Below are 57671 nucleotides of genomic sequence, written 5' to 3'. Positions count from 1 at the left end.
ATAATAAAAAGCCCGGATACGAGTAATACGCCTTTCCCCAAAAGAAAAGTACCCAAGGGGATAAAGCCAGACGCTAAAATCCAGTCCATAAACAAGCCAATCAAAAGCATGTTAAGTAAAGTACCAATTCCAATTTTCTCCTTAAAAAAGAGGTCAGCCAAAACGATGACGACACTGACCAATATGGTAGATTGCCCAATCGTAATCGGAAGTACATTTGTCAGTCCGGCCTGGAAGACCTCCCATGGACCGTAGCCCAAATCGGCGCGCATGATAAAAACAGTTCCCAGCGCATATAGAAAAAGACCCAACAACAACCGTAAAATCCTTTTAAGTTTTTGTTTGTTCATATATTTCTCCCAAATTTAATTGCTTCATATAAAAAGTAATGTTTTAGCTATGTAAGAATAAAAAATAAATAGTAAATGATATCTTATATATTCGGAAAGCTCTGCGGAAGGAAAAATGCCACAGAGCTTTTATAGCGGAATACAGTTTGAAAGCGTGCCCTCAATATTGAAAAATCAGCATAAAGACCTAATATATGCACTCAGTATAGCGGACAGGAAGAAAAAAAACAAGAAAAATATAATAAAGAAAAAAGAAAGTGAGAAAATACCAAGCAGTTTGTCCTTTCACAGTTCACAATCAGCTTTTTAATACGTAAGGATTGTACCTCCGCCGATAAGAAGGTCTCCTTGATACAGTACCGCAGCCTGACCTGAGGTGATGGCACGCTGAGGCGTGTCGAATTGAATGTGTAAGGTTCTCTCATTAAGCGGTGTTATTGTTGCGGGCTGTTCCTGTTGATGATAGCGGATGCGTACGTTTGCGCGAAAGGGCAAGTTCAAATCCAGATCGCTGATTAAATTAAAATCTTCTGCCTGAAAGGAGGCGGTGTAAAGGTCGGTCTCCTCACAAAGTGTGATGGTATTGTCGGAAAGAGATTTTTTTTGAACATATAAAGGATGAAGTGCTGAAATTCCAAGTCCTTTGCGTTGCCCTATAGTATAGTGAATGATACCTCTATGTGTACCTAGTACTTGTCCATCCGTACTTATAAAATTGCCCTTAGGATAGTTTTTTTTCGTGTAACCCCGTAGAAATTGGGCATAGTCTCCGTCAGGGACAAAACAAATATCCTGACTGTCACGCTTATGGGCATTAAAGAAGCCTTGCTTTTCTGCAATAGAACGCACTTCATCTTTGCAGAGTGTTCCCAAAGGAAGAAGGGTATGCGAAAGCTGGTTTTGCGTCATAGAATACAGGACGTAGCTTTGATCCTTATTTTGGTCAACCGCTTTTTTTAAGAGGAAACGCTGTTCTAAACTGTCTGAAATGATCTGAGCATAGTGACCGGTTGCAATATAATCACAGCCTAACTGCAATGCACGATGAAGAAGGTGATCGAATTTCAGATAACGATTGCAGTCAATGCAAGGGTTTGGAGTCAGACCTTTCTCATAGGCATCTGCAAATTTTTGTATAACATGGGTTTTAAAATCAGCAGTGAAGTTAAATACATGATGTGGAATATCGAGCTGGTAAGCTACACTTTTGGCATCTTCAATATCTTCTATGCTGCAGCAGGTATTGGAGCATTTTTGAACGGCAGCTTTGTTTTCATACAGTTTCATAGTTACACCGATGCAATCATATCCTTGCATTTTCAATAAATAAGCGGCGACACTGGAGTCCACGCCGCCGCTCATTGCAATCAATACTTTTTTCATAGGAGATCCTTTCTTAACTTCAATACCGCTTTTTTTACATAAGCGGTTGCAATGTTGACTTCTTCTAAGGTATTATCACGTCCGAACGAAAACCGGACAGCGGTTTTTAGAAGGTGCGTTGGAAGATTCATGGAACGTAGCACATGGCTTGTTTCCAAAGCACCCGAGGCACAGGCTGAGCCTGCTGATACACAGATTCCGTCTTTTGATAAAAGAAGAAGGAGCATTTCGTTTTCCACTCCCTCAAAACAAACATTTACGATTCCCGGAACACAAGTTGCCTGTTCACCGATAAAATGCACTTTGGGAATGTCCTTTAGTCTCTCGATCAGATGCTTTCTCAAAGCAGTTAGATGAATATTGGTTTCATGCATTTGAGCAGCAGCCTCTGTAAAAGCGGCAGCCATTCCTACGATAGCCGAAACATTTTCTGTTCCGGCACGGTTTCCTCGCTCTTGATTACCGCCGCGGATCACAGAAACAGGAGGAATGCCTTCTCGGACATAAAGGAGTCCGATACCCTTCGGGCCATAAAATTTATGTGCAGAGACGGATAATAAGTCTGCCTGTATTTCATCCACAGAAATGGGAAGTGCTCCGGCAGCTTGAATCGCATCCGTATGAAACAGGACGCCGTGGCGGCGGCACAGAGCACCGATTTCAGAAACAGGCTGAATCGTCCCAATTTCATTGTTGACGGTCATAACGCTGACCAAGGCTGTGTCAGTCTGCAACGTCTGCTCTATTTGGCTGGTAAGGATGAGCCCATCCTTTGAAATCGGCAGGCGGGTGACGGTAAAACCTTGCGTCTCTAAATATTCTAAAGTACGCAAAACTGCCGGGTGTTCGAAAGCAGATGTGATGATATGTTGCCTTCCGTGCGCTTTGCCCCATGCGGCAGCAGAAAATAGCGCCTGATTGTCAGATTCGCTACCACTCGCCGTAAAATATAATTCACGAGGGGTACATCCAAGCAAATTGGCTATCGTAGACCTGGCTGAATAAACGGCATGAGCGGTTTGCATACCGGCACCATGGAGACTGGATGGATTTCCATAATATTCTCTCATATAAGGCAGCATGGCGCTCAGTGCAGTTTCGCTTAATTTTGTTGTAGCGGCATGATCCATATAAATCTGCATAAAAGATGACTCCTTTTTCTTTCAACCACCTGCCTGTTGACTGGGTGCGATATTATTTTAGGCTGCTAGTCGACGATACCACCTTCTACAACCAAAGAATCTGCGTTTGCGGTACTGCCATAAACAGGAGCAAGTGTTTCATCGTAGTTTTTGTGGAAGAAATTCTCTTCTCCTAGTGATTTAATCTCATCATTCAGCCATTGGAGAAGGGTCTCATTTCCTTTTTGTACAGCCGGTGCGATGGTATCGATCTCTCCAAGTGATTCAATACCGACGGTATAGCCTCCGGTGTTGAGTGCCCAGGCAAGGACTTCAGTATTATCTGTGGAAAAAGCATCTCCGCGTCCGTCCAGCAAAGCATTATAAGCGTCGGCGTATTGATCGTATTTCTGGAGCTTTATGTCTGGATAGTTTTTTTCAAAATAGGTTTCTGCTGTCGTGCCCTTGCAGACAATCAGTGTTTTTCCGTTTAAAGAGTCTGCATCGCGGATCACTGCGTTGTCAGGAGAGACGACTCCCAGTGCCACCTTCATATAAGGAAGTGCAAAATCAACTTGCTTAGAGCGGTCTTCTGTTACGGTAAAGTTGGCGAGAACAATGTCGACTTTTCCGGTTTTCAGGTACTCAACACGGCTTGCAGGCTCTAAGGAAACATACTCTACATCTACATTTAAGTCTTGCCCGATTCTATTGGCGAAATAGACATCGTAGCCTTGATACTTTCCATTTTCGTCGACATAGCCAAACGGAGCTTTATCGCTGAATACGCCAATGGTGATTTTACCGCTTTCTTTGATTTCATCTAGAGTGCGTGCGGTTTGATTGTTTGCAGCGTCATTTCCATCTTCATTCGGTGCGGAAGTGTTTTGGGAGCCGCAGCCGCTGATAGAAGCACTAATAAGCAAAATTGTGAGAGTCAAAATTAAAATAGTTTTTCGTTGTTTCATCATCATACCTTCTTTCATTTCATGACTGTAAGAGTTTTTGTTTTACGTTTTTCATAGGAAAAAGTCTTTAAGAAGTCTTTGGCACGCTGTGTCTTTGGAGAAGTAAAGAAAACTTCAGGAGATGTATCTTCAATGATCTGCCCGTGCTCCATAAACAAAATACGGTCAGCAATGGTGCGTGCAAACTGCATCTCATGTGTGACAATAAGCATAGTAATTCCCTGACTTGCCAGCTCCAAAATAACATCTAAAACCTCGTGAACCATCTCGGGGTCCAATGCAGCAGTCACCTCATCAAAAAGCATAATTTCCGGGTGCATGCAGAGAGATCGGACGATGGCAGCACGCTGCTTTTGCCCTCCTGAGAGCTGACGGGGAAAGACGTTTCTTTTTTCAGACAAACCCACTCTTCCCAGCCATTCCACAGCTTCTTTTTCAACTTCTTTTTTGGGTCGTTTTTGTACCTTTACAGGGGCAAGCGTAATATTGTTTAAAACGGACATGTGAGGAAAAAGATCATAGCTTTGAAATACCATCCCAATTTTCTGATGCATTTTATCTCGTTTTTTTTCATTCCAGATAAGAGGAGTACCATCTAATCTAATTTCTCCAGAATGAATTGGCTCAAGTCCGTTGATGCAGCGAAGAAGAGTACTTTTTCCGCAGCCGGAAGGACCGACGATAACAACCACTTCCCCTTGCATGACAGAAAAGTTTAATCCGTCTAAAACAGTATCATCCTGATACCGTTTTACTAAATTCTTGATTTGAAGCTGTTCGCTCATACTACTTACCTCCATTTATTTTCCAAATGCGTTGCCACAAGCGAGATTGGCCAGCATGTAAAGAAATATAAGAAAAATATAAGGCCGTAGATCCATAATGCCGCACTTGGGAATTCGAATCGGTTGGCATCTATAATTTGCTGCCCTACCTTAAGAACTTCAACAATACCGATGAGTACGACTAAGCTGGTGGTTTTAATCATACGTGTCATCAAATTAATTGCCGGAGGAAGGAGCCTACGTAAAGTTTGCGGAATGATGACATGCAGGTAGGCTTGCATACGTGATAGTCCCAGTGCAGAGGCACTGTCATATTGCTGGGGGGGAATGCTGGATAAAGCTCCCCGAACAAGGTCTCCCATTTCTGCGGTACCCCAAAATGTAAATACGAGAACAGAACTTACCTCTGCTGATAGGTTCCATCCGAACATCCTTGTAAATCCAAAATAGACTAAAAAAAGAAGAACGAGCTGTGGCATAATGCGGATGAAATCCAGATAAACTCTGGATATTGCTTGGCAAATCCAATGTTTTTGCCGCATAAACAGCCCAAACAGAATTCCGAAAACTATGGATAAAACAACAGAAAGCAGACTAATGCGCAGCGTAACCCATAATCCGTCTAGGAGTCGAGCAAAATTAGAGCCTTTATATAGAAGTTCAAGTGCCAAATCCTGCATAACGGAGCCTCCTTTCTAAGACAGATGCTAAAACAGAGATCGGAAGCAAAAGAATCAGATAGGAAGTTACTAGCAGAAGTAATGCTTCTCCGGTTTGGTAATAAAGCCCGATAAGATCCTTAGTCACATACATAAGGTCAGCAAGCGCAATAGCACTGACAACAGAAGTTTCTTTTATCAGAAAAATAATATTTGCACATAACGATGGCATAGAAATCGCCATAGCCTGCGGAAATAAAACGTATTGCAGAGTTTGTACTCGATTCATACCAAGGCTGGAAGCCGATTCCAGCTGAATTTTGTCTATGGATTCTAAGCCGCTGCGAAAGGATTCTGCCATATAGCTTCCGCCCAAAAAAGCAAGCCCGATGATTGCACAGTTTTCGGCACTGATACGGATTCCTAATTTAGGAAGACCGAAGTAAAGGAAAAAAAGCTGTATAAGCAATGGAGTGTTTCGGCTCAGTTCAATGTAAAAAGAAACAATGCCTTGAAGAATCGGCACTCGTTCATATTTGATTAAGCTGCAGGCAATACCTAGTAAAAGTGAAAACAGGATGCCCCAGAATGCAATCTCCAAGGTGAGTGCTGCCGCTTGTATATACAGGGGCGTGTATTTTAAAATAAAAGTCCAATCCAATTTGGGCAAACCTCCTGAGTAAGAATCAATACCCTATAAAATCCATGAATTCATATATAATTAATAGGATATAAAAAATAATAACCTACTTAACATGTAAAGTCAATAGGTTATTTGGTAATAGGCCTTAATTTTCATAAAAAAACAGCTTTACCGGAGTAAGCCGTTTTAGAAGAAATAAGCTTAGAATGCATAAAAAAAGCTGAAACGCATACAAAATTGTACCTGTTTCAGCTTAATACTTGGTATCCCCGAGTGGAATCGAACCACCGCACATGCTTTAGGAGAGCACTGCTCTATCCACTGAGCTACGGAGACACAGTTGAGATGGTATTCCTATTATAATCCGAATTGCAAATTAAGGCAACTATTTCCCATAATTTCCTTTGTGTTTCGAAGAATCCGCCACTAGAAAAGATTAAATATGGAGAAAAGGGGATTTCCATCATATAGAGATTTTGCGAAGTGAGAGGAATCGAGCGCATTTTGTAAAAATTCACTTGAGGTGAGATTGATAATAGGGATCAGAAGCGCCAAAAGAATCAAAACGAGAACGATACCCTTTAGGCCACCGAACGCAGCACCAAATACTCCGTCGAAAAATCCGGTCAGACCATTGTTTGACCGTTTGCTGAAAAGTGAAGTCAGTACTAAAAAAATTAATTTTATTCCTATTGCGACGATCAGAAAACTGATCACGCTAAACAAGACGTCCGCTAATCCATTTGCAAAGGATTCCGCCAATGCGTTTGTTGCGGTATCGACCGCTTCTTTTAATACGTCAGGAATTCCGTTTAAAACTTGGTTGGAAGCATCGGTATTTGTGATTGAAATTCGTTCCGTAAGCTTTGTATTTATCGTTTCATAGAAACCTGTTTTTTCTTTCAAAAATATGGACACCTTCGGGTACCAAACAAAAGATAAAACGATAGATAAAATCCAGCCGATTGTATGAAAAAAAGTATTCATAAAGCCTCGAACATAGCCGAGGACAAATGAAATAAAAATAATGGCTCCAATTGCAATATCCATCCACATGGTCTAATCCTCCTAATTTTTGCATATATCTTATATTACCAATTTGTACGACTAAATACAAGAAACTCCGAAAGGAATGGGGGAGAATACTATGAATTATATGAGATATCACCGAGATGTGTTAATGTTGGAAGAACAATCCTCGGGTTTCTGTGCAAAGGCGGGAGCCGTTCGTGGACATCTGAAAATAGAGACCGGAAGCAATAAGGGCGCTTTGCGCTGTCAGGTACAGAATTTGCGTTATTATCCCAGAGGAGAATATGTTTATAAGCTGATCTTTTTCGGGAAAAAAAATGAGCGTACCATTCATGCAGTCATTGGAACACTAATGATTAATAAGAATGGAAGTGGGGAAACCTATTTTCGTTTTCATCCAAGAGATGTGGACGGAAAAGGGAATGAATATGCAGATTTTTCAACTGTGATTATTGCAGCAGTTTCTTCTTATGATGAAAAAGAACCCTTACACCCAATTCTGAAAGGTGAAACGGGAAATGCACCTGCTCCCAGTTTGCATAGAGAAGAATCAGCGGTAAGAGCAGCAAATACAGATGAAGATAGAGGAAAAAATGATAAAGACGAATCGCCTGAAATGACAGAAATTAAAACAGAAGAAAAAGAACGAGAAAACAGTGAACTAAATATGGGAAAGATATATAGAGAAATAGAAGCGGCAACGGCAAAAGATAATGAACGATTAGAAGAATCAAAAAACGATAGAAATAATAGGAGCAATACTATTAATATAGATAAAATTGAATATAAAAGGAAAGAAGAGGAAGCAAAAGAAGCTCAGAAAGAAGAAAAAAACGAAGAGACAGTAGAAAAAGAGGCAGTACCTCAAAATTATAATCGTTTCTATAATGATTATCTTCTACAGGCTTGTGGGCATATGTGCAGGGTTGCAGAATTTTATGAAGATGTGATGCCATTTTCTGAAGATGTGACCGGAGCAAAATGGAAGAAGATAAAAAATGTAGGGAGTCTACCCATTGTTTCTCCAGGCGCTCAGTATTTTTCGACACAATACCGGCATTATTTATTTGGAGCAAAAGGAAATCCACAGGGGTTTGCGGAAAATTACTTTATTGCGGTTCCGGGACGTTTTACAGAAGTGGAAAGACCGGACGGCGGTAAATCAGGTTTTACTTACTGGCAGCCTATGTATGGAGCAGCAAGAGAGAAAAATGCTTATGGGTATTGGATTGTAGAAATAAATGCAAAAACTGGCGATATTGTAGAGGTTAAAAAGCAGAAAAGATAAAATAAAAAAGCTGAAGTTTGCAAAGGTGAGTCATTGAAAATGCTAAAAATGTATGATATACTTGTACAGATAGTCTGATAAATAATAAGGCAGGGAAAAGGATATCGTGCAAGAGTTGGATTTTATGAGAGAAGCCTTGGCTGAAGCGAATAAAGCTTTAGAATTGAAAGAAGTGCCCGTTGGTGCAATTATTGAAAAGGATGGGCTGATTGTGGGGCGTGCTCATAATCTGATAGAAAGCTTAAAAGATCCTACAGCACATGCCGAAGTGCTGGCGATTCGTCAGGCAGCTCAAAATTTAGGTGGCTGGCGTTTGCTAGATTGTAATATTTATGTTACAACAGAGCCTTGCTCAATGTGTGCAGGTGCAATTGTGCTTTCGCGGATAAAGAAGCTTTTTATTGGTACGAAGAATCCGAAAGCAGGTGCATGTGGTTCGGTATTTAATATTGTTCAAGAAAAGCGCCTGAACCATTTTGTAGAAATAGAAGAAGGGCTGTTACAAAAAGAATGCGAACAAATGATGAAATCATTTTTCAAACAATTACAGATAAAATGATGATAAAATGGAGGAAAAAGAAAGTATGAAAAGAACAGGTGCTATTTTAAGCTTAGCTTTATTATTAGTTATGCTTGCATGTCCTTTCTTCAGCTATGCATCGGGATTGGAGCTTGTAAACATTTCGCCAGAGGATGGAAAAACCGGATTGCAGCCTATGGGGGTTGCAATTAAGATGACCTTTAATGAAAATATGACAGACAAAGCTATACAGGAAGAAAATAAAGATTGTTTTACCGTAACAGATTCTTCTGGTAATAAAATGGAATTGATCCCGGTTTATGATGCGAAAAAATATCCGAATGATGTATGGTTAATCTTAAAGGATAATTTAATTTCGAATACGGAATATAAACTTGTAATCTCCGAAGAATTAATTTCTTCCGATGGGAATCGTTTAGGAGAAGAATATGTCAGCAAATTCAAAATTCGTAATACCAAGACGGACACCACAGTAAATATGGTACTAATGGTAGGAATGATGGGTGGTATGGTTTTCTTCTCTTCGATGGATGCAAAACGAAAAGTAAAAAAGGAAGCAGAAGAACATTTGGAAGAAGAGACATTGAATCCATATAAAATAGCTAAAGAAAAAGGCATTTCTGTAGAAGAAGCCATTAAGCAGGTTGATAAAGAAAAGGCGAAAGCAGCTAAAAAGCGTGCAAAGAAACAGGAAGAAGAAGCAAAGCATCGCCAAATTCAAGATAATGCAAAGCGTGTGTCCCAGAAAAGGCCAATTGCAGCCGCAGGTGGCAAAACTCCAGAATCTGTGCTGAAACGCAATCAGTTGAAGAGAGAAGCGGAAGAGAAGGCAAAAGAAGAACGGCTGGCAAAAGAATTAGCAAGACAAGAAAAGAATAAAAAGAATAAATAAGAAGATATAGAATAGCAGAATCAAAGAGCTCTGCTTAAGATAAAAAATGAGAAAGCTGTGGCAAGTAAAAAATTGCTATGGCTTTTTTTGCATCTTGGGATCATCGTGTACTTATAGATAGAAAGTTTAATGCGTTAAAAATGGACTATATAATAGCATAAAAATAATTGAACAAGCTTTAACGGAGAAAACAGATGGCGAAAAGAAGTAGTGCGTAGAACTGAAATTTAAATGTAGGGAAGCGTTTAAGAAATGAAAATGGAAAACAAGAAAATTTTTTCACTTCTATCATTTGAAGTACTTCAATAAAAATGAAGTGTTATAGAAATAGAAAAGGGTTACAGCAATTTTATGTGCTGTAACCCTCTTTTACTTATTTGCAATATTAGGTGAAACACTATACAGATGTTTTACACTCGATAGGATCACATTTGTTTGAGTTCGTTTGATACCGGAAATACTTTTAATTCGATTCATAATGCTTTCTAGAGTAACGGTGTTTCTTGTTGTGATTTTCAATACATAATCATATTCACCAGTCACATAGTGGCATTCTAGTATTTCGTCTTCAGCCCGTACGAATTCTAAAAAATCACTGGTATGATGTGGATTTTCTAAACTGATATTCATAATAACGGATAATTCTTTATCTAAAGAGTGCGAATTTAAAATTACCGTATATTTTTCAATTACATTGGAGCTTTCCAGTTTTTTTAATCTTTCACTGACTGCTGACAATGACAAGTTTACTTTTTTACTTAATTCCGATATAGAAACTCTAGAATTTCCTTGGAGAACTTCCAGAATTTTTACGTCAATAATATCCATTCATTCACCGCCTTATATTTTTTTGAGAAAAATCGTTGACTCGATAAGAATATAAACATTTAGTGTAATAATACCAAAATAATTCGAATAAATCAATAGAATTTGCTAACAATATCAAAAAAAATAGAAATATTTTTTGTGAAAAATTTGCCTTGAAAGAAGGATAATGGTATACTATTGCTTGAAAAGCATTAAAATAAGAGACAAAAACAGAAAAAATAAGGAGGACTTGAAAGTGGCGGAGCTAAATGAAAATGCATCCAACTTTATTCATAATATAATTGATAAGGATTTAGAGGATCAGGTTTATGGGACAAGAGTACATACTCGTTTTCCTCCTGAACCAAACGGGTATCTGCACATAGGACATGCAAAGTCCATTTGCTTGAATTTTTCCACTGCAAAAAAATATAGCGGAAAGTGCAATTTGCGTTTTGACGATACGAATCCTGTGAAAGAAGATACGGAATACGTTGATTCCATCCAAGCAGATGTAAGATGGCTGGGGTTTGAATGGGATCAATTATTATATGCTTCGAATTATTTTGATCGCATGTACGAATGTGCAGTTGCGTTAATTCAAAAAGGAAAAGCATATGTTTGTGATTTGAATGCAGAAGAAATGAAGGCTTACCGCGGAACCTTAAAAGAGCCAGGAAAAGAAAGTCCTTACAGAAATCGTTCCATTGAAGAAAATTTACAAATATTTGAAGAAATGCGAGAAGCGAAATATGCTGACGGTGAAAAAGTGCTGCGTGCAAAAATTGACATGGCTTCTCCGAATATTAATATGAGAGATCCGGTTCTTTATCGGATTGCTCGTTCAACACATCATAATACAAAAGATAAGTGGTGTATTTACCCAATGTATGATTTCGCACATCCAATTGAGGATGCGATTGAAGGAATCACACATTCCATTTGTACATTGGAATTTGAAGATCATCGGCCTTTGTATGATTGGGTGCTTCGTGAGTTGAAATGGGAAAATCCACCGAAGCAAATCGAATTTGCCCGCTTGAACCTAACCAATACGGTAATGAGCAAGCGCTATTTAAAAGCTCTTGTTGATAATGGAAACGTAGAAGGATGGGATGATCCTCGTATGCCTACGATTGCAGGGCTTCGCAGAAGAGGCTATACACCGGAAGCGATTCGAGATTTTTGTGAAAGAATTGGCGTTGCAAAAGCAAACAGCACAGTGGAAATATCTTTATTAGAACATTGCATTCGTGAAGACCTAAAAACGAAGGTGGAAAGCCGAATGGTCGTTATGGATCCGTTGAAAGTAGTAATTACAAACTATCCGGAAGATTTAACGGAAGAAATGGAAATTGAGAACAGCAGAGAAAATGAAGAAAAAGGAAAGCGCATGGTTCCCTTTTCCAAAGAGCTGTATGTAGAACGTGATGACTTTATGGAAATTCCGGCAAAGAAATACTTCCGTCTGTTCCCGGGTAATGAAGTTCGCTTTAAAGGAGCTTATTTTTTGACTTGCAATGAAGTGATAAAGGATGATAAAGGAGAAGTCATTGAACTGCACTGCACCTACGATCCCGAAACAAAGAGCGGAAGCGGATTTGAAGGTCGTAAGGTAAAAGGCACCATTCATTGGGTTGATGCAAAGACAGCTGAAAAAATTGAGGTTCGTATATATAGTTATTTAATGATTGAAGATGAAAACGGCGAAACAATTATAAATCCGGATTCATTAACCGTAAAACAAGCATATGCAGAACCTTCAGTTAAGCAGGCAGCTTCAGGGGAACGGTATCAATTTTTCCGCCATGGGTATTACATTGCAGATGAAAAATTAACGACGAGCGAACAGAAGGTATTCAACCAAATCGTTGACTTAAAGAGTTCTTGGAAAAAATAATACGAAAAAATAAATAATAAGACAAAAAACTGCTCTCATAAGCTTATGGGAGCAGTTTTTTTGTGAAAGCATAAATAAGTAAAAGTAAGTCGTATATTGTTTTTCGGGTATGTTCCATCCATTGTCTGTTTTTTAGCTTTGGATACGTTATATTAAATTTTTTATTTATATTTAATTTCCTAAAATTTTTTTAATGAATTCGTTTAGATTTTACCTTTATGAATAGCAATATTTGGAAAATAATACTAATAAGTATAGACACTCATAGTATAACAAGCTAAAATTTATAAAGAATCTGTCGACTATTGTCTAGTTATAAAAAAATTTGACCTATATACCACATATAATATCATTTGATTCTTTAAAAATCAAATTATTTTGATAATATTTGCAAATTAGAATGATGGCAATCGTTATAAATGGTAATTATTTTGGTCAAATTTTGATGCATCAGGAGGAATTGTCAATGCCAAGAAAAGGTGAAAATATTTATAAACGTTCAGATGGCCGTTGGGAGGGGCGTTATGTTAAATATATAGATGAAATAAGTGGTAAAAAGAAATATCGATCAATATATGGTAAAACGTATTCGGAAGTAAAAAAGAAATTGATTGCAGCAAAACAAACCGTTATACTTAATGAAGCACCAAAAACAAAGTTCAAATTAACAGAATGGCTCCGTATATGGTTATATCAATATGCTAAGTTAAATGTAAAAGATTCTACTTTTTCAAATTACTACTATTGTATTCGAAATCATATCATTCCTCAATTAGGAGAAATAGATTTAAAACAATTATCAACAATTAATTTACAAATATTTTTTAATGGAAAATTACTAAATGGGCGTATAGACGGAAAAGGGGGTCTGTCATCCAAAAGCGTGCGGGATATCTATACCATCCTTTCCGCATCTTTAAAGCAGGCAGTTGACAACAATTTAATTGATAAAAATCCATGTTCAAATATCAAGATTCCTACAGATAAGTATAACAGCATCCGTGTATTGAGCGTAGAGGAACAAAAATTGATTGAAAACGCAGTTTTACATTCTGAGCATTATTTGTCGACGTCAGTAATTTTAGCGCTTTATACGGGACTCCGCCTAGGTGAAGTATGTGCGTTGCAATGGAAAGACGTTGATCTATCCAATGCAATTTTGAAAGTGAGCTCCAACTTACAAAGAATTAAGCTTGTTCCATATAATGAGAAAAAAAAGACAAGGCTTGTTTTAGGAACGCCGAAAAGCAGTTCTTCCATTCGAGACATTCCATTCTCGAATGGGCTGTGTCATTATCTATCCATAAAAAAATCTTTGAATCAGTCTTACAAATTTGTCGTTTGCAATCATGAGGAAAACTTTGTTGATCCTCGAACTGTACAAAGTTATTTCAAGAAAGTAGTAGAGCAAGTAGGGATAAAAGCTGCTAGCTTTCACACATTAAGACATACCTTTGCAACAAGGGCGATTGAAGTAGGCATGGATGTAAAATCGGTAAGCGAAATTTTAGGACATGCAGATGTCTCCATTACTTTAAAAAAATATGTACATTCCCTTACAGAACATAAAAGAACACAGATGCAAAAAATAGATACGATTTGGGCCGATAAACCGTCAAATTTCTAGTCGGATAAGTAGAGAAGCCTTTAAATCAACAAAATAGCAGATAAATTCATAAAGGTAAAATCTTTATGAATTTATCTGCTATTCTTTTTTTTATTATTTTATACAGATATACGACTTTTATACAATTTATTGATTTAAAGTGGTGAAAGGGATTGCATATGAAACATGACTATGAAATAGATGAATTGGCTCAAGAAATGGATTTGTTAAAAAATACATTTGATATTGTAAGACTTATTGATATTGTGAAGCAAAGGCAATGCGTTTTTGCTCCCGATTCATTTCAAATGGAATACAGAAAATATAAATATGGTTTTATGCACCCTGAGGATTACAACACTCATCAGCTCATGCTGCGCAAAGTGTTACAAAACAAAACAACCTATACACAGTTCAAATTTTTTAAGGGAGAGATGTATTATATTGTAGCTAAGTATATACGGCTGGGAAACCTTAATTTTGTTTTAGAGTTGATCAGTAGGAAGAAGATAAGCGAACAAAAAGATCACGAGAAATATAAAGAAGAAATGAAGGAGTTGTGTGACTATAAAAGAATAAAAATTGAACGGAAGCGTCTAAGAAAGAAGGAAAGCGAAGAAGATCATACATCTGAATTAAAGAAATTAGCAAACAGCATAGAGAATAATGAATTCTATTTGCTTTACCAGCCTAAAATTGAAAATTCGAGTAGATGTGTAATCGGATTGGAAGCATTAATACGATGGAAGCAAAATATCGTCTTGAATTCTGCGGAAAATTTTATTACGAGTTTTGAAGAAAATAATGTAATTCATTTGATTGATTATTTTGTTTTGAAAGAGGTTGTAAATCAAATAAAAAAGTGGGAACAACAGAATAAAAAAATAATTCCGATATCTATAAATATGTGTTGCTCCACACTGCTTCGAGAGGATTTTTTTACAAGGGTCAGCCAGATCATCGAGAATAATACGTTTGCAGATAAAATTGAAATTGAGATTACAGAAAGAAATATTCCTTTGAATCGAGTGAAAGAGCTGTCCATTATAGTAGAAAAATTAAAAAGGGTCGGGTTTCGAATTGCACTCGATGACTTTGGAGCGAATTCTGCAAACTTCCCATTAATATTTGAGCTAAACTTAAATACATTAAAAATTGATAAGTCCATGGTTGTAAAAATAGAAGAAAATATAAAAATGCAAAAGGTTTTAAAGGATATATTTTCAACCTGCAAAGCGTTTAAAATTGAAGTTATTGTAGAAGGAATTGAAGAAAAAGGACAACTGGATGTATTGACAAAGATAGGAAGTGAATTGTCACAAGGGTATTATTTTTCTAAGCCTGCCGCTCTTTCCACAATAAAGGAAAAATATTAAGAAAGGGATATAGTTTAACCCGTTATATTACAACAGTAATTATTCAGCTTAGGAGGACTCAATGCAATGAAATCGTTAAAAATTCGATTAGTATTCATATTCACAGTAGTGATTTTTTCCTTGACCGTAGCACTAGGTTTCGTTTCAACTCGTATGGTGAGTCAAAATTTAATCAAGAGAACTCACAGCGATTTGATGGAGATAGCAGAAGAAGAAGCAAAGTATATTCAGTCTACACAGGATACAGAATTGAGGTATATTGATGCACTTGCACAAAATCCGTTGCTTACAGATCCAAGCATCCCTTTAGAAGCAAAGATTAAGTTTTACGAGAACGAAGCAGAAAGAAGTGGATATCAAGCTTTTGCATTTGCAGATAAAAATGGAAATAGTACCGTTTATAATTCAAAAAAAGAGAAGACAAATATAGGAGATCGAGAGTATTTTAAAACAGCGATGCAGGGTGAAACAGCTGCATCGGATTTAATTATCAGCAGTGTAAGCGGAGAGTTGTCTCTTATATTTGCGGCCCCCGTTTATCAAAATGGACAACAAATTGGTGTGCTTTATGGAAGAAGAGAGGCAAAGGAGCTCAATAATGCGGTCGGCAAATTCACATATAAGCAAACAGGGTATGCTTATATGATTAACTATGAAGGAACAACCGTGGCGAAAAAAGACATTCAACTTGTCTTAGATCGTGAAAACGTGCTTGAGAAGGCAAAGGAAGACCAGTCACTGCAAGAACTAGCTGTCCTTATGCAGGAGCATATGATAAAAGGAGAAGAAGGAAGTGGTGATTATGAATACGGAGGGAAAAGGTGGATAGCCGGTTTTGCACCAGTCGAAAAAAGCCCTTGGATAATGGTGGTAGAGATTGAACAACAGGAAGTATTAAAAGAAGTAAATGCACTTCGAAATGTGCTTATTTTCTTATGCTTAGCGGTTGTGGTTATCGGTGCACTTGTTACTTATTTTGCAAGTGATAAAATTGTAAGACCTATTCATAAAATAACTGGTGCAGCGCAGGAAATCGCAAATGGGAACTTTCAGGTTACACTTTCTGTGGATTCACACGATGAAGTGGGACAGCTTGCACAGGCATTTAATTTAACAATAGAAAGGCTGGTCAATTATCAGGAGTATATTGATGAGATTGCGGATGCCTTAATGAAAATATCAAATGGGGATTTAACGATAAAGCTGCAAAAGGAATACATTGGGCAATTTGAAAAACTTAAGAATAATATGGTAGCATTGATTCAAAATTTAAACCTTACTTTCCTTGAAATTAATCAGTCCGCAGGACAAGTGGACAGTGGAGCAATACAGGTTTCAAATGGTGCACAAACCTTGTCGCAGGGAACCACAGAGCAAGCCAGCTCCATTCAAGAGTTGTCTGCTTCGATCAGTGAAATAACAACTCGAGTAAAAGAAAGTGCAGGAAGTGCAAAATCAGCAAGTGATAAGGCGAAATCGGCAGGAACGGAGCTGGATAGCAGCAATGAATCTATGAGAGCTATGGTTGATGCGATGGAAAAGATTAGTTCAAAATCGTCTGAAATCTCCAAGATTATTAAAGTAATTGAAGACATCGCCTTCCAAACAAATATCCTTGCGCTGAACGCTGCAGTTGAAGCTGCAAGAGCGGGAAGTGCAGGGAAAGGATTTGCAGTCGTAGCAGACGAGGTAAGAAATCTTGCGGGAAAATCAGCGGAGGCAGCAAAAAACACAACGGACTTAATTGAGGAAACCTTGTCTGCTGTAGAAAATGGAGCTGACATTGCAGAAAAGACGGCCGGTGCTTTGAACAAAAGTGCAGATTTAACAAAGGATGCCGTTTTGTTGATTCATGAGATTGCAGCGGTTTCAGAAGAAGAAGCAGGTCTGATTGAACAGTTGGATTTAGGTGTAGAACAAATATCAGCGGTTGTTCAGAGCAACGCCGCCACGGCGGAAGAAAGTGCAGCCGCCAGTGAGGAATTAGCAGGGCAATCAACCCTTTTAAAAGAACTTATTTCAAAGTTTAAATTAGAGGATTTCAATGACGCAATAAAAGAGATTGAAGAAAAGTATGAAGACATAGAAGTGATTGAAAATAAAGAGAGTGAAGTGGATTCTCAAAAAGAAATTGATCGAAATCGTAAATATTAAAAATTATAATTAACAAAAAAATTATAAAAGGTGAATCCCTTGATTTTCAAGGGATTCACCTTTTTTGAGAGTGAAGTTTAAGTACTTGTTATCGTCACGATACATTTTCATGTGGGTCGGCGGCGATAACAGCATTCAATTCCAATTGATAGGCTCCTAAGGAAGCATCTGTTTCAGCAGCTTGCTCGGAAATATTTTGTTCTAAGATAGCGGCTGCCTGATATAATCTGTTCATACCTAAAGTGCCGGCTAACCCCTTGACTGAATGAGCCAGGCGCTTCGCCTCTTCATAATTTTTACTGATTAAAAGTTGTTTGATTTCCATAGCGCTATTTTTGTAATTATTTTGAAATTTGTCAACATGTTTATAATAAGCAGCTTCTAAGCCGCCAAGGTTCTTTATCGATTCCTCTTTTCCGTCAAATGGATTTTTTGAATTTAATATTTTGCTTTCCCTTTCAAGGTGCCCCTTCTTTTCTTGTAATATCTTTTTTTCAGAGCTGGGTGAAGAAGCTGGCAGATATTTATGATCCATCTCATCCTTTTCTCCAGATAGATACTGATAAATCAGACTATAGAAAGTATCTATCTTAAACGGTTTTAAAATAAAATCATTGATAATATTTTTATACTGTTGCTTTGTGCTTTCATCCAAACAGGTAGCAGTCACGGCTAGGATCGGGCAGGTGATACGGAGCTTATTTCGTAATATAGTAGATGCAGTGTAACCATCCATGCGTGGCATATGAATATCCATTAGAATCAATTTATAATGGTCTACAGGGTGTTTTTCACAAAGTGCAATGCATTCCAAACCATCATTTGCAGTATCACAAACGCAGTTTATGTCTGTCAGCAGATTTGTAGCGACCTCTTGATTGATTTCATTATCTTCAACAAGCAGAACTTGCGCACCTTTTGCGTCATATTTCTGTACACTGTAATCGGCTGCTACGGGGATTGCTTTTATCTGCTCCTCTGTAACTTTTTTCGCAGAAATAGTAAAATAAAATTTACTGCCTCTGTTGAAATCACTGCTTACCCAGATCTCACCGCCCATTTGCTCTACTATGTATTTGCAGATGGTAAGCCCTAATCCTGTTCCGGTATGTGTTTTAGTCAAATGATTTTCCAGTTGCTCAAATTCTTGAAACAGCTTGCTCATATCTTCATTTCGGATGCCGATTCCGGTATCCTCCACGCAGAATTGAAACTGGATGTCATCAGTTGTTTCCGATTTTACATCGACGAATATAGAGATACATCCGCTGCTTGTAAACTTTGTAGCATTTGTTATTAAATTGACAAAGACCTGCAAAAGGCGAGTTTGATCCAAAAACAGATATAAGTCGGGGTCGAAATGATAATGTGTTTGAAAATCAAGACCTTTGTGTAAAATATTTGAAATACATAGATCTTCTGCATTTTTTAAAACGTCAAGTAAGTGAAATGGTGACGGATAGAAGTTTAATGTTTTCGCTTTTATTTTTGAAAGGTCTAATACATCGTTTATGATACCCAGTAGTAGATTAGATGAACTTTCAACTTTATTCACCAAGTCATTTTGCTTTTTATCCAATTGCGTTCTTTTTAAAAAGTAAGTCATACCGATAATCGCATTGATTGGAGTTTTTATTTCGTGAGATATATTTGCAAGAAAGGTATCCTTAGCACGAGAATGAAATGCGATCTCTTTCAACTGTTTTTGAAGCTGACTTTGCATTTTTTCTGTTTCGGTTGTATCATGCAGCAAGTCAATATACTTTTTCTGTTTGTTTTCATCAAAGATAGTAAAATAGTTGTAATACATGTAGCAATCTTCTCCGGAGATTTTCATTTTTAGATTTCCTTCAGAGGATCTCGTATCGGATATTCTCAGAAGGTGAGCTATTTTAGGATCGAAAAGATCGTCTGGAGTTTGCCCCACAATATATTGAGATTGTACATTTAATAGGTCTCTGTATTTCGGATTCATATATTCGTACTTTCCATCCTGATCTTGCACAGAGAGACCTACATTGATGTTTTCGACGATGGTTCTATATAACTTTCTGAAATATAAATTGGAGGCATTCTCTTTTACTAATAAATAAAAGAGAAGAATACCCATAAAAAATAATAGAATGGATAGGAAAATCAGGGTTCCTTCCAGCAAGAATTGATTCTTTAAAAGAATCGATTCCCTTTCATTAATCCGATCCATATAAGAATCATAAATTTGCAGTAAGGTCTGATTTTGATCTTTATAAAGCTTTTGGCAGGATACTGAGGATAATATTGAATAATCCCCTTCTGTAACAGCGGTCCCCAATTGTGTTAATAGTTCATGAAAGGAATAGACGAAATCTTCGTAAAGCTTCGACTCCTCCTTTGTAAACTCCAGATTTTCTACATGTTTTCTCATGGTAGTATTCTCTGAAGAATACGGTGCTTTCGATTCTTTTTCGATAAATACTTGTCCGTTAATTGGGATAATATCGAAAATATAATAGGTTTGAAGCAAATGGTTGAATTCTGTCTTGTAGGTTTTATCATCGGTTGAAAAACAAAGAGTAGCATTGTTGTAAAGCATACTGGACAACGTTTCATATTTTGTTGTAAGCTTCAACATATTATCCTTTTGTGTTTCAAAAGATAAGAGGCTTTCGCGATAAAATAAAATGCCGATTGTATTAAGAATCAATAAAAAAGTTAAAAATAAAACAACTATTACTGTAGATTTTAATTGTTTCATAAAATAATCCCCCTCCCTTTTTTTATCGAGCATACGTCTCTCGCTAGTATTTTAGTCGGTTTAAATGGAAAAGTAAATCAAAATTAGGGAAAATATGGCATAGAATAGGGAAGAAAATTTCCCTAAAATTCGACGTATGCACAGAAATCCGTCGAAAGAGATATTAAATTGTAGGGAAAGTTGCTTTGTGGTATAATGAACGCTAATAAAAACGATAAATAACTGTTGTAAGAAGAGTTTTATGAAAGATTATGTTTGCTTAAGCATGTTTATAATATGGATAAAATTATCTTTATTCTAGAGAAGTAGAGGAAGCAGAATGAAAAATGTTTTATTGACAATCTCATATGATGGAACGAATTTTTCCGGCTGGCAGAGACAGCCGAATCGGCGGACGGTGCAAGGAGAACTTGAACGTGTATTGTCTGAACTGTGTAGGAAAGAAATACAGATATCCGGTACGAGCCGAACGGATTCTGGTGTTCATGCGCTCGGTCAAAGAGCTTCCTTCCAAGCAGAGTTTGGCATACCGGTAGAACGCATTCCTCTTGCGTGCAATCATTTGCTTAGCGGTGAGAAAGGCATTTTAAAAGGCACGGGAGATATACGCATTTTAGAAGCAAAGCAGATGCCGGCAGGGTTTCATGCCCGCTTTGATTCATACGGTAAAAAGTACATCTATCGCATTCGAAATGCAAAAAATCCGGATTTATTTCAAAGAAATTACGTTTACCAGATTGAACAGCCTTTAAATTTGAAAGCGATGCAACAAGCAGCAGATTTGATTGCAGGCACACATGATTTTCGATGCTTTATGGCATCCGGAGGAAAAGAACCGGAGTCTACGATTCGAACCATTTATCAGCTAAATGTGAAGCGAAATGAGACGATGCAAAATGAAACGGCAGATTTTTTCGACATAGAAGTGATGGGAAATGGATTCCTTTACAATATGGTTCGTATTATTACCGGAACGTTAGTGGAGATCGGTCTTGGAAAGAAAAGTGTAGAAAAAGTGAAATGTATTTTAGAAAGCAGGGAACGCTGTTTGGCAGGACACACTGCACCGCCGCAAGGATTATATTTAGTAGAAGTATATTATGAAAAGCAGACTTGGATGTAAAAAAAGGAGAAACTAAATATGAAGATTAAAGAATTATATAATGAGAAAAAGACAGTTATTTCGCTGGAAATTTTCCCACCTAAACTAGAAATGCCTGTAGAAACAATTTATAAGACACTCGACGAGCTGCAAGGGTTAAAGCCGGATTTTATCAGCGTTACTTATGGAGCGGGCGGAAAGGCAAAGGATCGCACTGTAGAAATCGCATCTAAAATTAAAAGTGACTATGGAATTGAAAGTTTAGCTCATTTAACTTGCATTTCCTCCACAAAAGAACAGATAAAAAATATTTTTGCAGAAATGAAGAAGAATAAGATTGAAAATATATTGGCATTGAGAGGCGATCTGCCAGAAGATAAGACGCTTTTGGATATTCCAAAAGAACATCACTATGCCAGTGATTTGATTACAGAAATCCGCAAAGAAAATGGATTTTCTATAGGTGCTGCATGTTATCCGGAAGGACATGTTGCGTGTGAAAGCCGTGTGAAGGATATCAAGCATTTAAGGGAAAAAGTCGATCGAGGTGCTGAGTTCTTAATAAGCCAGTTATTCTTTGATAATGAACGTTTCTTTCGTTTTATGGAGGAACTAGAGATTGCCGGAATTGATGTACCGGTTTCCGCCGGTATTATGCCTGTTATGAATAAGAACCAGATTCTGCGGATGAGTAAGCTTTCCGGCTGTTATTTACCACCCAAATTTCAGCGGATTGTGGATCGTTATGAGAACAATCCGGAATCGCTTCGTGAAGCAGGAGAGGCTTATGCGATTGAACAGATCATTGACTTGATGACTTGGGGGGTGAGGGGGATACATCTATATACGATGAATAAACCACAAACTGCACGGCGAATCCTTACAAACATTGAAAATATCCGACGCTTGCAGGAATAAGCCATGGGTATTTCTTGCAAGGGGAATTCTCGTATGATAAAATAAAAATCGAGATTTGAAGGAAAAAGTAGTATAAGAAAAGAGTTGACAGCATGTTTAAATTACCGAGATACAGAGAACCGAATTTTAATACTCCATTTTTTATGGCAGCACCGGATGTAATAACGGCAGAGGTAAAGCAGACAGGCGTAGCACCATCCGGCTACCATTCGACTTCCATGTATCCCGAATATTTTAAAATAGACGGTGAATGGAGATTGATTGAAAACACACGTATGGATTGTGTCCCTGTTATTAAAAAAGATGGGCAGATCGAAGCAAAAGAGTTCCGAAGATTAAAAATTGGAGATCGGGTAATCTTAGGAAGAACAGAAGATGGCAGGGAAGGAATTTATCTTTATACAGAGGGTTTTTCGGCAGGAGATACAAAGGGAGATATATTTGCATTTCGAAGCGGACGCTCTAGAGAAACCTCTTTTTCAAATGACTATCTTCGTTTGGCGCAGCTTTTACAACACGACCGAGAGCATGGACATATTGTCTGGGTGCTGGGACCGGCTGCTGTTTTTGACGATGAGTCTAGAAAAGTAATGGAGTTTATGGTAGAGAACAGGTACTGTCATGCTGTATTTGGTGGCAACGCAGTCGCAACACATGATATTGAAGGAGCGTTGTTCCATACTGCATTGGGGCAAGATCTGACGACAACTGAGAATAAGCCGAATGGTCATTACCATCACTTAGATGCGATTAATTTGATTCGTCGTTTAGGTTCTGTCGAAGAGGCAGTAAAACAAGGATATATTACAAATGGCTTAGTTCACAGCTGCGTTAAAAATAAGGTGCCGATGGTATTAGCAGGCTCCATTCGTGACGATGGCCCTTTACCACAGGTTGAAAGTAATGCAGTGGAAGTCCAAGATACAATGCGTGTTCATACAAATAAAGCGACGACTATCGTTTGTCTTGCCACCCAATTGCATACGATTGCAACCGGAAATTTAACGCCCTCTTACGTCGTTTGTAATGGAGAGATCAGACCGGTATTTATTTATGCCGTGGATGTTTCAGAATTTGTCTTAAATAAAATTACAGATAGAGGGACCTTAGAAGTTACCACGATTGTATCAAACATTCAAGATTTTCTTTTTAAATTAAGAAAAATAATGGAAAGAGACGAATATGGATATACGAGATCAAATAAGGAAAAAAGTGCTCCTCTTTGATGGAGCGATGGGAACAATTATTCAGAAAACAGGAATACCCATCGGGAAAGTGCCGGAATTATTAAATTTTACACATGCAGGTATCATCGAATCTATTCATGATGCTTATCTTGCTGCGGGAAGTGATGTAATATCCAGCAATACCTTTGGTGCAAATGCTTATAAAACAGCAGGCTGTGGTTATACGGTAGAGCAAATTGTTACGCAAGGCGTTGGACTAGCAAAACATGCAGCGGAGCGTGCCATGGAAGAGCAAAGAGAAAAAGGGAAAAGCAGACCAAAATATGTCGCTCTTGACGTGGCGCCGATTGGGAAGTTGATGGAACCTTACGGTCCCCTGACATTTGACGACGCTTATATGATGTTTTGTGAGCAAATGGAAGCGGGTGCTAAAGCTGGAGCGGATTTGATTCTCTTAGAAACCTTTACAGATATTTATGAAATGAAGATTGCGGTATTAGCGGCGAAAGAATGTTGTGATCTTCCTGTCTTTTGCTCATTAACATTTCAAGAAGATGGACGAATGTTGATGGGTACGGACCCATTAACTGCGATTACCATATTGCAGGATATGGGAATAGATGCATTAGGCATGAACTGCTCATTAGGTCCAAAACAGATGATTCCATTGGTAAAGCAATTTTTGCATTATTCAAAAGTACCTGTTCTGGTTCAGCCAAATGCAGGATTGCCTACAATTGTAGACGGAGAAACTGTATATGACGTTACGGTGAAAGAATATACGGAGATTATGCTTTCTTTTGTGGATGAGGGACTTGCGATTGCAGGAGGTTGCTGCGGAACAACACCGGATTATATCAAAAGCTTAGCGGATGCATTAAAAGATAAGCCTGTCCAAAGGGGCAAGAATAGACAGCCTGTCATGGCAGTCAGCTCTGCAACGAAGACTGTATTTATAGACGACCGCGTTCGTATAATTGGAGAAAGAATTAATCCGACAGGAAAAAAACGATTGAAAGAGGCTTTAAAGTCAGAAGATTACACGTATATTGAAAACGAAGCGATTCAGCAAGTTGCAGCCGGAGCAGAAATCCTAGATATCAATGTAGGCTTGCCTGAAGTGGATGAGCTGGAAGCAATGCTTTCGGTTGTAAAAAAAGTTTCTGCTGTTGTAGATGTCCCATTGCAGATTGACAGTGCAGACAGCAAAGTTTTGGAAGCGGCTGTTCGCATATATAACGGGAAGCCTATTATTAATTCCGTCAATGGGAAAAAGGAAGTCATGGATACGATTTTTCCGATTGTAAAGAAGTACGGTACTTGTGTGATTGCGTTGACATTAGATGAAAAGGGTCTTCCAAAGAACACGGAAGAAAGACTTGCAATTGCACAACGAATAATTAAGCGTGCGGCAGAGTATGGAATCGGAACAGATCGCATTCTCGTCGATTGTCTGACTTTAACGGTCTCTGCACAGCAAAATGCAGGAAGAGATACACTTGAAGCGATCCGGAGAGTGAAAAAAGAATACGGCGTGAAAACAACACTGGGAGCGAGCAACGTTTCCTTTGGTCTTCCTGAACGTGTTTTATTAAATCGTACCTTTTTGGCAATGGCGTTAGAAGCAGGACTGGATGCACCGATTACCGATCCGCTTGTATCGGACTATGTAAATACCATCAGTGCATTTGAAGCCTTGAGCGGAAAAGACATTGAGGCAAAGGATTATATCAGCTATTACGGAAACGCAGGAAAACCTTCCGTTCCGGCAGCAAACGAAGTTCTTATCAGAAGGCCAGAAACGAAGCCGTCCAAAGACGCTCTTACATTGGAAGCTATAATACTAAATGGGTATGAAGAGCGTGCAGCACAAATTACACGAGAGCTTTTAGTGACCGAAAAGCCATTGGAAATTGTGGAAAAACGGATCATTCCTACTCTGGAACAAGTTGGAAAAGAATATGAAACCGGAGAAAAATTTTTACCGCAGCTTATAAAATCTGCTGATACAGTAACGCAATCTTTTCAAGTCTTAAAAGAGGCAATGAAACTGTCTGGAGAAAGCATCAATTATGGGAAAGTTATTCTGGCAACTGTAGAAGGCGACGTTCATGATATAGGTAAAAACATTGTAAAAGTAATATTGGAAAACTATGGTTATGAAGTGATCGATTTAGGTAAAGATGTACCGGTTGAAAAGGTAGTAGAAGCTGCTCGGAATGAGCATATACAATTAGTTGGATTAAGTGCACTTATGACAACCACAGTTGTGAGCATGGAGAAGACGATTAGAAGATTACAGGAAGCTGGTTTGAACTGTAAAACAGCGGTTGGCGGAGCTGTCTTGACAAAGGATTTTGCAAAAAAGATCGGAGCAGATTATTACTGCAAGGATGCAATGGATACGGTAAAAGCAGCCAATGCTATCTTTAAAAAACAATAAAAGAAAAAAATGATAGTATCGTGAAATAGAAAAGCCGGTGCAGGAAGGGTTAGATATGGAAAGACCAAGCTGGGATGAATATTTTATGGAGATGGCAATGGTGACGGCAAAACGGTCTACTTGCTTGAGAAGACAGGTAGGCGCTGTTATTGTTAAGGACAAGCATATTATTGCGACTGGATATAACGGTGCGCCCAGAGGCATTGCCCATTGTGAGGAACGTGGCGGGTGCCTTCGCCAAAAATTAAATATATCTTCAGGGGAACGCCACGAGCTTTGTATGGCACTCCATGCAGAGCAGAATGCGATTATTCAGGCTGCGACACTTGGACAAAGCATTGAAGGAGCAGCTATTTATGTAACACATCAGCCTTGTGTTATTTGTGCAAAAATGTTAATCAATGCCGGAATGACCCGGATTGTCGTGCGTGAAGGATATCCTGATAATTTGGCGGTGGAGATGTTGAAAGAGGCTGGCCTCAGTATTATTATGTTGGAAAACAAGGATAAATAAGGAGTTAGAGAAATGAGTTTTGGATTTAGTTTTGTGCTGCCTTTTATGACGGCTTTCTTTGTGTCGCTGCTGTGTACTCCATTGGCTATTAAAATCGCACCGAAAATTGGAGCTGTTGATATTCCGAAGGATGCACGTAGAATGCATACAAAACCGATGCCCCGATTTGGAGGAATTGCCATTTTCTTAGGAACAATAGCAGCACTGTTCGTTTCCTTATATGTGGCATTACCTGCAATTGTGCAGTATCTTCCGGATGGAGAACCGATTGAAAAAATGTTCGCGCTTTTAGCCGGAGGCACATTAATTTATTTTGTAGGGATTGTCGATGATTTGCGGGGATTACCGCCGAAAGTAAAGTTTTTGCTTCAAATTATATGTGCTTCGGTCGTTTTTGCTGCCGGAATCCGTATTTCTTTTATAACGAACCACTTTGGAGACGGACATGGCTATCTTCCATTTGTAATCAGCTATTTTGTAACAGTTTTATGGATTGTAGGAATCACAAACACGATTAATTTAATAGATGGACTCGATGGACTTGCAGCGGGAGTTGCAGCTGTCGCCTCTTTTGCAATTGCTTATACTGCATATATTCATGGAATGTACACAGTGACGATGGCGATGCTTGCTTGTGCCGGAGGCGCTTTAGGGTTTCTACCATTTAATTTTTATCCGGCGAAAATCTTCATGGGAGATGCAGGATCATTATTTCTAGGTTTTATGCTGGCAGCCGTATCCATTATAGGACCGGTTAAGGGAGCGACGATTCTTGCGACAGTTGTACCCGTACTGGTGTTAGGTGTACCGATTTTTGATACAGCATTTGCTATCTTTCGAAGAATTATAAACAAAAGACCGATCATGGAAGCGGATAAAGGGCATTTACATCACCGTCTCATGGCAGCAGGTATGGGGCAGAGACGTTCCGTGCTTACGTTATATGGAATCAGCGCGATAATGAGTGTGGCAGCGATTCTCTTCAGCCGGGATTTGTTTTTGGAATCGGCAGGCTTATTTCTAATTGCCGGGAATTTCATATACATTTTTCTGACCGATGCAAAGAATGTGATTCCGCAATTAAAAATGGAAGATAAGACGAAAGAGGTTCATAGAAAGAACAAAAAACATAAGAAGAAGAGGAAATAAGTAAGGAAGCTTCCTCAAAAAGGAAGAAAGTAGGTAAAAATTATGAAGATAATGACGGTATTTGGGACAAGGCCGGAGGCAATTAAAATGGCTCCTCTGGTGAAGAAGCTCCAAGAGGAGCCGACTATTGATTCGATACTGTGTGTAACGGCACAACATCGGGAAATGCTCGATCAGGTACTATCCTTATTTGAACTGGTTCCGGATTATGATTTAAATATTATGAAGCCGAATCAAACCATCAGTATGATTACAGCAAATGTATTAAAAGGAATGGAACCGGTACTGCAAAAAGAACAGCCGGACATGATTTTGGTACACGGAGACACTTCGACGACATTTGTTGCAGCACTTGCAGCATTTTATCATCAGATTAAAGTCGGTCATGTGGAAGCCGGACTGCGTACTTATGATAAATACTCGCCTTATCCGGAAGAAATGAACCGCGTGTTAACCGGACATCTTGCAGATTTGCATTTTGCTCCGACACAGCGTAATGTGGATAATCTGTTGCGGGAAAACATTGAAAAAGAAAAGATTATTGTTACAGGGAATACAGTGATTGACGCATTGCTTCAAGTGGCTGATAAACCATATGAATTCGAGGATGAAACATTAAGAAAGTTAGATTTTGATAAAAAACGTATTATTACGGTAACGTGCCATCGCAGAGAAAATCTTGGAGAAAATATGGTACATATTTTCAAAGCAATCCGTGCCATCGCAGACGAATTTGCAGATGTAGAAGTCGTTTATCCGGTGCATATGAATCCAAAGGTAAGAGAAACGGCAAAGATGGTATTTGGCGACTCTGAAAAAGTGCATTTGATCGAACCATTGCAATATCAGCCGTTTGTAAACTTAATGGCAAAATCTTATCTGCTGATTACCGACTCTGGCGGAATGCAGGAGGAGGCACCGTCTTTAGGCAAGCCTGTTTTAGTTGTGAGAAAAGAAACGGAGCGTCCGGAAGCAATCGAGGCCGGAACCGTTAAACTTGCTGGCGTTAGCCGAGATACCATATATTCTTTAACAAAAGAACTGCTGCAAAATAAGGAAGCATATGATCGTATGGCACAATCGAACAATCCATATGGTGATGGAAAGGCTTGTGAACGAATTGTAGATGCACTGAAACTATATTTTAATATGTAATTTAGACGATATAAAAAAACAAGCTGCACAGAAAAAACAGCTTGTTTTTTTATTACACTAATATTTTTTTACATCTTCCTCTTTATTTAAAAAACGAATTCCGTTTTCTGCGAGGGACAGCATTTCATTTTCGCCGGGGTATTTGTGAACCGGAGCTAAAAAGGATATGCGCTCAATCAGCCAGTCGGTGAATAAATCAGAATATGCTAAGCTGCCTGTAAGAAGAATGGCATCGACTTTTCCCTTTAAAATGGTGGAAGCGGCTCCGATTTCTTTTGCAACTTGATAGGCCATCGCTTCAAAAACTTCTTTTGCATAAGAGTCACCGTTTGCTATACGTTCTTCCACTTCAAGACCGCTGTTGGTTCCCAGATAGGACATGAGACCGCCTCCGCCTCGTAAATGATGCAACATTTGATCCTCCGTATATTTTCCGCTAAAACACATGCGCACAACTGAACCGACCGGAAGGGTTCCTGCACGCTCAGGCGAGAAGGAACCATCACCCTCTAATGCATTGTTCGTATCAATGACATGACCTTTTTTGTGTGTACCCACGGAAATTCCACCGCCAAGATGAACCACGACAAGGTTTAAATCTTCATAGGCACGTCCAATTTCTTTCGCGTACTTTCTAGCAATCGCCTTGTGATTTAAAGCGTGAAAAGTGCTGACTCTTGGTGCTTCTTTGATACCGGAATAGCGAGCAAAGCTGCACAATTCATCGGTGCTTACGGTATCAGCAGTAATGACGGGTATTTGATACTCTTGACTCAGCTCGTACGCAATCATACAGCCGACATTTGATACATGCATCCCGTAAATGCCGGATTTCATGTCTTTAAGCATTTCTTCAGTAATATAATAGATACCGCCTTCGATTGGCTTTGTACAACCCCCTCGCGCAACGATACAGTCAAACAAATTCAAATGAAAATTATGTTTCGTTAAAAAAGTCAGAATTGCTTTTTTACGAAATTCTTTTTGATCTGTGATTCTGTGAAATTGCTGTAGATCTTCTTGTGAATGTTGCAGAGTCTCTTTCACAATTTCATTTGTGTCTTCATAAACGGCTACTTTAGTAGAGGTAGAACCTAAATTCAACACAAACATTTTATTAGCCATTGGTTTACCTTCTTTCTGCTATATCCTCCTCTGCAAATGTACTGCATTTTGTCAAAGGAAAGGATAAATGTTTTAATTATATTATCTATGAATAGTTTACCACAAATAGGGAGGAAAAGATGAAAAAGTTGTAAAGAAAGTGTATAATAGAACAAGGTCAATCAAGTAATAGATGCGGATTACATGCTTTTTTAGTGGGGAGATTTTATGAAAAATAAGTTGCGGATTAGTTGTAGTGCTATGCTTTGTATTTTAATAAGTATGAGCAGTGTTGTTGTTTCTTTTGCAGCATCACATGCATACGCGTCAAAGAACATAGACAATACTACAGTGAGGTATGTTACATTGGACATGTCTGATTCTTCAATAGAACCAGTTGTGGTGGTTGCGGATGGACAGATGTGCAGCGAAGATTCCCTGTCAGCTATGGCAAAATCAGTGAATGCGTTGAGTGCGATTAACGGGACCTATTTTGAAGCATATAATGGAGTACCGGTTCCTTGGGGAACGATTATTAAAGACGGTAAGGTCCTTCACATCGGGAGCGGAGGAGCTGTCTTGGGAATTACAAAGGACAAGCAGCTTTTAGTCGATCGCCTTAAAATTACATTGACAGGCTATGTAAATGGTGCGGTAGCAGTTTATCCATGGCGTATCAATCATCCGAGTACTGAGGATGGTGCAATCACTATTTTTACGCCGGAATATGGAAGCAACGTGGATTTGCAGACAGGTGCTCAAGCCGTAGTCACAAAAAAGGGAAAAGTTCTTAGCATTGTATCTTCCAGCTTTACAGTGCCGTCGGATGGCTTTGCAGTTGTCTTTAATAAAGATGCAGTGTCTGGAGTGAATCGCTTTCATATAGGAGATACAGCATACTATGAGCAGGCGATTACACCGACTTACACGAAAGCGTCTCAATGGGATTATGTAATTGCAGGGCTAGGTGCAGGACCAAGTCTGATTATTAATGGAAATGTAACAGCAAATGGACAGGACGAAGGCTTTACTGAAGCAAAGATCAATACCAATCGTGCCGGACGCTCTTTTATCGGAGCCACAGAAAATGGAAAAATTATCATAGGGAACATGGGAAGCAAAACACTGAAAGAGGCCGCCGCCATTTGTAAGTCTCTTAATCTGATCAATGCAATGTGCCTTGATGGAGGAGGTTCAATTGGACTTTACGATCGAGATTCCAAAGTCTCGATACAAGGGCGCAATATTAATAATTGCTTGGCATTTCTCTCGGTTGCGCAGACACAGGCAAGTGTACAAGATTTGGTGGCTGTGAAGCCATTGAAGAGTAAATTGATGATAGATAACCAGACACGCAGATTTGAATCGTATCATATTGATGGCAATAGCTACTTTAAACTGCGTGATTTAGCGGCGGCTCTGAATGGGAGCGAAAAACAATTTGAGGTTGAGTACGATGCCGCAGTGAAAGCGGTTAAAATCAGTTCGCAAAAATCATATACAAGTGTCGGTGGGGAGCTGTATTTACCAGATCAGCCTGTGATACGAACGGCAAAGAAAAGTCAGGTAAAGCTGTATTTGAATGAGAAAGAAACAGTGGTAGCAGCGTATTATATAAATGGAAATTATTTCTACAAGCTGAGAGATATGGGCAATTTATTAGATTTTTTGGTAGAATGGAATGCAGAGACGAAAGAAACTGCCATTAGTACAAAAAAATAATTTTTATATTCAAGGGTCAAATATTGATTTAATAAGAGCAAGGGAGAAACGTATGATTTATTTTTTAGAAGACGATAGGCTGAAGGAAGGAAAATCTGACCAAAAAGATTCCATAGATTTTCGTCCGTGCCTTGGTATTTTTGACGAAAAGGAAACGGAAGAATGGCGGGATTATTTGGAGATCAGCCCGATTATCTGTAAAGAGTTATTTGAAGAAAAGATTTGTAAATTTGAAAGCCATGACGGATTTGATTACATTACGGTAACCATTCCAAATACCGATATAAAAGATGATATGGAGAATAAGCACTGGATTGAAGTGTATTACCGCAGCAATCAGCTTCTTTTCTTTTATGAAGATGAAGAAGGAAAACAGTTTTTAGATAAGCTTTTAAACGAGATAGTAAAAAAAGGGTTAAAGTTCTTAAGCTTAGAACGAATTCTTTATGAGTTTTTTGATTTATTAACCGAAAAAGATGCGGAGTATTTAGAGTCAATTGAAGAAGAAATTTTTAAGTTGGAAGAAGCGTTGCTGGATTCCGTATCGAACAATCATATCCACGATATCATGATGATTCGTCGAGAGTTGCTTTCGTGGAAACGTTATTATGAGCAGCTTTTACATATTGCAGAAGGAATGCAGGAAAATGAAAACGGTTTGTTATCGAATAAAATTGCCAGAGCATTTCGTCATCTTTCGGGGCGTACTTTACGTAGTATGGACAGCATTGTAAATTTAAGTGATTATGTTTCCCAAGTAAGAGAAGCGTATCAGGCACAGATCGATATTAAGCAAAATGAAATCATGAAACTGTTTACTGTGATTACAGCAATTTTTCTGCCCTTGACTTTGATCGTCGGCTGGTATGGTATGAATCTGCAAATGCCAGAGTTTCAGTTTGCTTATGCATACCCTGTGGTAATTGTCGTTTCTGTTATTGTAGCTGTAACCAGTTACTTTTATTTGAAAAAGAAGAAATGGTTTTGATGGTTTAGACAGCTATGGATAATCAAAAGAAAAATTACTTATTAATTGCAGCTATCCTTGGTGCAAGTATTTGTTTACGTGCACCTCTCACATCGGTGGGACCCTTAGTTGCTGATATTGGAAATGAGATGGATGCCTCTCCTACTTTATTGGGGCTGCTTACGACTCTTCCCGTTTTGGTCTTTGGTATTACCTCACCATTTATCAATTTATTTGGTCGAAGGTTTGGAAATTATTTTTGTGTAATGATTGGCTTGCTTTTCATTTTAAGCGGCATGCTTCTTCGTTCCGCTTTCGGCTTACAAGAGCTGTTTTTAGGTACCGTTATCATGGCAGTTGGGATTGGAGTAGGAAACGTTCTGCTCCCCAGTATTATTAAATCAAGTTTTCCAAGCGGCGGAGGCGTGATGACCGGAGCTTATATGACGATGCAAGGGATTTTTGCGGGTATTGGCGCGGGCTTGAGCCTACCTCTTGCCAGAAAACTTGGACTGGGGTGGAGAGTCACCCTTTTAATTTGGGCTGTTGCTGCAATGACCGCTTTTTTTCTGTGGCTGCCGCAGTACCGAGAAGAGAGAATAAATAAAGTACGATCCTCTTTCCAGTTACAGAGAAAGAGTGAAAAAAGAGAAAAGAGTGTGTGGTGCACTTCTTGGGCGTGGTACGTTACTTTGTTTTTAGGAAGCCAGTCGCTACTCTTCTATTCTTTAAGCAATTGGATTCCGTCTATGCTGGAAGACCGTGGAATATCGGCTGAGGCAATCAGCATGATAGCAACTTGGTATCAGTGGAGCGGAGTTCCCACTACATTCCTGGCACCAATTTTAATGCAAAAGATGAGCAATAAAAAACTACTTGCGGCCATGATTGGATTGGGTTACTTTAGCGGTATCGTGGCATTGCTGCTTGCAGGCTCTTCAATTCCTCTGCTCTTGCTGGCGTTGACCCTGGCTTCTGCAAGCGGTGGGGCAAATTATAGTTTATCAATGGCAATGATCGTTCTTATGAGTAAAGATGCGAGAGAAGCCGGAGAGCTTTCGGGGATGAGTCAGTGTGCGGGATACCTTTTGGCGGCATCAGGTCCGGTTGTTTCGGGCATATTGTATGATTATAGCGGCCAATGGACAGCAACTCTGCTTTTTTATATTTTGGTTACGATTGTTTTATTTGTTAGCGGGCAATTATTAATGAGACATATTCCGTCTTAAGAAGGATGTAGACATTTGAGATATTCTTTACCATTGACATATAGTTTAAAAAATTGATAAGAACTAAGTTTCATAAAACAGTGAAATCTTTTTCATAAAGTGAAATAAATTTCACTGTTTTTCTATTGCCTAAAAATGAATAAATTTCGAATTGAAATCATATTTGCTTCTTATATAGATAAAAAAGAAGAGCAATTGTTAGGGCTTTATATTTTGGCCGGAATCGCTGTTCTGATTTTTAACTTCCAAGGAATCCCGAATCAAAAGAATATTTTTCAAGAGAAGATAAAAAATTAGATTTGTAATCTGAATTAATATGATATAGATGAAAGAAAAAACAGGGAAAGATTTTCCCTGTCTTTATTGGTTTATTTAGTATAGTTATCAAAGTATCCTTGAATGTAAACAATTGGTGTTCCTTTGTCTCCGCTTCCTGAGGTTAAATCACAAAGTGAGCCAATCAGATCTGTTAATCTTCTTGGAGTTGTTCCTTGCGAAAGCATGGAATCTTTTAGATTGCTGTCTTTTTTAATAATACACTCAGAAATCGCTTGTTTTAATTCGTCGCCCGATAAGTGCGCAAAATCATTGTCAGCAAGATACTTTAGCTTTAATTCGTTTGGCGTACCTTCCAGTCCGGAGGTATATCCCGGCGATACGACCGGATCTGCCAGTTCCCAAATTTTTCCTACAGGGTCTTTGAATGCACCGTCACCGTATACCATAACTTCAATTGTCTTTCCAGTTGTTTCAATCAATTTTTTCTGAATTCCATTTACGAACGTAGTGCAATCGTTTGGAAATAATTTAATGGTAGTCTCAGTCGATTTGTTGGAACCTAGGAGCCCATAATTTGTATTATAACCGCTTCCATCCACACTACTGGTCAAGAGGTCATCCATACCTAAGATGATTCCACCTCCGGCTTCTTTTAGTAGCCGTTTTGTACGTGCTCTCGTATGAATGTCACACGTTAATACGTTCTCCGTATAATTTAAAATAGTTCTTGGGTTGTTTGAAAATATAACCTCTGCTTCTGCACCTTCTTCTTCAATCAATCCTTTATAATAGTTGACATAATCCATACCGGTAAACGTATGTTTGGATTTTCCAAAAAGTGATTCGAACTGTTCCTGAGATAGCACATCTGTATAAGGATTGATCCCATTTTCATCCAGTTTGTCTATATCAATCAAATGATTTCCTACTTCATCGCTTGGATAGCTAAGCATCAGTACGATTTTTTTTGCACCCTTTGCAATCCCTCTTAGGCAGATTGCAAATCGGTTTCTGCTGAGAATCGGGAATATAACGCCAATGGTTCCTCCGCCCAGCTTTGTTTTTACATCTTGTGCTAACTGATTGGTTGTAGCATAATTGCCTTGTGCTCTAGCAACAACCGCTTCTGTAATCGCAACAACATCTTTATCACGCAATGCAAAACCTTCCGATTTGGAAGCTTTTAATACAGAATCTACGACAATTGATTCCAAATCATCACCTTCTCGGATGATGGGCGCTCGTAGTCCTCGAACGACGGTTCCAACCATTCTTTCCATATGAAATTCCTCACTTTTCTATTATTTTCTGCTGCTTTTAAACAGATTTTTACTTGAAATGGATCTGCATCCGATCCTATATAGTATGAGTAAATTTTACCCATACTATATAATTATAACTTAAAAATCATCGAAATTACGAATAATCATTAAAATTTTATAAAATAAATAATCCGGCTTGGTATATGATGAGGGCGGTAAGCCAAGCAATGACTGTTTGAGCCGCCATTGCAAATATTGCGACACGGTACCCTCCCAATTCTCTTTTCACAGCTGCCATTGCTGCAACACAAGGCATGTATAAAAGACAGAATGTGAGAAAAGAAAAAGCTTGAAGCGGTGTAAATATATCAGAAAGCATTGCGATGACCGCGCTAGTATCACTTGCATTCATTAAGACGGCAAAGGTACTGATTACAGCTTCTTTTGCCGTCAATCCGGTAATCAGTGCAGTTGCAGCCCGCCAGTCACCAAATCCTAACGGTGCAAAAATCGGAGAAGCTAATTTACCCAAAGCAGCAAGCATACTATCCTGGCTGTCGGTCACCATATTAAATCCAAAATCAAAGCTCTGTAAAGCCCATATAATTATAGTAGCAATAAAAATGATCGTGAAGGCCTTGATTAAGAAATCCTTTGCTTTTTCCCACATATGAAGCAGGACTGATTTAGGTGCGGGGAAACGATAGGAAGGCAGCTCCATGACAAATGGAACCGGCTTTCCTTTATATATAGTTTTTTGCAATAAAAGTCCATATAAGATACTTACTAAAATCCCCATTACATATAGTGAAAACATAACAAGTGCTTTGTATTCACTGAAAAAAGCTGCAGTAAAGGTTGCATAAATTGGAAGTTTGGCACTGCAAGACATAAATGGTGTCAGTAAAATGGTCATCTTACGGTCTCTTTCACTTGGAAGCGTTCTCGTTGCCATAATAGCAGGAACAGAGCAGCCGAACCCAATCAGCATAGGGACAAAGGAACGTCCGGAAAGACCGATCTTACGCAAAAGTTTGTCCATAACAAATGCGACACGCGCCATATATCCGCTGTCTTCTAAAATGGAAAGAAAGCAAAATAGTATTACAATAGTAGGAAGAAAAGAGAGTACACTTCCAACACCGACAAAAACGCCGTCAATGATCAGAGAATGGAGTGCAGTACTTACACCAGCCTGCAGTAGTGACTGGCTGGAAAACGCAGTGAATTGATCAATTGCCGCTGCGAGCAAGCCGCTTAGTGCTGTGCCAAATACCCCGAAGGTAAGCCAAAAGACAATGAGCATGATTCCCAAAAAAATTGGAATTGCAAAATATTTGTGTGTTAAAATGTTATCTATTTTGACAGAACGTAAGTGTTCTTTTGTTTCTCCCAACTTGACCACCGTTGCATCACAGACCTTTCCGATATAGGCATAACGCATGTCTGCCATGGCGGCTTCACGGTCTGTTTTGAGGTGTGATTCCATATCATCTACAATGTGGGCGATAATATCAATTTCCGGTTCAAGAAGATTAAGAGAACGCATAACTGGCTCATCGCCCTCTACTATTTTAGTTGCAGCAAAGCGAAGCGGAAGTCCGGCTTCATTGGCTTCCCTTCCAATCAAGTGAGCAATGGAGTGGATTGCAGTGTGAACGTACCCATCGCAAAAATCAATTTTTTTTGGTAGAAGCTGTTGCTCAGCTGCTTTAATCGTCCGTTGCGTTAATTCTTCAGTGCCTTCATTTTTACTGGCCGAAATCGGAACGACCGGAATACCAAGCTTTTCTTGAAGCTTTGAAATATCTATGGAAGTTCCGCTGGCACGAACTTCGTCCATCATGTTTAGTGCCAATACCATCGGAAGGTCTAATTCCATAAGCTGTAAGGTAAGATACAAGTTCCGCTCAATACTGGTCGCATCAATGATATTAATGATACAATCTGGCTTTTCTTTTAAAAGGTAGTCTCTTGTGACGACTTCTTCAGAAGTATAAGGGGAAAGAGAATAAATACCGGGTAGATCAATGACAGTAGCCCCCTTGTGTTTACGGATACTGCCTTCTTTTTTCTCGACGGTTACACCGGGGAAATTACCAACATGCTGGTTGCTTCCTGTCAATTGGTTAAATAAAGTGGTTTTTCCACAGTTCGGGTTTCCGATTAAGGCTATTTTTACAGCGGTGCTGCTGTTCATGATATCAATTCCTCCACTTCAATTTTCTCTGCGTCATCCAATCGGATGGTTAATTCGTAGCTGCGCAGATGAAGTTCAATTGGGTCACCCATTGGAGCGACTTTTCGAACCATAATTTTTGTATTTGGTGTGATCCCCATATCTAATAATCTTCTTCGCAGAGCGCCTTCTCCACCGACCTTGCAAATAATGCCGGTATGCCCTACTTTCAGTTCGTTTAATTTCATATGTGAATATCCTTTCTACGGATGTTAGCGTCTGTTGACATAATAATCTTTCTACCCTTATTTTGTCAAGAAAAAACAAGGCTTTCCAGTCTTTTTCAATAAGAAGAAGGATTAAGTCAATATTTATAAATGAAATGCATATAGTAAATTATATACATATTGGAAAGGGAGGGAAAAAATGAACCCATTAATAATGGACTTTGGACCGGAACCATACGTAGCGGATCTTGAGACTATTGCAGAATTTAATGATAACTTTCGTTCTGCTTTATGGACGGGAGAGCATCTGCAGGTTGTGCTAATGAGTATTTTGCCGGGAGGAGATATTGGACTGGAAAAACACCCTGATGTAGATCAAGCGATTATTATCGAAAATGGAAGTGGAGTGGTGCAGATGGGCGACTCAGCAGAAAATTTAGATTACGAAGCAGATTTTTATCAGGATTATATTATTATTATACCTGCAGGGAAATGGCATAATGTAATAAATACAGCAGGGATTCCTCTTAAACTGGTCACAATTTATGCGCCGCCGGAACATCCAAGAGGCACGGAGCAAAAAAATAAGCCAATAGAATAATAGAATGCAAAATAAAGCGAGAGTTCTCAAAGAATCCCCGCTTTATCTATTTTTATCACTTGTAATAAATTTTGTTTTTGAATAAAGAGCGTGCATCTGCTATTTTATTTCACCATGCAGTTCATAGCGAAAGCATTGGTCAATTTGATTCTCTTCATTTAAAAAGACAACATGAGGTTTGTGCTCTTTTGCTTCGGATTGATTCATTTGACAATAACACATAATGATTATTTTATCACCGGGTTGTACACATCGTGCCGCAGCACCATTTAAACAGATCATTCCGGAGCCACGTTCGCCTGCGATGGTATACGTTTCAAAGCGGCTGCCGTTATTGATGTCGACAATTTGTACCATTTCATATTCCAAAATATTTGCAGCATCAAGCAAATCCATATCCACAGTAATGCTTCCTACATAATTTAATTCCGCTTGTTTTACAGTAGCACGGTGAATTTTTCCTTTCAACATTGTCAGGTTCATTTTTATTTTCTTCCTCTCTTATTCTGGCCAGAAAAAATTATCAATGAGGCGGGTTTTGCCGATGTATACAGCCATAGCACATAATACGGGACGATTTACTGTCTCAATCAATTGCATGGAGGAAGCATCGACTATATTAATGTAGTCAATTTTTGCTAAAGGTTCTTGTTCAATTTGCCTTGTCATAGCATCAATTAAAACATTACTTGAAGTTTCCCCTTGTAATAAATGCTGCTTACCAAGATTAAGCGCCTGAGAAAGTACAAGTGCAGCCTTTCTTTCATGCGGGTTTAAATAGGTGTTTCTAGAGCTTTTTGCAAGCCCATCTTCTTCACGAATAATAGGGCAGCCTACAATTTTAATATCGAAGTTTAAGTCTCGTACCATACGTTGAATAATAGCCAGCTGCTGTGCATCCTTTTTTCCAAAATAAGCACAGTGTGGTGTCACGATATGAAATAACTTTGTGACAACGGTACACACACCACGAAAATGATTCGGACGGCTTTTCCCGCAGAGTTCTTCGCTGAGTTGTTCCATGTTGACATAGGTGGTATAGTCTTCAGAATACATTTCCTCAGGAGACGGGCAAAATAAGAGAGAGGCACCTGCCTGTTCACATAGCTGGCTGTCTCGATCTAGATCACGGGGATAGGTCTTTAGATCTTCTTTGGGGCCAAATTGTGTGGGATTGACAAAATCACTGACAATCACTCGGTCGTTTTCTTTTACGGCTCTTTCAATCAAACTCTTATGCCCTTCGTGCAGAAAACCCATGGTAGGAACGAATCCGATAGACAGGCCTTCTTCTTTCCAAGCTTTTACATACTTACGAATCTCAGGAATGGTGTAAATAATAGGAATCATGATGTTTCTCCTTTTAAAAGCCTCGTGTTTTAGTATAATTGATCGATAACGGAATCTTCTATGCTGAAGGTGTGTTCTTTTTGCGGGAAGATTCCCTCTTGGACCTCCTCAATGTAGGAAGCAAAGGCTTGCTTCATTTGTGTACCTACATTTATATATTGTTTTACGAATTTAGGTGTAAAATCAGAATACATGCCGATCATATCCTGGTAAACGAGAATTTGACCGTCACATCCGGCACCTGCACCAATACCGATGGTTGGAATGGAAAGTGCTTCACTGATTTTTTTTGCCAGCTTTTCCGGTACGCATTCTAAAACGAGAGCAAATGCTCCGGAAGCTTCAACTTCCCTTGCATCGTTTAGAAGTGCCTGAGCAGCTTCTTGGGTTTTTCCTTGTACTTTGAAACCGCCAAAAGTGTGAATGGACTGAGGTGTCAAACCCAAGTGTGCCATAACCGGAATGGACGCACGTGTAATCGCTTCAATCTCTTTGCAGAAGGATGAACCTCCCTCTAACTTTACAGCCTGAGCACCCCCTTCTTTTATCAGACGTCCGGCGTTGGTGACTGCCTCATTTATACCAGTGTGGTAAGACAGAAACGGCATATCTGCAACAATAAGGGAGTTTTTAGCACCTCTGGCGACAGCTCTTGTATGATGAAGCATATCCTCCATCGTTACAGCAAGGGTATCCTTGTAGCCTAGCATTACCATGCCTAACGAGTCTCCGACTAAAATACCGTGAATACCGGACTGATCCATTAATTTAGCAGTAGAGTAGTCGTAAGCGGTAAGCATACTGAGCTTCTGTCTGTTCTTTTTCGCATCTTTAAAAGTAATTGCCGTATTTTTCATTGAGCCCTTCCTTTCATTTCTTCTAATAATAGCAGTTCTATTTTTTTGTAAGAACGATTTGGATTTTTTTTTCTTGCAATTTTAAGCAATTGTTTCGATAAGATTAAGTAGAGCATGGTTTCTTCTTCTTCCAAGAAATCAAGATGATGTAAAACAGTCTGAATGTCTCCACGTTCTATTGGGCCTGTGAGAGCATCTTCCAGGCTGGTTGTACACAGCTTTTCCATATTTCCAAGCATCAGCGGTCTTAGTGCTTGCTGTGCTAAGTCATCTGAAAAGCCGCAGCGAAGGAGTAAGTTTTGAGAAACTTTTGCAAGTGCAAGCATCTGATTGCTGGCACAGACCGCAGCTGCGTGGTACAGCGCTTTTTTCTCTCCCGAAATGATCTGTACGGAGGAACCTGTGCTTTCAAACATTGTTTTCATCTCGCTTAAATAAAAAAAAGAACCTTCCAGGGTAAAAATTGCCCTTTGAAGCTCCTTGTATGATTCCGTTTGACTGCTGATTGCATAAAGCGGATGTACGGAATAACCGAAAGCTCCCAAGGCTTCGATTCCGTGAAAAACCGATGAAGATAAACAACCACTGCAGTGACATATTTTTTTATTATTAATTGGCAGCTCTTTTATGTCATCCCATAAGCTTTCAATCTCACCGTCAGGTACGGTGAGGAACAGGGTATCACTCACATTTAATAGTGCTTTTAAATCAGAAAAAGCGGATGAATGTGTAAATGCTGCTGCTGATTTTGCAGATTCATAATTTCTGCTGTAATAGCCTGCTACGGGAATTCCGTAAAGGCTGAGGTATTTACCAAGGGAAAAACCAACTTTTCCCGCACCGATAAAACCTATTTTCATGTGTATCACCTCCAATAAGGAGTGACGCACCCGGTCCCATTCCATAGGATATGGGCTGCTTTCTAATAAAAAAATAATTCTGCTTTGGTATAGTTTCCTCTTATAGTTTTCTTGGAATACTACCCATGGGAAGTATAGCATATGTTTTTTTTAGAGACAAGAAGTAAAAAAAAAGAAAAAATTACTTGTTAAAATATAAACAAAAATAATTGTGCATTTTTATAAAAAATATGTGATTACTATATAAAAAACATCAAAATAGTGAAAAAACACAAAGAAATAGAGGGTTTTTCAATACGTATTATTGAAAAGACAAGCAGATTACCGTTAAATTTCAAGGTGTTTGCCCAATGGTGAGTTTGAATTTTCGGTGAATTAGGGTATAATGGTTTACAATTATCATTTTTGGGTATACATATGACCATAAGAAAAAGCGTTATAAAATGATAAGAAAATTATAGAGAATAGGAGGCGACGCTGTTGGCAATTGAGCAGATAAAAAAGATTAAAGAAGCAGAAGAAGAAGCTGACGAACTGCGCAGAAAAGCAACTGCAGAAGCCAAAGAGCTGCGGGCAGGAGCCGAGAAGAAGGCACAGGAATTATTAGAAAATGCTCGTTATGAGGCAGACTGTGCTTATAAAAAGCGCATCGTAAAAGCAGAAGAAGAAGCAAAAGTAGCATATGAGGTCACTATCCACATTGCAGAAAAGGAAAGTCGTGATATCATAGCGAATGCCAGTGTGCATTTAGAAGATGCTGCAGCAATCATTGTAGGAAGGGTTGTGAGTTAAATGGCGATTGTCAGAATGCAAAAGCTTTCTGCCATTGGACTTGGTTCCGGTAAAAAAATCTTAATAGATCAGCTTATGAAGCTGGGTGTTGTTCAACTCAATGTACAAGACAGCAAGATGAACGATGAAGAGTGGGCAGGTTTGGTATCGATTGATGAAAACGATGCGGCAGCTGCGGGAATAGAGGCACGGATGACGGACGCTTCACAGGCCTTAGAAGCAATTGCTAAACATGAAACGACAAAGGCGCCACTTTTTTTTACCAGAAGGAAGATACAACGAGAGCTTTTTCAAAAATTGGTAGAAGAAGACCAAACTGTTGAAAGTCAGATTAAACGAATTAATGAGGCATCAGAGGGAATTACAGAATTAATAAATGAGTTAAATCGGATTGATGTTGCAAAGCTTGCACTATATCCTTGGAGGGACTATGATCTTCCATTGGACGTGCAGGGAACAAAATACTGTGAGTGGATGCGAGGAATGATACCGGCAACGGCCAGTTTATCAAAGCTTCGAGATACATTAGAAGAAAAGACGCCACGCTATGAGTTGCAGTTGGTGGCGAGCGATGCGGAGCAGCAATATATTTCTCTTTTATATTTGAAAAAAGAGAAAGAAGAAATCGAAGAGATTTTGCGGCAATTTGGCTTTGCAGTAAGCCAAGGATTAGAATTGGATGGAACGCCGCAGCAGATTATTTTGAATTATGAAAAGCAAACGGCAGATATAAGAGAGCAGATACGAGAATTAGAGCTGAAAATTCAAAAAGAGCAAGATGGAAAACAAAATATTGAAACATATTATGATAGTCTTGCAATAAAAAAAGATCAGGCATTGATCTTGCGTCGACTTTTGGTGACAAACCGTACTTTTTATTTAGACGGGTGGATGCCAAAGGTTGCGGCAGAAGAGGTAGAAAAATTATTAGAGGATAACGATTGCTGGTATGAAATTACCGATCCTGAAAAGGGAGAAGAGACTCCTGTGCTTATGCAAAATGGCGCATTTTCTGCACCGTTTGAGGCAGTTACAAAACTTTATGCACTCCCCGATTCAAGAGGGATTGACCCTACGTCGTATTTTTCCTTCTTTTACGCATTATTCTTTGGGATGATGCTTAGCGATGCGGCCTATGGCCTTATCATTGCGGTGGCAACGTTTGTTATTTTGAAGAAATATCCGCTTGAAGGAATGATGGCACAGTTGATGAAAATGTTTTTTTATTGCGGTATTTTCACAGTGTTCTGGGGTGTTATGTTTGGAGGATACTTCGGAGATATTGTTACCATTGTCGCCAAGAATTTCTTTAATGCGGATGTAACGATACCGGCTGTTTGGTTCAATCCACTGGATGAGCCGATGAAGATGCTGACGTTTTCCTTTATTTTGGGAGCGATTCATCTGTTCTTAGGTATGGGAGTCAGCGGTTATATGTCGATTCGAGACGGAAGACCGTGGGATGCCGTATTTGACATAGGACTTTGGTATGTCCTTTTGATTGGACTGGTTCTTTGGTTAGGCGGAAAGATGGCGGCACTTGTAGGCCCAACAGCTACTAATATTGGAATGTGGATGACAATCGTGGGTGCTGTAGGCATTTTACTTACCGGAGGAAGAGACAAAAAAGGCCTTGGAAAGCTTACCGGAGGTCTCGGTAGTTTATATGGAATTACCGGGTATTTAGCAGATGTTTTATCGTATTCCAGATTATTGGCTTTGGGGTTGGCAACCGGTGTTATTGCTTCGGTTATCAATACGCTTGGAAGCCTTGCAGGTGGTGGAATCGGCGGAGCAATTTTACTGACAATTGTTTTTATAATTGGTCACGCCTACAATTTGTCCATCAATGCATTGGGTTCTTTCGTACATTCCAGCCGTTTACAATATGTCGAATTTTTTGGTAAATTTTATCAAAGTGGAGGGGAAGCCTTCCAGCCATTTTATGAAAATACAAAATATGTGAAGATTTCGAGGGAGGAAAACTAAATGTTTACAGAAATAATCAGTACACTATTTAATGGAAGTTATGTTGCTATGTTAGGTGCCGCACTGGCTGCTTTGGCAGGTATCGGCAGTGCAAAAGGTGTTGGAATTGCCGGTGAAGCAGCTTCCGCTGTTGTAGCAGAAGATCCGAAAAAGTTTGGTCAGGCTTTAATTTTGCAGGCATTGCCAGGTACGCAGGGTATTTATGGACTGTTGATTGCCTTTTTAATCATGTTGAAAATTGGACTGTTGGGGGGCGCCGGCATGATAAATGTAACAACCGAGCAGGGACTTTATATCTTTGCTTCAGCCCTTCCGATTTTTATTGTAGGTATCATTTCCGGTATTGCGCAAGGTAAAGCGGCTGCTTCTGCAATTATGCTGATTGCAAAACGTCCGGAAGAAATTGCAAAAGGTATGGTTTACACAGCAATGGTAGAAACCTATGCGGTATTAGCGTTATTAATTTCTTTCTTAATGTTAAATGGAATTCAAGTAGGCTAACTCTTGGTGAGAAATAAGGAAGTGGAAGAATGGGCATTGAAAAAATAACAGAACAAATCCTCATAGATGCCAAAGACGATGCCAGAAGAATTTTTGATAAAGGGCGTTATGACAGCCGTGATTTAGAGCGTCAGGCGCAACATAAGATCAAAATTATGCAGGCTGATACAGAAAAACGCAGTGAAGATGATGCGGAAACTCTGAAAATAAGAAAAGATTCCGTCGCTCAGCTGGAGGGACGGAAGCTGCGTCTTAAGGCAAAACAGGAGGTCATTTCCAAAAGCTTTGATCTGGCATTGGAAAAATTATCTAATATGGAAGAAGAAGCGTACCTTAACTTACTGGAGCGGTGTATGAATGAAACCGGGATGGAAAAGGGAGAAATTCTTTTAAATAAAAAAGATCGAGATTTTATTGGGCAAAAACTGGTAAACCGTGTAAATAAAAATGGTTTTCATTTTGTCTTATCGAAGGAAGAAATTTCCGCTAAAGGAGGCTTTCTTCTTCGTGATGGAGCTGTAGAAGTGAATTCTACATTTGAAACGATGATTAATGCCGTGAGGGAAGCGGTAACGCCGGAAGTAGTAAAAGTCCTCTTCAATTAAGAAATCCAACGGAAAGGAGGAAGGACTTTGGGAAATAGAAATATGGATTACGTGTTTGCTTCCGCACGGGTACGCAGTGTAGAAAAAAATCTTCTCAGTCGGGAGAAAGCGGATAAGATGATTGAAAGTAAAACTACCGAGGAGGCATTAAAGGTTTTAAGTGAGCTGGGATATGGGGAAGAAAACAGCAATTTAACACCCTTAGAGTTTAATGAAGTACTATCCGCAGAAATTCAGAGAGCATATACATTTATATTTGATGTAGCTCCTGATAAGAGTGTATTCGATACTTTCTTATACCCTTATGATTATCATAACTTAAAGGTGCTTTTGAAAGCGGAATTTTCCAATACAGAAGCAGAACCGTTTTTAATGGATATCGGAATGATTCCAAAAGCCAAGCTGATTGTTATGGTAAGGGAAAGAAGTTTTATGGATATGCCGGAAGAAATGAAACGTGCGGTACAAGAGGTTATTGATATCTTCGGGAAAACCTCTGATCCACAGATCGTGGACTTTATTTTAGACCGTGCATGCTACCAATCGATGAGCAGGACAGCAGAATGTTCGGGAAGTGAGTATATTCAAGGATATATAGCACTTTTGATTGATACCCTTAATTTAAAAACTTTTGTGCGGCTGCGTGAAATGAAGAAAAACTGGGATTTTTTCTCCAAGGTATTTTTACCGGGAGGAAAGATTGCAGAGAGTTTGTTTATCAGTGGCTATGAAGAAAGCTATGAACAGTTTGCGGAAAAACTTCTGCCGTATGGTTTAAATGAAGCGTTGTCAGAAGGCGCCGTGATGTTAAAAGCAAGCGGGCGTTTTACGATGTTAGAAAAGCTTTGCGACAACCGTTTAATGCAGTATGCGAAGCAGGCAAAGTATATCTCTTTTGGAATTGAGCCATTAGCGGCTTATCTGATTGCGAAAGAAGGAGATATAAAAAATGCTAGAATCATAATGGCTGGTCTTTTGCAGGGACTTTCCCGGGAAATGATAAAGGAAAGACAGAGGGAAGCATATGTTTAAAATAGGAGTCATAGGAGATCATGAAAGCGTTTTAGGCTTTAAGGCAGTTGGTCTTTCCGGATTTCCTTGTGCTGACAGTGCTGAGGCTAAAAAGACGCTTCATCGAATTGCAAGGGAAGACTATGCCATTATTTATATCACAGAAGGCTTATGCAAAGATATGATGGAAGATTTGGATAAATACAAGGATGTGCGTATTCCGGCAATCATTCCGATACCAGGTATGGATGGAAGTTATGGAATCGGAATGCAGAATGTAAGAAAATCTGTAGAACGGGCTGTAGGCGCAGACATTCTTTTTGGGAATGATGAAAGAGAAAAGGAAGGCAGGTGACCTGTGAAGTGAAGCAAGGAAAAGTAGTAAAGGTATCTGGACCACTTGTAATTGCAGAAGGTATGCAGGATGCAGATATGTTTGATGTGGTTCGCGTAGGCGAGCAGGGACTAATTGGAGAAATCATTGAAATGAGAGGCGATGCAGCCTCCATTCAGGTATATGAAGAAACCGCAGGTCTCGGACCAGGAGTAAAGGTAGTTACAACCGGTGCACCGCTTTCAGTAGAGCTGGGACCGGGAATGATTGAAAATATGTATGATGGGATTCAGCGTCCCTTAGAAGACATGTTGAAACAAGCAGGACCTAACATAACGAGAGGAATTGATGTAAAGGCTCTTTCCCGTACAAAAAAATGGAGCTTTGTTCCTTGCGTGAAAACAGGAGATAAAGTAGAGAGTGGAGACATTATCGGAACCGTTCAAGAGACGGTGACCGTATTGCATAAAATTATGATTCCTTACGGAATTAAAGGTACAATCAGTGAAATTAAATCCGGTGATTTCACGGTTGAGGATGTTGTTTGCACAGTTAAAAAAGAAAATGGCACTGCCGTTGAGATTGCTATGCTGCAAAAGTGGCCAGTACGTAAAGGCAGACCATATAAGGAAAAGTTAGTACCGGAAATGCCTTTGATTACCGGGCAGCGTGTTATTGATACCTTGTTCCCGATTGCAAAGGGAGGCGTTGCAGCAGTACCGGGTCCGTTTGGAAGCGGAAAGACGGTTGTACAGCACCAGCTGGCAAAGTGGGCCGATGCAGATATTGTTGTCTATATCGGATGCGGAGAGCGTGGAAATGAGATGACCGATGTACTGATGGAGTTTCCTGAATTAAAAGATCCAAAGTCCGGAGAACCATTGATGAAGCGTACCGTATTGATTGCAAATACTTCAGATATGCCGGTAGCGGCACGAGAAGCTTCTATTTATACAGGAATTACAATTGCGGAATATTTCAGAGATATGGGTTATTCGGTTGCTTTGATGGCGGATTCTACCTCCCGTTGGGCAGAAGCACTTCGTGAAATGTCCGGGCGTTTAGAAGAAATGCCAGGTGAAGAAGGTTACCCAGCTTATTTGGCATCCCGTCTTGCGCAGTTTTATGAGAGAGCCGGACGTGTTATCAGCTTAGGCAAGGAAGGGCGTGAAGGTGCACTTTCTGCGATTGGAGCAGTATCCCCTCCGGGTGGAGATATATCAGAGCCGGTATCTCAGGCAACGCTGCGTATCGTTAAAGTATTCTGGAACTTGGATTCCTCTTTGGCTTATGCTCGTCATTTTCCTGCAATTAATTGGTTAAACAGTTATTCTTTATACATCGACCGCCTTTCCGTCTGGTTTGCAGAAAATGTAAATAAAGATTTCCCGATTCTTAGAGGCGAAGCAATGAAGATGCTTCAAGAAGAAGCAGAGCTTCAGGAAATCGTACAGCTGGTTGGAGTCGATGCGTTGTCTTTTGCTGACCGCTTAAAGCTAGAGGCTTGTAAATCCATTCGTGAAGATTACCTGCATCAGAATGCGTTCCATGATGTGGATACGTATTCTTCCTTAGAAAAGCAGTATATGTTATTAAATTTAATTCTTGAGTTTTATAAGCAGAGCAGAGCAGCGATTGAAAAAGGCGCAGATTATGAGGCGTTGGTTTCTATGCCGGTCAGAGAGTCCATTGGAAGATTCAAGTATGTAGAGGAAAAGGAAGTGGACGTTTACTATAAGGATATTTTAAGTGAACTGACGAAAAGCGTGCAAGAATTAATCAATAAAGGGGGAGAAGACGATGCTTAAAGAGTACAAGACGATATCGGAAGTTGCAGGCCCCTTAATGCTTGTGCGTAACGTGGAAAATGTTACTTTCGATGAATTAGGTGAAATTGAATTGCCTAGTGGTGAAACCAGACAATGCAAGGTTTTGGAGATCAACGGAAGTAATGCTTTGGTACAGCTCTTTGAAAGCGCAGCAGGAATCAATCTCGCTGAAAGCAAAGTGCGTTTCCTTGGGAGAGGGATCGAGCTTGGTGTATCGGAGGATATGTTAGGACGTGTTTTTGACGGCCTTGGGCGTCCAAAAGACGGCGGACCTAATGTTATAGCAGAGAAGCACATGGATGTAAATGGATTACCGATGAATCCGGCGGCTCGTGACTATCCGGCTGAATTTATTCAGACGGGTGTATCGGCAATTGACGGTCTGAACACTTTAGTTCGTGGACAGAAACTTCCGATTTTTTCTGCATCCGGTCTTCCGCATGCTAATCTCGCAGCACAGATTGCAAGGCAGGCAAAAGTGCTTGGAAGTGACAGTAACTTTGCGGTAGTATTTGCCGCAATCGGTATTACTTATGAAGAAGCCGATTATTTCATTTCCGATTTCAAGAAGACAGGAGCCATTGACCGTACTGTTTTATTTACAAATTTGGCAAATGACCCGGCGATTGAACGTATTTCAACACCGCGTATTGCATTGACTGCGGCGGAATATCTTGCTTTTGAAAAAGGAATGCATGTGTTGGTCATTTTAACAGATATTACAAATTATGCAGAGGCTTTGCGTGAAGTATCAGCAGCACGTAAGGAAGTACCGGGCAGAAGAGGATATCCGGGTTATTTGTATACAGACCTTGCTACTTTATATGAAAGAGCAGGAAGAAAAAAAGGTTTTGAAGGTTCGATTACCATGATTCCGATTTTGACCATGCCGGAAGAAGACAAGACACATCCAATTCCGGATTTGACCGGATACATTACCGAAGGACAGATTATTCTTTCCAGAGAATTGTATCGTAAAGGCGTTGTTCCTCCGGTTGACGTACTGCCTTCTTTGTCACGTTTAAAGGATAAGGGTATCGGTAAAGGAAAAACGAGAGAAGACCATGCAGATACAATGAACCAACTATTTGCGGCATATTCCCGAGGTAAGCAGTGTAAGGAATTGATGGCAATTTTAGGTGAGGCCGCATTAACCGATATTGATAAGCTATATGCAAAATTCGCCGATTCCTTTGAAAATGAATATGTTTCACAAGGATACGAAACGAACCGCAGCATTGAAGAAACGCTTAATATTGGTTGGAAACTTCTTTCCATTTTACCAAAAAGTGAATTAAAGCGTATTCGTGATGAATACCTCGACCAGTATTTACCTGAGCAGGATGCACAGGAAAAATAGAAATAGGGAGGTGACGGGGAATGGCAAGATTAAATGTAAACCCCACCAGAATGGTGCTTACCTCTCTGAAAAAAAAGCTGGCAGTGGCTTCTCGTGGACATAAGCTCATGAAAGACAAACGTGATGAATTGATGAAGCGTTTTTTAGAGCTTGCGAGAAAAAACAAAACACTTCGAGAAGAAGTGGAAAAACAGTTGGCAGAGGTTTATGGGAATTTTACAATTGCCAGTGCAGTAATGTCTTCTCAAATGATGGAAGAGGCATTAATGTATCCGAAGCAAGGTGTTTCCATTGAGGTAGGCGAAAAGAATGTAATGAGTGTGGATGTACCGGTATTTGAATTTACTACTACCACAGAGGATTTAACAAACATTTATCCTTATGGTTTTGCATCAACATCTGGAGAACTGGATAATGCGATTTCCCGCTTGTCTGAAGTCTTTCCTGTGATGCTTGAACTAGCTGCGATGGAAAAAGAAGCAAGTCTTTTGGCACAGGAAATTGAAAAAACCAGAAGACGGGTAAACGCTTTAGAGTACATCATGATTCCACAGCTTCAGGAAACCATCAAATATATTAAGATGAAACTGGATGAGAGTGAAAGAGGAAACCAGACACGTTTAATGAAGGTAAAGGATATGATGCTTGAGCAGGCAATCAGACAAAAACAGGCGGAAACGGCTGCTTCCCTGCAAGAATTTAAAGAGCAGGGTTGACAATAGAAGGACTGAAAGACAGACAGATAATGCACGGTGTCAATAAGGGATGTTTTCAGTTTCTAAGAAAGGCCGCAGGATTTTAAAGTCCTGCGGCCTTTCGTTTACCTTAAACCCCGCCTAGAAGGCTGCCGCCATAGGATACAGTTTCTTAAAAAGTGACAAATTGCTGGGGGTGCTATTCCGAAAATATGTGATTATGCCTCTCCTGCAAATCAAAACAGCCCAAACGTGAAAATGTATGCTTCTTTGATACTGCGGAGCAAGCGAGGGGCACAGGCTTTCGTTCCGGTAAGCACTGTAGAAGCGACCTTATAGACTGTCAACCTCAGAATCGTATCCTATAAAAAATTCAGAACCGTCTCTTTTTACGGAGATGGTTTTAGTTTATAATAATTAAATATTTACAAAATTTGCTTTCTGATTAATAACTTAGAAATAACGTGCGATTTCGTAATCAGAGATAGAATGAAATGGAGCTGAATGGATGAACTGGTATGGAGTTGTAATTGGAATGGGGGCATTTGTCATTATTGGCATATTACATCCAGTGGTGATTAAAGTAGAGTATTACTGGGGCAAAAAGGTGTGGCCTGCATTCCTATTGCTCGGGATTGTCTGTAATGCTGTATCACTGGTGGTAGACCATATAGTAGTATCAGTTTTGTTGGCTGTTTTGGGTTTCTCTCTATTTTGGAGCATAGGAGAATTACGGCAACAGGAGGAAAGGGTGAAAAAGGGATGGTTTCCAGAGAATCCGAAGAAGAAATAACCAACTATGAAAGCAGGCCCAAATTGATGAAGTGTATTTACATTACCGTAGGGCTAGTTTTCTTGAGAATCGGACTGTTGGGTGCTGTACTGCCGGTTCTTTTTTATTATTATAACACTCTTTTTGAAAAACTGTATCCTATAATATGCTTTAAATTGTCCCTATGCTAAAGGACACTTGATGCAGTATAATAAAATAACAAAGGCAAAAAAGTCACCAGAGGAGTTAGATGTTATTAACTATCAGCCGCTAATTGTAACAGGAGGTTCATTATGTTTACAGAGAAATTCTTAGAAGTCTTGAAACATGAGGGTGTCGTATCCATTGTAACTTGTGCGAATAATGAGGCGCATGTGGTGAATACATGGAATTCATTTATTGTTATCGAAGGTGATAAAATACTCATCCCGGCCGCCGGAATGAGAAAGACACAAAGAAACATAGAACAGAATGACGATGTCAAAGTCACGTTAGGCAGCAGAGAGGTTGAGGGCTATCAAACGATGGGGACAGGCTTCTTAATCGAAGGTACAGCTCGTTTTCTGGAGTCTGGCCCGGAATTTGATAGAATGAAACAGAAGCTCTCTTTTCTTAACAGAGTTTTGGAAATCACAGTAAAGAGTGCAAAGCAGACATTATGAATCAGCTTGACTTCTTTTGAGTAACCAGAGTGAATAAAGTGCTTTATATGATATACCTGCGGCAGCAATCTCCACTTGCTAAACTTGTGGGGTTGCTGTTGTTTTGCTTTTCAGGTTGCTATCAATTTCAACCTTGTAGGCAGGCTTTAAGGTAAACGAAAGGCCGCAGGACTTTAAAATCCTGCGGCCTTTCTTAGAAGCTGAAAACATCCTTATTGACGCGGTACATTATCTGCCTGTCTTTTGTTTGCTTTTATTCCTCTTTGTTTAGGGGCGAGTGATATAAAAATTTTTAAAATCATTCTTTCTGCTCTTCAAAGCTTATTATAGTAAAAATTAGTTACTTATGGTATGATGAGGTATACTTTTCAGGATAAGAGAAAGGGGGACAGAGTGGATACACAGCAGAAAAATCACATTAATTCCATTCTTCGAGCAATTGAATTATTGAATTTATTTGGCAAAGATGCAAAGGAAATGGGGATTTCCGAAATTTCAAGAAAGATGAATTTACATAAAAGCAGTGTGTATAGAATTGTAAAGACATTGGAATTCGCCGGCTGGTTAGAGCAAAATTCTGTAACTGATAAATATAAGCTGGGTATGAAGATTATGGATGTTGGCAGTACAATCTTAAAGACCTACGATTATAAAGACGTAATATCCAAAGGTATGAGAGAGCTTATGGCAGAGGTTCACGAAACGATTGTGTTGTCTACGTATACTGACCTGTGCGGAATCTGCATTGATTTGATTGAAGCCGAAAACTACATCACCTATACGTCAAAATTGGGACATAAAACACCGGTATATAGCGGAGCTACCGGAAAAATTTTATTGGCCTATCAAAGTGAAGAAGAAATTCAAAGAGTGATTGAGCATGGCTTGACTCGGTTTACGCCAAATACGATTTCAAACGAAGAAGAGCTTAGATCAAACTTAAAGGAAATACGTGAAAAGGGATATGCAACCAGCTTTGAGGAAACAGACCCTGGTGTATCGGCAATCGGTGGCCCTATTTTTAATGGAAAAAAAGAGCTAATCTATGGGATTAGTATTGTTGGACCTACAGAACGATTAAAGCAAAAAAACATAGAGCATTTGATAGAATTGGTGATAGAAAAAAGTAAAGAAATTACTCAAAAAATAGAAAATATTAGTTATTAAAATGTTAACCGTCTGAAAAGAGTGAACCGCTCTGGCTGGACTGAACCCCAAATGTTAGACAGTTTATTATGCAATCTTTAGGGACTGAATCCTGTACTGTACAGGACTTAGTCCTTTTAATTTACTTTTAATCCGTCTGTTATTGTAATAGTATATGTAACTTTCAAGCTCTAAAATAAAATGTTCTGTGCTTTCAAATTTATGTTTGTAAAACATTTCTGTCTTTAATATGCCAAAGAAATTCTCCATGACTGAATTATCCAGACAATTTCCTTTTCTGGACATACTTTGCTTAATGCCTTTTTCTTTTAATCTAAATTGATATTTTTTCATCTGATATTGCCAACCTTGGTCAGAATGCAGAAGAAGGTCTATATTATTAGGTATTTTTTTAAACGCTTTATCTAGCATATCCATTGTTTGACTAAAATTAGGGCTTCTAGATATGTTGTAACTAATGATTTCACCATTGTATAAATCTAGAATTGGTGATAAATATACTTTCTCTCCATGTAACGAAAATTCTGTTACATCTGTTACCCACTTTTGATTTGGCTTATTAGCTTTAAAGTTTCGCTGTAGAAGGTTTGGTGCTACTTCTCCAACTTCACCTTTGTAGGAGCGATATTTTACTTTTCTTATTTTACATTTAATACCATTTCTATTCATTAGTTTTAAAACTGTTTTATGATTAATGTTATACCCTTGATTTTTCATCTCAAGTGTAATTCGTCGGTAACCGTATCTTCCTTTATTATCATGAAAAATTCGCTTAATACATTCTTCTACCTCAGCATATTTGTTCTGTTGTTTCATACGCTTTAGATAATAGTAAAATGTACTCCTTGGCATTTTTGCGAATGTCAACAAATCCGTCAATTTGTGTATCCGCCTTAATTCATCAATGACGGTAGCTATTTCCCATTCTCTCGGGCAATTCTTTCCTGAACTAAGGCATTTAATTTTTTTAGGTAATCATTCTCCATACGTAAACGCTGAACTTCTGCAATAAGATCTTCTTTTGTCTGCTCATTCATCTGTTTTGGTTTTGCTTGTTTTTTAGTATCCATGTTTTTACAACGACCTCTACGCTCTTGGCTAAGAGCAGCAGGTCCCTCCTCGTAATATATACGTTCCCATTTGCTAACAGTAGGATGTTGCGGGATGTTGAACTTTCTAGCTGTTTGTCTTATTGAAAGACCGTTTTCATGCATATATTCTATAACCTTAACCTTAAAATTTCCATCATAATATTGGGCTTTTGAAACAATTCCTTCAATTCCTAAGGCTTCATAATAGCTAACCCACCTTTTAATGACAGATACATCTGTATTATATAGTAGTGCTACTTCTTTCTTTGACAGATGTTGCTCAATAACCATGGTTACTGCTTTCATGCGATCCTCATCAGAGAACTTCCTTCTTCTAGACATAAATAATGCACCTCCAAAAATTAGATTTTAATGTCTAACATTTGGGGTGCACTTCAGGCTAGGCGGTTTTTTATTTTCTTAAAAAAGTTTTTGCAATTTTCAAATAATATATTGCATTAAATGATAAATTAATTTATATTATTAAACAAGAGTTCATAATAAAGAGACGTTGTTCCTATATTATGAACAATGGCAGCTGTAGTATTTATCAATAAAAGGGAGGAATGAAAAATGGAAATGGAATCGAGTTTTGGTATAATTTCATTATTACCACCTGCAATCGTTATAATTTTAGCACTTAAGACTAAGAAAACACTTCTTCCGCTAATGATTGGCACATTTATCGGTGTAACTATCATTTGCGGTTGGAATCCTTTTGAAGCAATTCCCGTGTTAATTCGTGACTTTATTGCCACGCCTTTAACCAGCAAAGGGAACATCAATACTTTGCTGATCATGTGCGGCGCCGGCGGATTTATTAGAATGTTAAAGGTTACTGGTGCAGGGCAAGCTTTTGCAAAAGTAGCTACCCGCGGTATTAAAACAAAAAAAGGCGCACAGCTGGCTACTTGTGCAGCGGCAATTGGTTTTATTTATACAGAACCGGGATTTGTGCTCGGCGTAGTTATGAGACCAATAACTGAAGCACTGAAGGTTGCTAGAGTAAAACTTGCTTATATCATAGATTCTTTAGGCTGTAATGTGGCTTCAATGTCTCCAATTTGCAGCTATGGACCTTATATTGTTGGCTTAATTACTGCACAACTAGTAGAGTTAGGGTTGGAAGATAGCGTTGACCCATGGGGAATCTATATCAAGTATCTGCCTTATAATTTTTATGGCATTTTAGCAATTATTACGGTTGTGTTTGTTATTGCTATGAACAAACCGATTGGTGGAATGTATTTGGCGGAACTTCGTGCAGATAAAACTGGGCAGATCATTGCACCAACTGATAATCCAATTTATAAAGATGCAGAGGACGAAAATTTTTGTGATAACGAAGATCTTAAATTGAGTAATTTTTTAATTCCAATGGGAACCTTATTTGTAACATTGTTTGGAGTAATTTTCTACACAGGTGATATAGTGAGCAATGGATTAACCGGAGCCTTTTTAAATGCAAGCATTTCTTTAGCGATTATGACGGCAATGTATATGGGGGCTTTGGCAGGGATTGTAGTTGGCGTTAAGGAAAAAATGTTCACTTTTAATCAAGGTGTAGACAAATGGATTTCTGGCGTAGTACAAATAATGGAAGTAAACATGGTAGTTATATTTGCATGGGCCCTATCTGGTGTGGCAAATGCTATGGGCTTAAAATTCTTTATTGCAGGATTAGTAGAAAGTACAGGATTCTCTGCGCAATTGATTCCGGCAGTTGTATTTGTCGCCGGTGCGGTCATTTCTTTTGCGACAGGAAGCTCATGGGGAACTTGGGCTTTGCTGTTACCAATCGCAGTACCAGTCTGTTATCAGTTTGGAATTGGAATTGAAATCGCAGTTGCAGCGACTGTTGGCGGAGGTCTTTTTGGAGATCATTGTTCCCCAATTTCAGATACAACAATCAAATGTTCTATGGCTACGGCTAGTGACCACTTACAGCATGTAGGAACACAATTCCCGTTTGCACTTATCGTAGGCTGTAGCTCTTGCATCGGCTTCTTGGTCAGTGCATTTACACAAAATTTAATTCTCTCTTTCGGAGTTGGAATTGTCTGTTGCTTAGGAGCAGTAACAATAATGAACAAAGTTGCAGCTAAAAAATATGCGAATTACGATTTTTCTAATGAATTAGCAGAACTTGCTGCAAAGGAAGTGAAGATAGGATAATTTTTAATATTAGATAGAGTATTGTTTCTTAATAAATCGATCGAGAGAAACAGATCGTTCATAAGATAAGTAAAAAAATAGTAAGAGAAACGGCGTTTGGTTTTATCGAACGCCGTTAAGCTCATGAATCATTTAATTTTCATTAAGGAGGTTAGCATATGAAGAAAATAGATTTAATGATACTTGCAGAACATATGTACACCATGGAGGGGGAAGGTGTTGGTTATCTTGCAAACAGCGGAGTTGCGATTAACGGTGGGAAAATTATTGCAGTTGCTCCTTCCGAACAGTTAAAAAAAGAATATGAAGCGGAAAAGCTGATAACGGTGGGAGATAAAGTTTTGATGCCGGGTTTTATTGATGGGCATTTACATTCCGGGCATGGAGTATTACGTGGTGTGGCACAGGATATTAATAATTGGATGATGCATGGTATGGCTCCATTTGAAGCACAAAGAAGCTATGAAGCAAAAAATGGCGGAAGCCGTTTAGCAATTGCAGAGGCGATCATGAATGGAACTACTACCATTGGAGATGATGGAACCGAGATGGAAGGAGCTTGTCAATTTATTAAAGATTGTGGAGTAAGAGGAAACATTAGCATAAGAATCCGTGAGGCTTTACAACGTGTATATAAACCAGGGGAATTGTATGAATATGATGAAAATTACGGACAGAAAACGTTATGCGAATGCCTGAATCTCTTTGATCAATTTAATGATGTCGACAATGGAAGGATAAAAATTCGGTTTGGTCCGCAAGGTCCTGATTTTGTCAGTGAGGCCACATTAATGAAAGTTAAGAAAATGGCAAAGGAACGAAAGTCAAAGATTCATATGCACTTATCACAAGGTTCAAGAGAAACAAAACAGATGATGATGCGCTATGGAAAGAAAGGAATTCCATGGTTAGCGGAAAAAGATTATTTCGATTGTGATTTCATAGGAATTCATTTAACAGATGCCACGCCGGAGGAGGTCAAACTATTTTCAAAGACTGGTGCTAAAATGATTTTATGCTCATCTTCCATAGCTATCATTGATGGGGTTGTCCCGCCGGCTAAGCAATTCCAGGATGCAGGAGGGATTTGCGGACTTGGAAGTGATCAAGCATCAGGAAATAACTGCCACAACATGATCAATGAAATGAAAATGACGGCGATATTAAATAAAGTCCATTATGAAAATCCGGAAGTGATGCCGGCATGGAAGGTAGTTCGAATGGCAACAATTGAAAATGCTCAGGCATTGGGGATCGATCATATAACCGGATCTATTAAAGAGGGAAAGGATGCTGATTTAATATTAGTTGATTTAAAACAGGCATCTTTAACACCATTATATA

At 39.0% G+C, this 57671-nt stretch carries 51 protein-coding genes, 1 tRNA gene and 1 pseudogene (2 of these 53 running past the window's edge); 33 read left to right on the top strand and 20 right to left on the bottom strand.

Features of this window, described 5'->3' with window-relative positions:
• The 9 genes from U5921_RS05870 to U5921_RS05830 form a co-directional block, all read right to left on the bottom strand.
• Positions 1-350 carry the 5' portion of a hypothetical protein gene (locus tag U5921_RS05870; RefSeq protein WP_324825529.1) on the bottom strand. It extends 328 nt beyond the left edge of the window, so 350 of the gene's 678 nt are visible here — the first part of the coding sequence; the start codon lies at positions 348-350; its stop codon lies off the left edge, out of view.
• 306 nt (positions 351-656) lie between these two features.
• Positions 657-1733, bottom strand: a complete 1077-nt coding sequence (mnmA, locus tag U5921_RS05865) for a tRNA 2-thiouridine(34) synthase MnmA (RefSeq protein ID WP_324825528.1) — start codon at positions 1731-1733, stop codon at positions 657-659.
• Positions 1730-2875 carry a cysteine desulfurase family protein gene (locus tag U5921_RS05860; protein ID WP_324825527.1) on the bottom strand — a complete coding sequence of 382 codons (1146 nt, stop codon included), beginning with the start codon at positions 2873-2875 and terminating at the stop codon, positions 1730-1732. Before U5921_RS05860 ends, mnmA begins: the two co-directional genes overlap by 4 nt.
• Before the next feature lie 65 nt (positions 2876-2940).
• Entirely contained in the window at positions 2941-3822 is an 882-nt protein-coding gene (locus U5921_RS05855) for a cysteine ABC transporter substrate-binding protein (RefSeq protein ID WP_324825526.1), read from the bottom strand.
• A gap of 14 nt (positions 3823-3836) precedes the next feature.
• On the bottom strand, positions 3837-4622 hold the full coding sequence (locus U5921_RS05850) for an amino acid ABC transporter ATP-binding protein (RefSeq protein WP_417765044.1): 786 nt from the start codon (positions 4620-4622) through the stop codon (positions 3837-3839).
• Positions 4613-5287: an amino acid ABC transporter permease gene (locus U5921_RS05845; protein WP_324825524.1), complete on the bottom strand. Its 675-nt coding sequence runs from the start codon at positions 5285-5287 to the stop codon at positions 4613-4615. Before U5921_RS05845 ends, U5921_RS05850 begins: the two co-directional genes overlap by 10 nt.
• Positions 5268-5927, bottom strand: coding sequence for an amino acid ABC transporter permease (locus U5921_RS05840; protein WP_324825523.1), 660 nt, complete (start codon positions 5925-5927; stop codon positions 5268-5270). Before U5921_RS05840 ends, U5921_RS05845 begins: the two co-directional genes overlap by 20 nt.
• Before the next feature lie 243 nt (positions 5928-6170).
• A tRNA-Arg gene (locus U5921_RS05835) sits at positions 6171-6245 on the bottom strand.
• A 90-nt stretch (positions 6246-6335) separates the two neighbouring features.
• On the bottom strand, positions 6336-6965 hold the full coding sequence (locus U5921_RS05830; RefSeq protein ID WP_324825522.1) for a CvpA family protein: 630 nt from the start codon (positions 6963-6965) through the stop codon (positions 6336-6338).
• A 91-nt stretch (positions 6966-7056) separates the two neighbouring features.
• Between U5921_RS05830 and U5921_RS05825 the strand changes: the two genes are divergently transcribed.
• The 3 genes from U5921_RS05825 (at position 7057) to U5921_RS05815 (ending at position 9662) form a co-directional block, all read left to right on the top strand.
• Positions 7057-8229 carry a hypothetical protein gene (locus U5921_RS05825; RefSeq protein ID WP_324825521.1) on the top strand — a complete coding sequence of 391 codons (1173 nt, stop codon included), beginning with the start codon at positions 7057-7059 and terminating at the stop codon, positions 8227-8229.
• Positions 8230-8353: 124 nt separating this feature from the next.
• Positions 8354-8788 (top strand): tRNA adenosine(34) deaminase TadA, encoded by a 435-nt coding sequence (tadA, locus tag U5921_RS05820; RefSeq protein ID WP_324825520.1) that lies wholly within the window; start codon positions 8354-8356, stop codon positions 8786-8788.
• A gap of 25 nt (positions 8789-8813) precedes the next feature.
• A complete protein-coding gene (locus U5921_RS05815) occupies positions 8814-9662 on the top strand; it encodes an Ig-like domain-containing protein (RefSeq protein ID WP_324825519.1) in 849 nt (282 codons plus the stop codon).
• 369 nt (positions 9663-10031) lie between these two features.
• Here U5921_RS05815 and U5921_RS05810 read toward each other — a convergent pair whose 3' ends face one another.
• Complete coding sequence (locus U5921_RS05810) at positions 10032-10490, bottom strand: Lrp/AsnC family transcriptional regulator (protein WP_324825518.1); 459 nt, start codon at positions 10488-10490, stop codon at positions 10032-10034.
• A gap of 166 nt (positions 10491-10656) precedes the next feature.
• Between U5921_RS05810 and U5921_RS05805 the strand changes: the two genes are divergently transcribed.
• From U5921_RS05805 to U5921_RS05790, 4 genes are all read left to right on the top strand, one after another.
• Positions 10657-12369: a glutamine--tRNA ligase/YqeY domain fusion protein gene (locus U5921_RS05805; protein ID WP_417765043.1), complete on the top strand. Its 1713-nt coding sequence runs from the start codon at positions 10657-10659 to the stop codon at positions 12367-12369.
• 466 nt (positions 12370-12835) lie between these two features.
• Positions 12836-13996 (top strand): tyrosine-type recombinase/integrase, encoded by a 1161-nt coding sequence (locus U5921_RS05800; protein WP_324825516.1) that lies wholly within the window; start codon positions 12836-12838, stop codon positions 13994-13996.
• Positions 13997-14154: 158 nt separating this feature from the next.
• Entirely contained in the window at positions 14155-15351 is a 1197-nt protein-coding gene (locus U5921_RS05795) for an EAL domain-containing protein (RefSeq protein WP_324825515.1), read from the top strand.
• Between the two features lie 66 nt (positions 15352-15417).
• Positions 15418-17505 carry a methyl-accepting chemotaxis protein gene (locus tag U5921_RS05790; RefSeq protein WP_324825514.1) on the top strand — a complete coding sequence of 696 codons (2088 nt, stop codon included), beginning with the start codon at positions 15418-15420 and terminating at the stop codon, positions 17503-17505.
• A 94-nt stretch (positions 17506-17599) separates the two neighbouring features.
• Here the strand turns inward: U5921_RS05790 and U5921_RS05785 are convergent, their stop codons facing one another.
• Positions 17600-20239 carry an ATP-binding protein gene (locus U5921_RS05785; protein WP_324825513.1) on the bottom strand — a complete coding sequence of 880 codons (2640 nt, stop codon included), beginning with the start codon at positions 20237-20239 and terminating at the stop codon, positions 17600-17602.
• A 319-nt stretch (positions 20240-20558) separates the two neighbouring features.
• On the opposite strand from U5921_RS05785, the gene truA reads away from it, so the two are divergent.
• The 7 genes from truA to wecB all read left to right on the top strand — a co-directional run bounded on the left by truA (position 20559) and on the right by wecB (position 28707).
• Complete coding sequence (gene truA / locus U5921_RS05780) at positions 20559-21362, top strand: tRNA pseudouridine(38-40) synthase TruA (protein ID WP_324825512.1); 804 nt, start codon at positions 20559-20561, stop codon at positions 21360-21362.
• An 18-nt stretch (positions 21363-21380) separates the two neighbouring features.
• Positions 21381-22259, top strand: a complete 879-nt coding sequence (gene metF, locus U5921_RS05775; RefSeq protein WP_324825511.1) for a methylenetetrahydrofolate reductase [NAD(P)H] — start codon at positions 21381-21383, stop codon at positions 22257-22259.
• A 92-nt stretch (positions 22260-22351) separates the two neighbouring features.
• Complete coding sequence (locus tag U5921_RS05770) at positions 22352-23485, top strand: hypothetical protein (RefSeq protein WP_324825510.1); 1134 nt, start codon at positions 22352-22354, stop codon at positions 23483-23485.
• Positions 23442-25889 (top strand): homocysteine S-methyltransferase family protein, encoded by a 2448-nt coding sequence (locus tag U5921_RS05765; RefSeq protein ID WP_324825509.1) that lies wholly within the window; start codon positions 23442-23444, stop codon positions 25887-25889. The genes U5921_RS05770 and U5921_RS05765 overlap by 44 nt, the downstream gene beginning before the upstream one ends.
• 55 nt (positions 25890-25944) lie before the next feature.
• Positions 25945-26403, top strand: coding sequence for a cytidine/deoxycytidylate deaminase family protein (locus U5921_RS05760; protein WP_324825508.1), 459 nt, complete (start codon positions 25945-25947; stop codon positions 26401-26403).
• 12 nt (positions 26404-26415) lie between these two features.
• Positions 26416-27552: an MraY family glycosyltransferase gene (locus U5921_RS05755; RefSeq protein ID WP_324825507.1), complete on the top strand. Its 1137-nt coding sequence runs from the start codon at positions 26416-26418 to the stop codon at positions 27550-27552.
• Positions 27553-27594: 42 nt separating this feature from the next.
• A complete protein-coding gene (gene wecB, locus U5921_RS05750) occupies positions 27595-28707 on the top strand; it encodes a non-hydrolyzing UDP-N-acetylglucosamine 2-epimerase (RefSeq protein WP_324825506.1) in 1113 nt (370 codons plus the stop codon).
• Positions 28708-28764: 57 nt separating this feature from the next.
• Here the strand turns inward: wecB and buk are convergent, their stop codons facing one another.
• Entirely contained in the window at positions 28765-29832 is a 1068-nt protein-coding gene (gene buk / locus U5921_RS05745; protein WP_324825505.1) for a butyrate kinase, read from the bottom strand.
• A gap of 207 nt (positions 29833-30039) precedes the next feature.
• Between buk and U5921_RS05740 the strand changes: the two genes are divergently transcribed.
• The 3 genes from U5921_RS05740 to U5921_RS05730 are packed head-to-tail and all read left to right on the top strand — an operon-like array spanning position 30040 to position 33729.
• Complete coding sequence (locus U5921_RS05740) at positions 30040-31533, top strand: phosphodiester glycosidase family protein (protein WP_324825504.1); 1494 nt, start codon at positions 30040-30042, stop codon at positions 31531-31533.
• 52 nt (positions 31534-31585) lie between these two features.
• Positions 31586-32521, top strand: coding sequence for a CorA family divalent cation transporter (locus U5921_RS05735; protein WP_324825503.1), 936 nt, complete (start codon positions 31586-31588; stop codon positions 32519-32521).
• A gap of 14 nt (positions 32522-32535) precedes the next feature.
• Positions 32536-33729: an MFS transporter gene (locus U5921_RS05730; RefSeq protein WP_324825502.1), complete on the top strand. Its 1194-nt coding sequence runs from the start codon at positions 32536-32538 to the stop codon at positions 33727-33729.
• Positions 33730-34097: 368 nt separating this feature from the next.
• Here the strand turns inward: U5921_RS05730 and U5921_RS05725 are convergent, their stop codons facing one another.
• From U5921_RS05725 to U5921_RS05715, 3 genes are all read right to left on the bottom strand, one after another.
• Positions 34098-35288: a coenzyme F420-0:L-glutamate ligase gene (locus U5921_RS05725; RefSeq protein ID WP_324825501.1), complete on the bottom strand. Its 1191-nt coding sequence runs from the start codon at positions 35286-35288 to the stop codon at positions 34098-34100.
• A gap of 157 nt (positions 35289-35445) precedes the next feature.
• Positions 35446-37470 carry a ferrous iron transport protein B gene (feoB, locus tag U5921_RS05720; RefSeq protein WP_324825500.1) on the bottom strand — a complete coding sequence of 675 codons (2025 nt, stop codon included), beginning with the start codon at positions 37468-37470 and terminating at the stop codon, positions 35446-35448.
• On the bottom strand, positions 37467-37697 hold the full coding sequence (locus U5921_RS05715; protein WP_324825499.1) for a FeoA family protein: 231 nt from the start codon (positions 37695-37697) through the stop codon (positions 37467-37469). The genes feoB and U5921_RS05715 overlap by 4 nt, the downstream gene beginning before the upstream one ends.
• A 178-nt stretch (positions 37698-37875) precedes the next feature.
• On the opposite strand from U5921_RS05715, the gene U5921_RS05710 reads away from it, so the two are divergent.
• Positions 37876-38277: a cupin domain-containing protein gene (locus U5921_RS05710; protein WP_324825498.1), complete on the top strand. Its 402-nt coding sequence runs from the start codon at positions 37876-37878 to the stop codon at positions 38275-38277.
• Positions 38278-38376: 99 nt separating this feature from the next.
• Here U5921_RS05710 and panD read toward each other — a convergent pair whose 3' ends face one another.
• From panD to U5921_RS05690, 4 genes are read right to left on the bottom strand one after another with little or no spacing between them, the layout of a single operon-like run.
• Entirely contained in the window at positions 38377-38760 is a 384-nt protein-coding gene (gene panD, locus U5921_RS05705) for an aspartate 1-decarboxylase (RefSeq protein WP_324825497.1), read from the bottom strand.
• A gap of 18 nt (positions 38761-38778) precedes the next feature.
• On the bottom strand, positions 38779-39624 hold the full coding sequence (panC, locus tag U5921_RS05700) for a pantoate--beta-alanine ligase (protein WP_324825962.1): 846 nt from the start codon (positions 39622-39624) through the stop codon (positions 38779-38781).
• A gap of 32 nt (positions 39625-39656) precedes the next feature.
• Complete coding sequence (panB, locus tag U5921_RS05695) at positions 39657-40484, bottom strand: 3-methyl-2-oxobutanoate hydroxymethyltransferase (RefSeq protein WP_324825496.1); 828 nt, start codon at positions 40482-40484, stop codon at positions 39657-39659.
• Positions 40481-41389 (bottom strand): Rossmann-like and DUF2520 domain-containing protein, encoded by a 909-nt coding sequence (locus U5921_RS05690; RefSeq protein ID WP_324825495.1) that lies wholly within the window; start codon positions 41387-41389, stop codon positions 40481-40483. Before U5921_RS05690 ends, panB begins: the two co-directional genes overlap by 4 nt.
• Positions 41390-41824: 435 nt before the next feature.
• Here U5921_RS05690 and U5921_RS05685 point away from each other — a divergent pair, with 435 nt between their 5' ends.
• The 13 genes and pseudogenes from U5921_RS05685 to U5921_RS05625 all read left to right on the top strand — a co-directional run bounded on the left by U5921_RS05685 (position 41825) and on the right by U5921_RS05625 (position 53061).
• Positions 41825-42136, top strand: coding sequence for a hypothetical protein (locus U5921_RS05685; RefSeq protein WP_324825494.1), 312 nt, complete (start codon positions 41825-41827; stop codon positions 42134-42136).
• Positions 42137-44125: a V-type ATP synthase subunit I gene (locus U5921_RS05680; protein ID WP_324825493.1), complete on the top strand. Its 1989-nt coding sequence runs from the start codon at positions 42137-42139 to the stop codon at positions 44123-44125. It abuts the gene before it with no gap.
• Complete coding sequence (locus U5921_RS05675; RefSeq protein WP_324825492.1) at positions 44126-44626, top strand: V-type ATP synthase subunit K; 501 nt, start codon at positions 44126-44128, stop codon at positions 44624-44626. It begins immediately after the preceding gene.
• A gap of 29 nt (positions 44627-44655) precedes the next feature.
• A complete protein-coding gene (locus U5921_RS05670) occupies positions 44656-45231 on the top strand; it encodes a V-type ATP synthase subunit E (protein WP_324825491.1) in 576 nt (191 codons plus the stop codon).
• A gap of 27 nt (positions 45232-45258) precedes the next feature.
• Entirely contained in the window at positions 45259-46263 is a 1005-nt protein-coding gene (locus tag U5921_RS05665) for a V-type ATP synthase subunit C (protein WP_324825490.1), read from the top strand.
• The gene (locus U5921_RS05660) at positions 46256-46597 is read left to right on the top strand and encodes a V-type ATP synthase subunit F (protein WP_324825489.1); all 342 of its coding nucleotides are present in this window, start codon (positions 46256-46258) and stop codon (positions 46595-46597) included. The genes U5921_RS05665 and U5921_RS05660 overlap by 8 nt, the downstream gene beginning before the upstream one ends.
• Before the next feature lie 8 nt (positions 46598-46605).
• Positions 46606-48384, top strand: a complete 1779-nt coding sequence (locus U5921_RS05655; RefSeq protein ID WP_324825488.1) for a V-type ATP synthase subunit A — start codon at positions 46606-46608, stop codon at positions 48382-48384.
• Positions 48377-49765, top strand: coding sequence for a V-type ATP synthase subunit B (locus U5921_RS05650; protein WP_324825487.1), 1389 nt, complete (start codon positions 48377-48379; stop codon positions 49763-49765). The genes U5921_RS05655 and U5921_RS05650 overlap by 8 nt, the downstream gene beginning before the upstream one ends.
• Before the next feature lie 20 nt (positions 49766-49785).
• On the top strand, positions 49786-50481 hold the full coding sequence (locus U5921_RS05645; protein ID WP_324825486.1) for a V-type ATP synthase subunit D: 696 nt from the start codon (positions 49786-49788) through the stop codon (positions 50479-50481).
• A 218-nt stretch (positions 50482-50699) separates the two neighbouring features.
• Positions 50700-50828 (top strand): annotated as a pseudogene (locus tag U5921_RS05640) (Ada metal-binding domain-containing protein); the annotation flags it as partial.
• A gap of 140 nt (positions 50829-50968) precedes the next feature.
• Positions 50969-51253 carry a DUF4491 family protein gene (locus U5921_RS05635; RefSeq protein ID WP_324825485.1) on the top strand — a complete coding sequence of 95 codons (285 nt, stop codon included), beginning with the start codon at positions 50969-50971 and terminating at the stop codon, positions 51251-51253.
• Positions 51254-51525: 272 nt separating this feature from the next.
• The gene (locus tag U5921_RS05630; RefSeq protein WP_324825484.1) at positions 51526-51894 is read left to right on the top strand and encodes a pyridoxamine 5'-phosphate oxidase family protein; all 369 of its coding nucleotides are present in this window, start codon (positions 51526-51528) and stop codon (positions 51892-51894) included.
• A 393-nt stretch (positions 51895-52287) separates the two neighbouring features.
• The gene (locus tag U5921_RS05625; protein ID WP_324825483.1) at positions 52288-53061 is read left to right on the top strand and encodes an IclR family transcriptional regulator; all 774 of its coding nucleotides are present in this window, start codon (positions 52288-52290) and stop codon (positions 53059-53061) included.
• 66 nt (positions 53062-53127) lie between these two features.
• On the opposite strand, the gene U5921_RS16200 is transcribed toward U5921_RS05625, so the two are convergent.
• Positions 53128-54494 (bottom strand): IS3 family transposase gene (locus U5921_RS16200; protein WP_417765010.1). Its coding sequence is split into 2 segments (ribosomal slippage): positions 53128-54017 and positions 54017-54494, totalling 1368 coding nucleotides; the frame shifts between segments, so codons are not numbered across the junction.
• A 231-nt stretch (positions 54495-54725) separates the two neighbouring features.
• On the opposite strand from U5921_RS16200, the gene U5921_RS05610 reads away from it, so the two are divergent.
• Together U5921_RS05610 and U5921_RS05605 are read left to right on the top strand one after the other, a co-directional pair.
• Positions 54726-56327: a Na+/H+ antiporter NhaC family protein gene (locus U5921_RS05610; RefSeq protein ID WP_324825482.1), complete on the top strand. Its 1602-nt coding sequence runs from the start codon at positions 54726-54728 to the stop codon at positions 56325-56327.
• A 158-nt stretch (positions 56328-56485) separates the two neighbouring features.
• Positions 56486-57671, top strand: the 5' portion of a protein-coding gene (locus U5921_RS05605; protein WP_324825481.1) for an amidohydrolase family protein. The gene runs 239 nt beyond the window's last position; the window shows 1186 of its 1425 coding nt (coding positions 1-1186); its start codon is at positions 56486-56488; its stop codon lies beyond the right edge, outside the window.

This window comes from Sinanaerobacter sp. ZZT-01 (genome assembly GCF_035621135.1).
In the GTDB taxonomy this organism is placed as follows: domain Bacteria; phylum Bacillota; class Clostridia; order Peptostreptococcales; family Anaerovoracaceae; genus IOR16.
This window is presented reverse-complemented; position numbering and strand designations above follow the sequence as displayed.

Bases quoted from the DNA above. Each gene is read 5' to 3' on its own strand.
- mnmA (WP_324825528.1), bottom strand. From the start codon at position 1,733: ATGAAAAAAGTATTGATTGCAATGAGCGGCGGCGTGGACTCCAGTGTC.
- U5921_RS05860 (WP_324825527.1), bottom strand. From the start codon at position 2,875: ATGCAGATTTATATGGATCATGCCGCTACAACAAAATTAAGCGAAACT.
- U5921_RS05855 (WP_324825526.1), bottom strand. From the start codon at position 3,822: ATGAAACAACGAAAAACTATTTTAATTTTGACTCTCACAATTTTGCTT.
- U5921_RS05850 (WP_417765044.1), bottom strand. From the start codon at position 4,622: ATGGAGGTAAGTAGTATGAGCGAACAGCTTCAAATCAAGAATTTAGTA.
- U5921_RS05845 (WP_324825524.1), bottom strand. From the start codon at position 5,287: ATGCAGGATTTGGCACTTGAACTTCTATATAAAGGCTCTAATTTTGCT.
- U5921_RS05830 (WP_324825522.1), bottom strand. From the start codon at position 6,965: ATGTGGATGGATATTGCAATTGGAGCCATTATTTTTATTTCATTTGTC.
- U5921_RS05825 (WP_324825521.1), top strand. From the start codon at position 7,057: ATGAATTATATGAGATATCACCGAGATGTGTTAATGTTGGAAGAACAA.
- tadA (WP_324825520.1), top strand. From the start codon at position 8,354: ATGAGAGAAGCCTTGGCTGAAGCGAATAAAGCTTTAGAATTGAAAGAA.
- U5921_RS05815 (WP_324825519.1), top strand. From the start codon at position 8,814: ATGAAAAGAACAGGTGCTATTTTAAGCTTAGCTTTATTATTAGTTATG.
- U5921_RS05810 (WP_324825518.1), bottom strand. From the start codon at position 10,490: ATGGATATTATTGACGTAAAAATTCTGGAAGTTCTCCAAGGAAATTCT.
- U5921_RS05805 (WP_417765043.1), top strand. From the start codon at position 10,657: ATGGTATACTATTGCTTGAAAAGCATTAAAATAAGAGACAAAAACAGA.
- U5921_RS05800 (WP_324825516.1), top strand. From the start codon at position 12,836: ATGCCAAGAAAAGGTGAAAATATTTATAAACGTTCAGATGGCCGTTGG.
- U5921_RS05795 (WP_324825515.1), top strand. From the start codon at position 14,155: ATGAAACATGACTATGAAATAGATGAATTGGCTCAAGAAATGGATTTG.
- U5921_RS05790 (WP_324825514.1), top strand. From the start codon at position 15,418: ATGAAATCGTTAAAAATTCGATTAGTATTCATATTCACAGTAGTGATT.
- U5921_RS05785 (WP_324825513.1), bottom strand. From the start codon at position 20,239: ATGAAACAATTAAAATCTACAGTAATAGTTGTTTTATTTTTAACTTTT.
- truA (WP_324825512.1), top strand. From the start codon at position 20,559: ATGAAAAATGTTTTATTGACAATCTCATATGATGGAACGAATTTTTCC.
- metF (WP_324825511.1), top strand. From the start codon at position 21,381: ATGAAGATTAAAGAATTATATAATGAGAAAAAGACAGTTATTTCGCTG.
- U5921_RS05770 (WP_324825510.1), top strand. From the start codon at position 22,352: ATGTTTAAATTACCGAGATACAGAGAACCGAATTTTAATACTCCATTT.
- U5921_RS05765 (WP_324825509.1), top strand. From the start codon at position 23,442: ATGGATATACGAGATCAAATAAGGAAAAAAGTGCTCCTCTTTGATGGA.
- U5921_RS05760 (WP_324825508.1), top strand. From the start codon at position 25,945: ATGGAAAGACCAAGCTGGGATGAATATTTTATGGAGATGGCAATGGTG.
- U5921_RS05755 (WP_324825507.1), top strand. From the start codon at position 26,416: ATGAGTTTTGGATTTAGTTTTGTGCTGCCTTTTATGACGGCTTTCTTT.
- wecB (WP_324825506.1), top strand. From the start codon at position 27,595: ATGAAGATAATGACGGTATTTGGGACAAGGCCGGAGGCAATTAAAATG.
- buk (WP_324825505.1), bottom strand. From the start codon at position 29,832: ATGGCTAATAAAATGTTTGTGTTGAATTTAGGTTCTACCTCTACTAAA.
- U5921_RS05740 (WP_324825504.1), top strand. From the start codon at position 30,040: ATGAAAAATAAGTTGCGGATTAGTTGTAGTGCTATGCTTTGTATTTTA.
- U5921_RS05735 (WP_324825503.1), top strand. From the start codon at position 31,586: ATGATTTATTTTTTAGAAGACGATAGGCTGAAGGAAGGAAAATCTGAC.
- U5921_RS05730 (WP_324825502.1), top strand. From the start codon at position 32,536: ATGGATAATCAAAAGAAAAATTACTTATTAATTGCAGCTATCCTTGGT.
- U5921_RS05725 (WP_324825501.1), bottom strand. From the start codon at position 35,288: ATGGAAAGAATGGTTGGAACCGTCGTTCGAGGACTACGAGCGCCCATC.
- feoB (WP_324825500.1), bottom strand. From the start codon at position 37,470: ATGAACAGCAGCACCGCTGTAAAAATAGCCTTAATCGGAAACCCGAAC.
- U5921_RS05715 (WP_324825499.1), bottom strand. From the start codon at position 37,697: ATGAAATTAAACGAACTGAAAGTAGGGCATACCGGCATTATTTGCAAG.
- U5921_RS05710 (WP_324825498.1), top strand. From the start codon at position 37,876: ATGAACCCATTAATAATGGACTTTGGACCGGAACCATACGTAGCGGAT.
- panD (WP_324825497.1), bottom strand. From the start codon at position 38,760: ATGAACCTGACAATGTTGAAAGGAAAAATTCACCGTGCTACTGTAAAA.
- panB (WP_324825496.1), bottom strand. From the start codon at position 40,484: ATGAAAAATACGGCAATTACTTTTAAAGATGCGAAAAAGAACAGACAG.
- U5921_RS05690 (WP_324825495.1), bottom strand. From the start codon at position 41,389: ATGGAATGGGACCGGGTGCGTCACTCCTTATTGGAGGTGATACACATG.
- U5921_RS05680 (WP_324825493.1), top strand. From the start codon at position 42,137: ATGGCGATTGTCAGAATGCAAAAGCTTTCTGCCATTGGACTTGGTTCC.
- U5921_RS05675 (WP_324825492.1), top strand. From the start codon at position 44,126: ATGTTTACAGAAATAATCAGTACACTATTTAATGGAAGTTATGTTGCT.
- U5921_RS05670 (WP_324825491.1), top strand. From the start codon at position 44,656: ATGGGCATTGAAAAAATAACAGAACAAATCCTCATAGATGCCAAAGAC.
- U5921_RS05660 (WP_324825489.1), top strand. From the start codon at position 46,256: ATGTTTAAAATAGGAGTCATAGGAGATCATGAAAGCGTTTTAGGCTTT.
- U5921_RS05650 (WP_324825487.1), top strand. From the start codon at position 48,377: ATGCTTAAAGAGTACAAGACGATATCGGAAGTTGCAGGCCCCTTAATG.
- U5921_RS05645 (WP_324825486.1), top strand. From the start codon at position 49,786: ATGGCAAGATTAAATGTAAACCCCACCAGAATGGTGCTTACCTCTCTG.
- U5921_RS05635 (WP_324825485.1), top strand. From the start codon at position 50,969: ATGAACTGGTATGGAGTTGTAATTGGAATGGGGGCATTTGTCATTATT.
- U5921_RS05630 (WP_324825484.1), top strand. From the start codon at position 51,526: ATGTTTACAGAGAAATTCTTAGAAGTCTTGAAACATGAGGGTGTCGTA.
- U5921_RS05610 (WP_324825482.1), top strand. From the start codon at position 54,726: ATGGAAATGGAATCGAGTTTTGGTATAATTTCATTATTACCACCTGCA.